Origin of the sequence: Tsukamurella ocularis (assembly GCF_965138335.1) — a bacterium.
In the GTDB taxonomy this organism is placed as follows: Bacteria; Actinomycetota; Actinomycetes; order Mycobacteriales; family Mycobacteriaceae; genus Tsukamurella; species Tsukamurella ocularis_A.
Genome location: NZ_CBCSDV010000020.1, coordinates 1 through 45,695, shown reverse-complemented (window position 1 = coordinate 45,695; position 45,695 = coordinate 1). Strand labels below are relative to the sequence as shown.

Genomic DNA, 45,695 nt, shown 5'->3' with positions numbered 1-45,695 from the left:
GCCCCGTGACCGCCGCGCGCCGCGTGCTGTTCCTGCTGCTCGCGATGGTGGTGATCGCCGGTCCGCTGCCGGTGCACGCCGACCNGGCGCCGGCGGGTGGGGTGCTGCGGGTGGGCACGGAGGGCGTGTACCAGGTGTACAGCTACCACGACGACGCCGGGAAGCTCACCGGCTACGACGTCGAGATGATCAGCGCCATCGCCGAGAAGGTCGGCATGCGTGTGGAATTCGTGGAGACGCCGTGGGACTCGATGTTCTCGGCGTTGGAGTCGAACCGGCTGGACCTGGTGGCGAACCAGGTCGAGGCCAACCCCGCGCGCGCCGCCAAGTACGACCTGTCCGACTCGTACAGCACCGCCAGCGGGTCGGTCCTGGTCCGCAAGGACGACGATTCCGTGCGCTCCCTCGACGACATCCGGGGCAAGCTCGCCGCTCAGAGCTCCACGAGCAGCTGGTCCGGCGTCGCCGAGAAGGCGGGCGCGCGGATCGAGCCGGTCGCGGGGTTCACCGAGGCGGCGACGCTGCTCGCGCAGAGCCGGGTGGACGTGGTGGTCAACGACACCGGCGTGATCCGCAACTACATCGCCGTCAATCCCGGTGCGCCGGTGAAGATCGCCGCCGAGACGCCCGACAAGTCCGAGTCGGTGTTCGCCGCCCGGAAGGGGTCCGGGCTCATGCCCGCGATCAACCGCGGCCTCACCGAGATCCGGTCCGACGGCACCGCCGAGCGGATCGCGCAGAAGTACTTCGGCGCCGACAGCGCCGCACCGAAGCGGTCCACCACCTGGGACCTGGTGCGGCGCAGCCTGGTCCCGCTGCTCCAGGCCATGGTCACGAAGACCCTGCCGCTCACCGCGATCAGCTTCGTGATCGGGCTGGTGATCGCTCTCGTCGTCGCGCTCGCGCGGATGTCGGCCCGGCGCCCGCTCCGAGCGCTGGCGACCGCCTACATGTCGATCATCCGCGGCACGCCGCTGCTCGTGCAGCTGGTCATCATCTTCTACGGCCTGCCCGCTCTCGGCCTGGTCTTCGATCCGTTCTTCGCGGCGGTGATCGCCTTCTCGCTCAACGTGGGCGGCTACGCGGCGGAGATCATCCGCGCCGCGATCGGCGCGGTCCCGAAGGGGCAGTGGGAGGCGGCCACCACGATCGGCATGGACTACGGCACCTCGCTCCGCCGGATCATCCTGCCGCAGGCGGCCCGCACCGCCACGCCGCCGCTGGCGAACACGCTGCTCTCGCTGGTCAAGGACACCTCCCTGGCGTCGACCATCCTCGTGACCGAGACCTTCCGGCAGGCGCAGATCCTGGCCGCCCCCACGTTCGACTTCTTCACCATGTACGTGGTGGCCGCCTGCTACTACTGGGTGATCTGCCAGGTGCTCAGCGTCTTCCAGTCGAGACTCGAGGACCGATTCGAAAGGTACGTGGCGCGATGACCGACCTGATCTCGGTACACGGCCTCACCAAGTCCTTCGGCGACGTGGAAGTCCTGCGCGGCATCGACTTCGCCGTCCCCGAGGGCACGGTCACCGTCATCATCGGGCCGTCCGGATCGGGGAAGACGACGGTGCTCCGCGCGCTCAACGCGCTCGAACTGCCCGACGGGGGCACCGTCACCGTCGGCGATGCGACGGTGGACTTCGGTGCCGGCGCGCCGGGGAAGGCGGCGCTGCAGCGCTATCGCGCGCAGAGCGCGATGGTCTTCCAGGCGCACAACCTGTTCCCGCACCGGACGGCCCTGGGGAACGTGACCGAGGGACCGATCGTGGTGCAGAAGCGGCCCGCGGCCGAGGTGGAGGCGGAGGCCCGGGAACTGCTCGCCCGCGTCGGCCTGGCCGATCACGCCGACAAGTACCCGCACCAGCTCTCGGGCGGGCAGCAGCAGCGGGTGGGGATCGCCCGGGCGCTGGCCCTGCGGCCGCGGGCCGTGCTGTTCGACGAGCCGACCTCGGCGCTCGACCCCGAGCTGGTCGGCGACGTGCTGACCGTGATGCGCGACCTGGCGACCGAGGGCCGCACGATGGTGGTGGTGACCCACGAGATGGCCTTCGCCCGCGAGGTCGCCGACCAGGTGCTGTTCGTCGACCGGGGAACGGTTCTCGAGGCGGGGCGCCCCGCCGACGTGATCGGCGCCCCGCAGCACGCGCGCACCCGCGAGTTCCTCGACCGCATCCTGCGCCCGCTGTAGCGCGGTGTCGGCGGCGGACGAGGAGCGCCTATCGTGATGCCATGAACCACGTCCGTACGCGGGTCACGACCGAGGCGCAGCTGCGCGAGCTGATCGCGGAGCCGATCGACCGTGTGCGCGACAAGGTGCGCCCCGAGCTCGCGGACGTGCACCGCAGTTTCCTGGCGGCATCGCGGCTGTACTTCGTCGCGACCGCGGACGGCGCCGGGAACCTCGACGTCTCGCCCAAGGGCGACCCGGAGGGCGCGGTGCTGGTGCTCGACGAGCGCACCGTCGCCCTCCCCGACCGCCCGGGCAACCGGCGCCTCGACGGGCTGAAGAACCTCCTGCAGAACCCGCACATCGCGATCGAGTTCGTCGTTCCCGGCCGCGGTGACACGCTGCGGATCAACGGCACCGCCACGGTGCTCGCCGACGCGGAGTACGCGCCGCGGATGGCGGCGCAGGGCAAGCTGCCGGTGATGATCACCGAGGTCGCGATCGAGGAGGTCTTCTTCCACTGCAGCAAGGCCTTCCTGCGCGCGCAGGCATGGGACCCGTCGACCTGGCCGTCCGCGGACGACGATCACGGCGTGCCGCTCAGTGCGCTTTACTGAGGAACATGCACCGCTTCCGACAGGTCGACGTCTTCTCCTCCGAGCCGCTGCTCGGCAACCCGGTGGCGGTGGTGCACGACGCCGACGACCTCACCGCCGAGCAGATGGCGGCCTTCGCGCGCTGGACCAACCTCAGCGAGACCACCTTCCTGCTGCGGCCCACGGATCCCGCGGCGGACTACCGGCTGCGCATCTTCACGCCCGGCGGCGAACTGCCCTTCGCCGGGCACCCGACGCTCGGCAGCGCGCACGCCTGGCTGGAGGACGGCGGCGTCCCGGCGTCGGAGGGCGAGGTGGTGCAGGAGTGCGGCGCCGGCCTGGTGCGCCTGCGCCGCGGCGACGAACTCGCCTTCGCGGCACCGCCGCTGCGCCGGAGCGGCCCGGCGGACGCGGACACGGTGCGCCGGATCGCCGCGGGACTGCGCGTCCCGGCCACCGAGATCCTCGCCGCCGCATGGGTGGACAACGGCCCCGGCTGGGTGGCGGCGCGGTTGCGCGACGCCGACGCCGTGCTGGCGTTGCGGCCGGACTTCCCGGCGATGGGGGACCTGAAGATCGGGGTCGTCGGCCCGTACCCCGCGGGCGGCGACGCCGACGTCGAGGTGCGTGCCTTCTGCCCGGACCTCGCCGTGCCCGAGGACCCGGTGACCGGCTCGCTCAACGCCGGGATCGCCCAGTGGCTGATCGGTTCCGGCGAGCTGCCGGACCGCTACACCGCCTCCCAGGGCACCGCCCTCGGCCGCCGCGGGCGCGTCCACGTCGAGCGGGACGGCGACGCGATCTGGATCGGCGGCGCCACGAGCACGACGATCCGCGGCGACCTCTCCGTGTCCTGAGCCTCGTCAGTCCTCGAACGCCGAGGCGATGCCGTACGTCGCCGCCCCGGCGCGCAGCCGGGCGTCGAAGGTCGGCACGGACACCGCCACGGACACCGCGACGGTCCCGTCCTCGGCCGCGTCCACCGCGGTGAGGATCACCGCGGCGTCGGGGAGTTTCACGCGTGCGCGGTGCCGGATCGTCGCGAGGCGGGGTGCAACAGTGGTCGGAAAGCCGCGGCGGTCCGGTATCGAAGGTGTTACACCTGCTCGCCGCCGCGCAACACCCGCAGCAGCTCCAGCTCGGGGGAGAGCTCCAGCAGGTCGGCGCGCAGGCCGGCGGAGAGCTCCCCGCGGTCCTTCAGGCCCAGCAACCGGGCGGGGGTGGTGGCGCCGGCGCGCGCGGCGTCGGCGAGCGGCACCCCCGAGTGCCGGACGGCGCGCACCGCCACGTCGAGCACCGACGAGGTGCCGCCGGCGATGGCGCCCGGCGTCCCGTCGGGCGTGGTCAGGCGCGCGACGCCGCCGCCGACGGTGACGTCCAGCGGCCCCAGCGAGTACTGGCCGTCGGGCATGCCGGCGGCCTGCATGGCGTCGGAGACGAGCGCGACGTGGTCCGGCCCGACGGTCGCGAAGACCATCGCGACCGTGCCCGCGGCGAGGTGCACCCCGTCGCCGATGATCTCCGCGACGGCGCGGCCCTCACCCGCGACCTTCAGGGCCGCGCCCACGGCGCCGGGGTGCCGGTGGTGCATCGGGTGCATGCCGTTGAACAGGTGCGTGATGCTCACCGGGCCGTCCGGGGTGCCGAGCGCCTGGGCGACGGTGTCGTAGTCGCCCGCGGTGTGCCCGACGGAGACGACCGCGCCGGCCGCCGACAGCTGTCGCGCGAGCTCGGCGAAGTACGCCGTCTCGGCGGCGACCGTCATCGACCGGATCCGGCCGCCCGCGGCGTCGAGGAGCGTCGCCAGCAGCGCCGGGTCGCCGTCGATGATGTACCGCGGGTCCTGCGCGCCGCACACCTCCTGCGCGAGGAAGGGCCCCTCGAGGTGCAGGCCCGCGACGGTGCCGTCGTCGACCAGCGGGGCGAGCATCGCGATCCGTTCCAGCAGCTTCTCCGGCGCGGCCGACACCAGGGAGGCCAGCAGCGTCGTGGTGCCGCGGCCCAGGTGGTGCGCGGCGGCCGCGCGGGCACCGTCGGCGTCGGAGTCGGGGAAGCCGAAGCCCCCGCCCCCGTGGCAGTGCACGTCGATCATGCCGGGGAGGTACACGCGGTCCGACGGTGCCGGCACCGTCGCCGCGGGGAAGGCGGAGGCAGGCCCGACCTCGGCGATGAGGCCGTCGGCGAGCACGACGACACCGTCGTCGATCGCCCCGGAGGGCGTGACGACGGTGCCGCGCAGGAGCTCGCTCAAGCCGTGGCCTCCGCTTCCAAGTCCTCGTCCTCGCGACCGGGGGTCTTGAGGTTGCGCCGTTTGATGATGAAGCTGAACGAGAAGTAGTAGATCACGGCGTAGACGAGGCCCATCGGGATGAGCCACAGCGGGTTCGTCGCCTTACCGAAGTTGAGCACGTAGTCGATCGCGCCCGCGGAGAACGTGAAGCCGTGGTGGATGTCGAGCCAGTTCGCGATGAGCAGGGAACTGCCGGTCAGCAGCGCGTGCACGAGCAGCAGCGGCCAGGCGACGAAGATGAACGAGAACTCGAGCGGCTCGGTGATGCCGGTGAGGAAGCTGGTCAGCGCGACCGAGAGCATGATGCCGCCGACGGTCTTGCGGTTCTCGGGCTTGGCGCAGCGGTAGATCGCGAACGCCGCGGCGGGCAGGCCGAACATCATGATGGGGAAGAAGCCGGTCATGAACGTGCCGGCGGTCGGGTCGCCCTGCAGGAAGCGGGAGATGTCGCCGTGCACGATCTCGCCCGACGCCGTCCGGTAGTCGCCCAGGATGAACCAGACGACCGAGTTGATGATGTGGTGCAGGCCGAGCGGGAGCAGGAGCCGGTTGACGGTGCCGAACACGCCGCCGCCCACGACCGAGTGCTCCGCGACCCAGTTGCCGAGGCCGGTGAGCGCCCAGTTGAACAGGGGGTACACGAAGGACATGATCACGCCCACGACGATCGCGCCGGACGCGGTGAGGATCGGGACCAGGCGACGCCCGGAGAAGAAGCCGATGTAGTCGGGCAGCTTGGTCTTGTAGTACCGCTGCCACAGCACCGCCGACATGATGCCGATGACGATGCCGCCGAGGACGCCGAAGTCGACCACCGCCGGGTCGCCCGCCTTGTCGACCTTGCCCTCGAGCACGACCGGCGACATGGCCTTCTCGACCGCCTGGAAGGAGAGGTATCCGACGAGCGCCGCGAGCGCGGTGGAGCCGTCGGCCTTCTTCGCCCAGCCGATCGCGATGCCCACCGCGAACAGGATCGGCAGGTTCGAGATGAGGGCGTTGCCCGCGCCGCCGATCACCGCCGCGACGGTCTTCATGGAGTCGAACCTGCCGAGGAGATCGTCCTGGCCGAGGCGCAGCAGGAGACCCGCCGCGGGCAGCACCGCGATGGGCAGCATGAGGCTGCGGCCGAGTTTCTGGAGACCGCTCAGATCGAGCCGTCGTGCTGATATACCGGATCCGGATGAGGAACTCATTTTTCGCTCCTGTCGAGGGACGAGTCCACTAGGGTGACGACAGGTTATAACCAGTTCGGTCCGGCGCGAGCCGGTTTCCCCGAACCTCTCCGAAAGGCGGCAGGCATGTCGAAGGCGCAGGACATCGTGAACGGACTCGGCGGGGCCGACAACATCGAAGAGGTGGAGGGCTGCATCACCCGCCTCCGCTGCGAGGTCAAGGACACCGGCCTCGTCGACCAGGCCGCCCTGAAGAAGCTCTCGCACGGCGTGATGGTCGCCGGTTCGGCCGTGCAGGTCGTCGTCGGGCCGACCGCCGACGCGCTCGCCGAGGAAGTGCAGGACCTCCTGTGACCGACGTGCTGGCCCCGGTCGCCGGGCGGCTCGTGCCGCTCTCGGCCGTGCCGGATCAGGTGTTCGCGGGGGAGATGGTGGGATCGGGAGTGGCTATCGAGCCGTCCGTCCCCGCCGACGGTGCCGAGGCCGTCGTCGTCGCGCCCGTGGCCGGCACGGTGCTGAAGCTGCATCCGCACGCCGCGATCGTCCTCGCGGACGGCGGCGTCGGCGTTCTGGTGCATGTCGGGATCGACACCGTGAACCTGAATGGCGAGGGCTTCACGTTGCTGGCCACGGAGAAGTCGAAAGTGGCCGCTGGGGATCCGCTGATCTCCTTCTCTCCGCAGGGGATTCGCGATCGTGGGTTGAGTGCGATCTGCCCCGTGGTGGTGATGGATTCCCAACCCGGGTCCATTGCGAATCTTGAAGAACGCGATGTGGCGGCGGGGGATTGGATCTTTACTGTGTGAACGACGCGTCGCCCCGGCGTGTTCGTCTGGTCACAGTGATCGAATGGAGGCGTAATCCTCTCACGATCTTGAGTACCGTGAGCGCGAATGTTGTCGGTTGGGGAAAGGTGGATGGCCTGTGGTGAGCTCGACGGGACGCCTCGGTGAGGGAGGCGTGCGATGGATGCGAGCCTGATCCAGCACCTCATCACCGTTCCGCTGTTCACCGGCATCATCGGTTACATCACCAACTGGACCGGCATCCTGATGCTGTTCGAGCCGAAGAAGTTCTACGGCGTCAAGGTCCCCGGGATGGCGACCCTGTACCGCTTGTTGCCGCGCCGGGTCCAGGTGATCCCCGCCATCCAGCCCGACGGTCGCGTCGGCTGGCAGGGCATCGTGCCCTCGCGCGCGGAGAAGATGGCGAGCATCGCCGTCGACAAATCGCTCAACAAAGTGGGCAGCATCGCCGAGTTCTACGAGGTGATGGATCCGGAGCACGTCTCCGAGGTGCTCACCCGGGCGTCGCTGCCGATGATCCCGTCGATCGTCGAATCCGTGATGCAGCGGGAGAATCCCCGCCTGTGGTACTCGCTGCCCGAGGACGTCAAACTGCTGGTCTACCGCCGCGTCTCCGCGTCGCTGCCGAAGGACGTCCGCAAGATCACGTCGACCATCGGTGAGAACATCGACGACTACATCGACGCGAAGCTCATGGTGATCCGCTACCTGACGAACAACCCGTCGGTGCTCAAGGACATCTTCTACAACATGGGCCGCAAGGAGCTGAAGTTCATGCAGAACTTCGGCTTCTACTTCGGCTTCCCGATGGGCTTCCTGCTGGTCGCCCTGCTGCACTTCTTCCCGTACTGGTGGCTGCTGCCGCTGGGCGGGATCGTCATCGGCTACGTGGTCAACTACATCGGCATCCTCATGATCTTCGAGCCGATCCATCCCACCTGGTGGGTGCCGTGGAAGCAGGGACTGTTCCTCAAGCGCAAGAAGGAGATCGCCGAGCAGTACGCCATCGTGATGGCGGACAAGGTGATCACCATCGAGAACATCTGCGATGAGCTCCTGCACGGCCCGCGGTCCGACCGGACGCGCGCCACCGTCGAGTCGGTGCTGCGCGACTCCATCGACAACGCCGCCGGCTGGGCCCGTGGCTTCGTCAAGCTGTCCGTCGGCTCCGAGGCCTACGACCGGGTGCCGCAGCTGGTCGGCGCCGAGGCGCTCAAGGTCGCGCAGGCCACGGTCAGCGAGCCGAAGTTCGTCGCCGAGCAGCAGACCAAGGTCCGCGAGTTCGTCGTCGAACGGATGAGCAAGCTCAGCCCGGAGGACCTCAGCGAGCTCCTCCGCTCGGCGATCAAGCAGGACGAGTGGCTGCTGTTCCTGCACGGCGCGGTGCTCGGTTCCTTCGCCGGGTTCCTCCATCTAGCGATATTCGGGGTGTGACAGACGTGAGTGAGAAGTCCCGTTCCTCTGCGCCGTCCGGCGACGAGGGTGCCGACGAGAACCGCGAGCTCGCGGTACGCGACGGGGACCAGGTCGTCGCGGCGGACAAGCAGGAGCCCGGCGGGCTCCTCGGCCGCCTCGGCAGGGTGTCGAACTCGGCGTTCAGCGTGACCCGGGAGCTCGGCGGTTCCGCGCAGCGCCTCACCCAGCAGTTCGTGAGCGAGGCCGGCCATCTCGTGGACGTCGCGCTCACCACGGAGGTCGCGCCGCGCATCGTCGTGCACGGCGAGGTCGTCGAGGATCAGCCCGAGCAGGCCGCCCCCGAGCCCGTCGCCACTGCGGAGGAGCTTCGCCGCAAGGGCGATCGCCTCCTCGCGCAGTCCGCCGAGCCCGCCGGCGCGCAGGCGCCGCACCCGGCGTACGAGCACATCCTCGACGAGCTGAGCCCGGACGAGGCCCGCATTCTGCGGCTCCTCGTCACCGACGGTGCCCAGCCCGCCATCGACGTCCGTACGAACCGCCCCTTCGGGGTGGGCGCCGAGACCGTGGCCGCCGGCGTGTCGATGATCCCCGAGGTCGCGGGCTGCCGGAACCCGGACCGGATCGCCGAGTACCTCGGAAACCTGCACCGCCTCGGCCTGATCTGGTTCTCCAAGGAGCAGGTGGACGTGCGGCGCTACGAGCTGCTCCAGGTGCAGCCGCAGGTGATCGATGCGATCAGCGGCGCGGGCCGGTACGCGAAGACGGTCCGCCGCCGGATCGAGATCACCCCGTTCGGCCGCGCCTTCTACAGCACCTGCTTCTCGCCGTCGTCGGGCTTCTCGAACTAGCCGACGTCGGCGTTCTCGGTGACCGTCATCTGCACCTGGTACCGGTCGGAGCGGTACCAGGAGTAGCTGTGCTCGACGCGCGCGGCGCCGGAGAACGCCACCCGGTCGAAGGCGAGGATCGGCGCTCCGGAGGGCACGCCGAGCAGGCGTGCCAGTTCACCGTCGGCGGAGATGGCGCCGATGGACTGCTCGGCCCGGTCGATGGGCTGCCCGTACTCGGTGCGCAGGAGCGTGTAGATGGACTGCGTCAGGTCGTGCGCGTCGAGGTCGGGCGCGATCGCGTGCGGGTACCAGGCGTCGTCGATGGAGATCGGCACGCCGTCGGCGAGCCGCAGCCGCTTGACGTGGTACGCCCTGTCGGCCGCGCGGATCTGGAGGGCCGAGGTGGTCGACGGTGGCGGCACCCGCAGTTCGGTCTGCAGGACGACGGTCGACGGGTTGCGGCCGAGCCGGCGCATGTCCTCGTGGAAGGAGGCGAGGTGCAGTCGCGACCGCGCGGGTCGGTCGGCCACGAACGTGCCCTTGCCGCGGATCCGCACGAGCGTGCCCTCCGCGACGAGTTGCCGCAGCGCCTCGCGCACGGTGATCCGGGAGACGCCGTACTCCTCGCACAGCTGCCGCTCGCTGGGCAGCGCGGCGCCGGGTACGAGATCGTCCAGGCAGCGCTGCTCGAGAAGCGCCCGGAGTTGCTCGTGCTTCGGAATCGGGCCGTCCGAGATCATTAGCTCATCTTGTCACACCAGGTCATGACCAGTGGGCTATCTGACGCCGGAGGCGCGGAACTGCACGCTGATTCGCGGCCCGGCGTGCGACACCTTGGGCACCGCATGCTCCCACGTGCGCTGCGCGGAGCCGCCCATCGCGAGCAGGTCGCCGTGGCCCACCGTCAGCTTGGTGGACGCGCCGCCCCCGCGCGGACGCAGCAGGAACGGGCGGGTGGCGCCGAGGGAGACGATGGCGACGATCGTGTCGTGCGTGGCGCCGCGGCCGATGGTGTCGCCGTGCCAGGCCACCGAATCGGCGCCGTCGCGGTACAGGCAGAGCCCTACCGACGTGAACGGCTCGCGCAGGTCGTCCCAGTACAGGTCCGTGAGCTCGGCCATCGCCGCGGTCAGCGACGGGTGCGGGAGCGCGGCGCCGTCCCCGTAGTAGCGCAGGAGCCGGGGGACGGGCAGCGTCCGCTCGTACATGCGCCGCCGCTCCTCGACCCACGGCACATCGCGCTGCAGCGCGAGGAACAGCTCGTCCGCGTCGGACTGCCATCCGGCGCGCACGTCGAGCCACGCACCGCCGGACAGCTCCCGGCGATGCGGGGCCAGCGGTGCGGCATCGTCGAACAGCGAATCCTGCATCGCCCGCGACGATACGACGACCGACTGACACGTTCCGCGCGACCTCCGTAGGGTTGAGGGGTGCGATTCGGACTCTTCCTCCCGCAAGGCTGGCGCTTCGACCTCGTCGGCATCGACCCGGCGGACCACTGGTCCGTCATGAACGGCCTGGCGCAGCGCGCCGACACCGGCCCGTGGGACTCGGTGTGGGTGTACGACCACTTCCACACCACCCCGGTCCCGAGCCGTGAGGCCACCCACGAGGCGTGGACGCTGATGTCGGCCCTCGCCGTGACCACGAGCCGGGTGAAGCTCGGCCAGATGTGCACGGCCATGAGCTACCGCAACCCCGCCTACCTGGCGAAGGTCGCCGCCACCGTCGACCTGATCTCCGGCGGCCGCACGCAGGTGGGCATCGGCGGCGGCTGGTACGAGCACGAATGGCGGGCGTACGGCTACGGCTTCCCGTCGGCGGGGGAGCGGCTCGGCCGCCTCGACGAGGGCATCCAGATCCTGCGGCAGGCGTGGACCGAGGGCTCGGCCACGCTCGACGGGAAGTACTACCAGGTCGACGGTGCCATCTGCGAGCCCCGGCCACTCCAGGCCGGCGGCATCCCGCTGTGGGTCGCGGGCGGCGGCGAGAAGAAGACGCTGCGGATCGCGGCCCAGTACGCGCAGTACACCAACTTCGACGGCACCTTCGAGGGCTTCGCCCACAAGTCCGAGGTGCTGCGGAAGCACTGCGCGGACGTGGGTACCGACTTCGATGCCATCACCCGTTCCGCCAACTACAACATCACGATCGGCGAGGCCGCCCGCGACGTGCAGACCCGCCTGGACGAGACCCGCAACCGGCTGCTCGAGCACGTGCCGGAGGCGGCTGTCGACGCCGAGATGGGCGCCTACCTCGGCATGCCGGGCGTGGGCACCCCGGGCGACATCGTGGCGAACCTCAAGCGCCTCGAGGCCGAGGGCATGACGTACGCGATCTGCTACTTCCCCGAGATCGCTTATGACACCTCGGGACTCGAGCTGTTCGAGCGCGAGGTGATCCCCGCGTTCAGTTAGATGGAGGGGAGTTGCTCCGGCCCGTGTTCATGGGTCGGCGTTAATGGACCGGCGCGACGAACCTCGTCCGACGTGACTACTGCTGATCCGGAAGTCGCCACTATCGGGAGTGGCCAGCAAAGAGCAGCTGAGCGAAGACGGATAGCTTCGTAGCTCGGTCAAATCCGTCACTAGCTGCCGCGCTGGCAGAAATGTGGCCACCGGAACCATATGCCCGATATTGAATCGGGCCCACCATCTGGTTATCGCGAGCTATCATTCTCGCGTGTGAGCGTTCCGCAAGGTTCGCTATATAACCTTAGGGGGAGGAATTGGCCTACATTGCCAGCTTTGCTATTGAAGGTTTGTCGGGCAGGCCTGACATCCTGGAATACGATCTGGAGCCTGATGTAAACATCTTTTGGGGCCTGAACGGCTCTGGCAAGACTTCTCTGTTGAGCATTTTAGACGGGGCCCTATCGAACCAGGCTGCACACCTGAAGGATACACCGTTCAGGTCAGCATCGGTGGTACTAGTGTTCAGGTCAAGCCTATTGAAACGCGACATTGTCATTCGCAGATCACTCGTGAAGAAGATGGCTATGGCGATAGAGGATGGCGAAATCGAGTCAACCTCCGAGATGGTTGAGATTGGCGACGGCATATGGACTGAAGTAACGCATTCTGCGCCAGATGAGTGGGTTACGGAGATCGTTTCCGGTGTGGAACCGGGAGATCAACAGCCGAAGATAAACAAGCTGGCTCATGTGTTTCTCCCGATCTCACGATTCAGCGGATCGACTCGCGGCGGTACGCCCTTGTCGTGGGGGAGAAGTCGCGAACGTGAGTTCGACGACGAAACGTTATCTGCGATGTTTGAGCAGCGTGTGAAGGATCGGTGGCAGCGATATAATTCTTTGTCTTCATCGAGAATTCGAGCGGTGCAACAGGAGGGTCTCGCGACAATTCTTGCCCTGGTGTTCGGGGGATCGACAGGAAGTGATATTGCGGTCCCTAGTGACCAGTCAGGTGAGGCAGCTCATGGTGCTGTAACCCAGTTTCTGAAGGAGCAGGGAATCACCCTCAAGGTTGGTGTTGAAGATTTTCTTCGCCGCTACGATAAGCAGCCTGAACTTCAAGAAGTTGTTGCAAAGATTGCTGAGGTAGCGGAAGAAATCGAGGCCATTATGAGGCCGCAGCTTGAATTTCAACAGGCCATTGACCGATTTTATGTCGGGGATAAACATTTAGAGTTGAATGATAGGCCAAGTCTATCATCACGAGCTGCGTCGCTGGACATCCGATTCGGCGACGAGAGGGTCCCTCTGAAATCGCTTTCATCCGGTGAGAAGCAGATGTTGCAGCTTCTACTGGAAGTCCTTGCAGCAGGACGTAATGCAGTGATAATCGATGAACCCGAGCTTTCGATGCATGTTGACTGGCAACTCAAGCTTGTGAAATCGATGATGACAATCAATCCTGGTTGCCAGCTGATTCTGGCTACTCATTCCCCGGAGATTATGGCAGAAATTGAGGATCGCACAGTGCGGGAGCTAGTGTGAGCAGCCCCAAGTTGGCGCGAGAGGTTAGTGCTTTTGTGCGGCGCGTACAGATGAGCAGAGAAACATCGCTGTTTGTTATCGTAGAGGGGCGCGCCAGCGATCGCCCATTCTATGAGAGGATTCTCAGGTGCTCGCCGAAGCTGGCGGGGAAGTTCCAGATAGTGCTCGCGGAGCAGGTCTCGATTAGTGGCGTGTGCGCAGGAGGAAAGCCCGCAGCGTTGAAACTCTTCCAGCATCTGGACGAGAGAGGCTCATTGCGGCAAGCCAACGCGTCGGGCGATCGCACGATAGTCTTTATGTTGGATCGAGATCTGGATCATGTCCAGGGAGTTGCAGAGACTTCGCCAAATGTGATCTATACTCGATCTTCTGATGTCGAGTCTGAGATTATTATCAATGCGGACCTAATAGAGAGCACGGCGCTGTCGTATGGGGTGACGATAGAGGATATCGGATTCCCGGAACGCATTTTGAATGCGCCTCGATGGATCGCTTCGGAATGGGAAGAGTGGATTCTTCTGGGTATTCTTGCGGGTCGCGCGAAGGCGAGAATCGGCGGTAGGTTTCGCGGTATTCCGAAGTTGCTCGATGGGCCGAATTCGGAACTCGATATGGACGCAGTTGAGAAGGTGAAAAATGAGCTAATTCGAGCTATTGGTCCTGCGGGAGTTAGGCAGTACGAGGAGGTGAGAACTTCTCTCGATGGAATTTTCAGCTCAGGGAGCTACTGGTTGCTGGTAAAAGGGCGTTGGATGTATGAAGTCATTGACCGATTGGTTTCGGAGACTTTGAGAGTGCCGTTTCAAAAACCGAGCCATGCGCAGTTTTTCACAGCGTGTTTGGGTACTGTCCACTTCTGTGGAGAAAGTGATTGGGTTCGCCACTATCATGGAAAATTGTCAGGTCTGGGGATTGCGGTCTGAGGCCAAGCTGGAATCAGTTGTGTAGACCGCGGAGCCGCTTTGCGCCCTCGGCGAGCACGTGCTCGCGCTTGGCGAAAGCGAAGCGCAGCAGGTGCCCCCAGCGCTGCTGGTCGTCGGCGAGCGCGCTCACCGGGACCGCCGCGACGCCGATCCGCGCGGGCATCTCCCGGCACAGCGCGCCGGCGTCCTCGAAGCCGAGGCCGCGGGCGTCGGCGACGACGAAGTAGGTGCCCTCCGAGGGGTGCACCGTGAACCCGGTGTCGCGCAGGGCGGCGGTGAGCAGGTCGCGGTTGTCCTGCAGTGCGGGCGCGAGCTTCTCGAGCCAGGAGGACTCGTTGTCCAGGGCGTGCGCGACCGCGTGCTGCAACGGTGTCGCGCCGGTGAAGGTGAGCCACTGCTTCGCGGAGCGGCAGGCGTCGGCCAGCTCGCGCGGCGCGGTGATCCAGCCGACCTTCCACCCCGTGACGTTGAAGGTCTTGGCCGCGCCCGAGATCCGGACGGTGCGCTCCCGCATCCCGTCGAAGGCCGCGAGCGGGCGGTGCACCCGGCCGTCGAAGAGTAGGTACTCGTACACCTCATCGGTGAAGCACAGCAGGTCCCGTTCGACGCACACGTCGGCGATCAGCTGCAGATCCGCGTCCGAGAGCACGGTGCCCGTCGGGTTGTGCGGCGAGTTCACGATGATCGCCGCCGTCCGCTCGGTGACCGCGGCGCGCAGCAGGTCGGGGTCGAGGGTGTACCGCCCGCCGTCCTCGACGAGCGGCACGACGACGCGGCGCGCACCGGCCATCGCGACCGTCGCGGCGTACGAGTCGTAGAAGGGCTCGATCAGGATCACCTCGCGGCCGGGCTCGACGAGGCCCAGCACGGCGGCCGCGATCCCCTCGGAGGCGCCCACGGTGACCAGCACCTCGCCGTCGGGGTCGTAGTGCAGGCCGTAGTCGCGCTCCACCTGCGCGGAGACGGCGCGACGCAGCTCGGGCAGGCCGTCGCCCGGCGGGTACTGGTTGAGACCGCCGTCGATGGCGTCCTTCGCGACCTGTAGCATGCCCGCCGGCCCGTCGGTGTCCGGGAAGCCCTGCCCCAGGTTGACGGCGCCGGTCTCGGCGGCGAGCGCCGAGATCTCCGCGAAGATCGTCGACGTGAAGGGCTGGAGGCGTCCGACGGTGCGCATGTCCTCACGGTAACCCCGGCGTGGCTAGTGTGGGGGCATGACCTCCGCCGTCGTCGTCGGATCCGGCCCGAACGGGCTCACCGCCGCTGCGCGCCTGGCCCGCGCGGGCCTCGACGTGACGGTGCTCGAAGCGGAGCCCACCGTCGGCGGCGCCTGCCGCTCGGACGAGGTGCGGGGGACCGTGGTGGACCGGTTCTCGACGGGGCATCCCCTCGCGTACGCTTCGCCCGCCCTGCGCGACGTGGGCGTCGAGATCGACTGGGGCACGGCGGAGATCGACGTGGCGCATCCGCTGTCGGCGGACCCTGCCGATGCCGTCGGCACCCTCGCCGACGTGCCGGACTGCGGACCCGAGGTCATGCCGGTCTTCTTCGGCCCGATGACGGACGTACCGCGGCACCCCGTGGTCGCGACCCGCTGGGGCCCGCGGTTCCTGCTGCCGGCGGCGGTCACCGCCGCCGCGCTCGGGCGGACCGGCGGCGCCGTCTTCGCCGGGGTCGCAGCACATTCCATCTCACCACAGCACCTGCCGATGACCTCGTCGATCGGGTACCTGCTCTCCGGCGTGCGGCCGTGGCCAGTGCCGATCGGCGGCTCCCAGCAGATATCGGATGCGCTCGTGCGCATCGTCGAGGCGCACGGCGGGAACATTCGGACCGGGGAGCGGGTGGCCACCCTGCCCGACGCCGACCTGGTGGTGCTCGACACCGGCCTGCCCGCGGCGCGAGACCTGCTCGGCGATCGTGCTCCCGGATGGCTGCGGCGCCGCGCCCGGCAGTGGCGGTTCGGGCCGGCGGCCTTCAAGGTAGATCTGGTGCTCGACGGCGGGATCCCCTGGGTGCACGAGGAACTCCGACGGTCCGCCTTCGTCCACCTGGGCGGCACGGCGCGGGAGATCGCGCGCAAGGAGCTCATGGTGAACCGGGGACGGATGCCCGAGCGGCCCGTGATCATCCTGTCGCAGCAGTACCTCGCCGATCCGTCGCGGTGTGCCGGTTCGCTCGTGCCGGTGTCCATGTACGCGCACTGCCCCAACGGTTTCCCCGGCGACCTCACCGAGTCGATCATCGCGGAGATCGAGCGGCACGCGCCCGGGGTGCGGGATCGGATCGCCCTGACGCGGTCCGTCGGGCCCGCGGGACTGCAGGCCGTGAACGCCAATCTCGTCGGCGGTGACATCGCCGCCGGCGCCGCCGTCCCCGCGCAGCTGGTGCGACGCCCGAAGCTGGTGGACCCGTACCGCCTCACCGACCGGGTGTTCCTCTGCTCCTCCGCCGCCGGCGCGCCCGGCGTGCACGGCATGGTCGGCTGGCACGCCGCGGAATCCGCGCTGCGATCGCTCTAGTTCGCTATGTCGGCGGGCTCTCCAGCGTCGTCGCGNCGGCGGCCGCCGNCGCGACGACGATCACCCTTCGCCCCGCGGCGGTCTCGTCCGCCCGCCCGAGGGAAGTCAGGGCGGGGGAGGCGGCGAGCCACGCCGTGACCAGGCCCAGCACGAGCACGAGCGCGTCGACGGCACCGTCGCCGTACCGCGGCCGCAGCGCGTCGACCTTCTCGCGGTAGGTGGTGCCCTCGTCGTCGGTACTCGACGGCCGTTCCAGGTTCGCCCACGTCGAGAGCCGGAGCGTGGACGGCTCGGCGAGCAGGTAGTCGTACAACCGGCCCGCGTAGCCGGCGAGGTCGTCGGCGTCGAATCGGACCGCGTCGGCCATCGTGCGCAGGGCGTCCACGACGATCAGGTCGAACAGGTCCTCCTTCGGGCCGAAGTGCACGTAGATCGAACGCTTGTTGGCCGATGCCTGCTCGGCGATGCGATCGATACGTGCTCCGGCCAGCCCGAACTCGGCGAACTCCTGGCGCGCGGCGTCGAGGATCCGCCGCTTCGTCTCCGTGGCGTCGGGTGGCACAGGAGGAGAATACCGCGTCTTCACACATAGGTAACTAACTAGTTATTGACAAACGTGAGGCGCTGCTGCACTCTCGGTGGTGGCGCCCGCGGCGTGCGGGCAGAACGAAGGAGAGACGATGCCGAAGAAGATTCTGATCACCGGGGCCAGTTCGGGTTTCGGTGCCGGCTCAGCCCTCGAGCTGGCGCGGCAGGGGCACGAGGTGGTCGCCGCTGCCGAGACTTGGCCGCAGGTACGGAGCCTCCGTGCCGCTGCGGCGGAGGCGGGTGTGCAGCTGGAGGTCATCAAGTTGAACCTGACCGACGAGATCGACATCAAGCACGCCTCGTCGTTCGATCCCGACGTGCTGGTGCTCAACGCCGGGGTGATGGAGGGCGGCTCGATGGTCGACGTGCCGCTCGCGCGGGTGCGGGAGTCGTTCGAGATCAACGTCTTCGGGCACCTGGCTCTAGTGCAGGGGATCGTGCCCAAGATGGTCGCGCGGAAGTCGGGCAAGGTCGTGTGGACGTCCTCGATGGGCGGGATCCTGGTGGTGCCCTTCGTCGGCGCCTACTGCGCCACGAAGCACGCCATCGAGGCGATCGCGGGTTCGATGAAGGCTGAGCTGGCGCCGCACGGCGTCCAGGTCGCAACGGTGAATCCCGGCGTCTTCGGGACCGGCTTCAACGACACCGGCGCGGAGAGCTACGTCCAGTGGTACGACGCCGATTCCGCGGTCGTGCCGATGCCCGATTTCGGAGACAGCCTCGCCGACCAGGCGGATCCGCAGGAGATGATCGACGCCATGGTCGAGATCATCCCCGCCGACGATCACCTGTACCGCACCATGCGGCCGCTGGCGACCATTGAGGCCGCGAAGCAGTGGCAGGAGACGGAGTGGACCCAGAATGCCTGACGTCACTCTCACCCACGCCCAGGAACTGATCGCCGCAGCTGATCGCGCCGCCCGGGAGGCCGGCGTCAAGGCCGTCTTCGCGGTGCTCGACAAGGGCGCGAACCTGGTCGCCTTCGCCCGCACCGACGGGGCGTGGCTCGCGTCCAACGAGCTCGCCGTCGCCAAGGCCCGAACGTCGGTGATGTTCGAGGCTCCTACGGCGGGGCTCGCCGCGCCCATCCAGATCGGGCAGCCGGCGCTGCACTTCGATCACATCCACGCCGGCGGGCTGCTGCTCGTGGGTGGCGGCGTGCCGGTCTTCGATGCGGACGGGCGGTTGCTCGGCGGGCTGGGCGTCTCGGGAGGCGCGCCCGAGCAGGACGCCGCGATCGCGGAGGCCGCCGTAGGCTGAGACCTCTTCCCCTAGAGGGCGCGAATCGCGTCGAGACGCCGTGCCCGCTCGGACCGGGCGGCGAGCGCATCATCAAGGGTCACCGCTTCGAATCGCACCTTCGTGTTCGGCGGCATCTGTCCGATGAGGTCCATGTCCGCGCTGATCACGGTGCCGATCATCATGTAGCCGCCGCCCGACACCGCATCCCGGTGCAGAACGATGGGCTCCTGCCCGGACGGGACCTGAATAGATCCGATCGGGTAGCAGGCGTCGACGATGTTGGACGGGTCGTCACCGGCGCCGAAGGGCGGCTCCCGGTCGACGAACTCGAGGGGCGTCCCGCCCTTGAGTCGGTAACCGATGCGGTCGGCCTCGGAACCCACCGCCCACGTCTCGGCGAGGAAGGTCGCCATGGACGCCGGCGTCACGCGGTAGTCGTAGAGTCCTGGAACCATGCGGAGGACGTGTTCCTTCGCGAGCGGCATTCGCATGTCGGCCGGGAGTTCACGACCCGCCTGCGAATCCGGTCGGGCGGTGCCTATCGCCAGCACGTCGCCCGCTTCGAGCTTGCGCCCGGCGAGGCCGCCGAGAGCGCCGAGCGCGTAGGTGGACCGGCTGCCGAGGCGTTCGGGGACGTCGATACCGCCGGCGATCGCCAGGTAGGCGCGGGCGCCGGCTGTCGCGAACCCGAAGGACAGGGTCTGCCCGGCCTGTACTGCCACCACTGTGTTGAGCGGCTGGTCGACACCGTCGAGCTTGGGCGTCATGGCCGCGCCCGTCACCGCTATGTGGGCGTCCTCTCCGAACCGGAGTTCGGGCCCCATCAGGGCGCATTCGAGGACGGCGGCCGTCTCCTCGTTGCCGAGCAGGAGGTTCGCGGCGCGGAAGGACTGTTGGTCCATCGCGCCCGACGGCGGGATGCCCAGGTGGTAGTAGCCGCTGCGGCCCTGGTCCTGGACGGAACTGAGCAGTCCGGGCTTGATGACCTCGATCGTCACGGGAGGGCCTCCAGGAGCGTTGCGGGGTAGCCGGTGGGGTCGGCGGTGAACTCGGCGAGGGAGAACCGGATCGGCATGGTGGGCGGCGCGTACCGCCCGGCGTCGACCTCGGCGAGGATCGCGTCGTACTCGGCGCGATCGATGGGCCGGAACTTCACGACATCGCCGGGCTTGAAGAAGATCATGAAGTCGCGCAGGTGCGGAGCGCGCTGATCCGGGTCGTAGATGGGAACGGGTGTGACGCCGAACATCTGGTAGCCGCCGGCGCCACGGACCGAGTAGACGCAGGAGAACGCTCCGCCGTAGCCGAGCGTGCCCTTGGGCGTGTCGGTGCGAGGGCGGAGGTACTTGGGTACCTGGATCTGCCGTTCCCGCTCCACCATCTGATACATGAAGGGTAGGCCGGCCACGAAGCCCACCATGGACACGAACCATGGGGTGCCGGAGTGGGCCTCGATGAACCGCTCGACGTCGTCGTAGCCGTTGATCCGCGCCGCGTACTCGATGTCGGTCGAATCCGGATCCTGGTGCCGGTCGCGGAAGCGCATCAGGGTCTCGTGCGTCCACGGGTCGTTGTACAGCACCGGGATCTCGACGATACGGGTGTCCAGCACCGCATCCCGGGCGCCGAGCCCGGCCTCGATCGACTCCAGTTCGGCGCGCAGATCGGCGACCGGCAGCACGTCGGGGTCGAAGCGCACCTGGAAGGACGCGTTAGCCGGGCAGATCTCGGTGACGCCGGAGAGGTCGCGGTGGGCGAGCTCCTGGGTGATGAGGATGCCCCGGAAGAAGGCGTCCAGGGACATCGATTCGGACAGTTCGACGAACAGGTGCTCGTCGCCGCCGAGGGTGTACCGGGTGCTCACTGGTTCTCCGTCCGCTGTTCGATCCAGGTGGTGTGCAGCGCGTTGCGCCGCACGTCGTCCTCCGCGAGGAGCTCCTCGAAGAAGGGCAGCGTCGTGGCGGGTGCGGCGATCTCGGTCTCGCGCAGCGCGCGCTCCAGCCTGGCCAGCGCCTGTTCCCGTGTCTCCGCCCACACGATCAGCTTGCCGATCAGCGAGTCGTAGAACGGCGGGATCCGATAACCGGAGTAGGCCATCGAGTCGACGCGGACCCCGGGACCCTGCGCCCAGGAGACGGTCTCGACGGTGCCCGGGGCCGGCCGGAATCCCTGGGCGGGATCCTCGGCGTTGATCCGCACCTCGATGGAGTGCCCCCGTCGGGCGATGTCGTCCTGACGGTAGGGCAGCGGATCGCCCTGGCACACCTCGATCATGGCGCGGATCAGGTCGACGCCGCAGATCTCCTCGGTGATCGGGTGCTCCACTTGGATCCGCGTGTTCATCTCGATGAAGTAGAACGCTCGGGTGTCGGAATCGTAGAGGTACTCGATGGTTCCGGCCCCGACGTAGCCCACCGACCGGGTCAGGGCGACGGCGGACTCGCACAGGGCGCCCCGGGTGGCCTCGTCGAGGATGGCGGCCGGCGCCTCCTCCCAGACCTTCTGGCGGCGGCGCTGCAGGGAGCAATCCCGCTCGAAGAAGTGGACGGCGTCGGTACCGTCGCCGAGGACCTGGACCTCGATGTGGCGCGCGCGGGCGATGAACTTCTCGAGGTAGATCCCGCCGTCGCCGAACGAGGCCTCGGCCTCCTGCCGGGCATCCGCGAAGGCAGCGTCCACCTCCTCATCTGTTCCGGCGATGCGGATGCCTCGTCCGCCGCCGCCGGCGGCCGCCTTGAGAAGCACGGGGTAGCCGATCCGCCGGGCGACGGAGACCGCGTCGTCAGCGCTGGTCAGAAGCCCGTCGCTGCCCGGCACCACGGGGACACCCGCGGCGCGGGCGGTGGCGATGGCCTGCGCCTTGTGCCCCATCCGCTCGATGGTCCCGGCGTCGGGCCCGATCCACACCAGCCCCGCGTCCGTGACGGCCCGCGCGAACTCTGCGTTCTCGGAGAGGAAGCCGTAGCCGGGGTGCACGCCGTCCGCTCCGGTGCTTTTCGCGGCCTCGAGGAGGGCCTCGGCGTTCAGGTAGCTCTTCTTCGCGTGCGCGCCACCGATGTTCACCGCCTCGTCGGCGATGCGTACCGCCAGCGAGGATTCATCGGCGTCGCTGTACGCGGCGATGGCGACGATGCCCATCTCCTGCGCCGCCCGGATCACCCGGACGGCGATCTCGCCGCGGTTGGTGACGAGGAGCCGCTTGATCTCCGGCATCAGTCGGCCACCTCGATCCGGAGCAGGACATCGCCCACGTCGACGGGATCCTCGGCACCGACCAGGATCTCGACGACGGTCCCGGCGACCTCGGCGGCGATCGGATTGAACATCTTCATCACCTCGATGAGCCCGAGCTGGTCGCCCACCGCCACCGTCGAGCCGACGGAGACGAAGGGCGGGCTGCTGGGCGACTCCCGGGGGTAGAAGGTTCCGGGAAGGGGAGCGGGAACGTCGTGGATGCTCATGGTGGGTACTCTCTTTCGTGGCCGGGGTCAGGAGGCGAGTGGCTGGGCCGCGAACGACCGGACGGTGATGTCGGCACCGTCGAGCGCGGCGCGGGCGCTGGCCATGAGGTCGACGGCGCCGCGGGTGTCGCTGTGGATGCAGATGGACTCGAAGGGGACGGTGACGACGGTTCCGTCGACGGCGACGACGGTGCCCTCGCGGCACGCGCGGAGCACCTTGGCGGCGACGTCCGCCGGCGACAGGGCGCCGACGTCGCGGGTGAACACGATCTGTCCGTCTGGACCGTAGTGACGGTCGGCGTAGAACTCGCGGATCACGGGCTGGCCCCGGTCGCGGGCGACGGCCTCGATCACCGAGCCGGCCATGACCAGGATCGGGAGCGTGGGGTCGATCCGGTGCAGGGTATCGATGAGCGGTTCAGCGAATGCGGCGTCGCGGGCGGCGTGCATGTAGAGCGCGCCGTGCAGTTTGAAGTGCTGCAGCGTGGTCCGGTGCAGTGAGAGGAACTCGCGGACGGCTCCCAGCTGGTACACGCAGTCGTTGACCAGTTCCTGCGGTGAGGCATCGATATGGCGCCGCCCGAATCCGACGAGGTCGCGGAACCCGGGGTGGACGCCGATGCCGACACCGTGCTCTCGGGCGCGGCGGACCGTGCGATCGATCGTCGACGGGTCGCCCGCGTGGAAGCCTGCGGCGACGTTGATCGAGCTGATGAGCGGCATCATCGTCGCGTCCACGTCGTCGCCGAACATCCAGGCACCGAAGCCCTCGCTCATGTCGCAATTGATATCGATCGTGGTGGTCACGTCTCTCCTTCGTGTGATCTGCGTCATGACGCTACGAGCAGATCGCGATATTGGGAAGTACAAATATGCGATGCTTGAATATCGGAGAATCCGATAGACGGGAGATGGGTCGTGGGCTTGTCCGTACGGCAGTTGCGGTACTTCGTCGCGGTGGCGGAGACCGGGCAGGTCAGCGCAGCTGCGCGTGAGCTGTTCGTCTCCCAGTCGTCGGTGACCACCGCGATGCAGCAGATCGAACAGCAACTCCGCACCGAAGTGCTTCATCGGACGTCGCGCGGGGTGGCCCTCACCTCCGCCGGCGAGGCGCTCCTGCCCAAGGCTCGTCAAATCCTCGATCTGCTGGCGGAGGCGGAGTCGGTCACCGCCGCGGACTCGCAGGTCGAGGGGGCGGTCAGGGTAGGAGTCTCGTACACAGTGATGGGGTACTTCCTTCCGCAGCACGTGCAGCGCCTCGCGGTACTGCATCCCGGGCTCAAGGTGGACTGGCGTGAAGTCGACCGGGCGGAGATCGAGGAGGGGGTCGTCGCGGGCGATCTCGACTTCGGGCTCCTGCTCACTTCCAATGTCGCCGACGACCAGCGCCTCGAGCACGAGACCTTCGTACATTCGCGGCGCCGGCTGTGGATGGCGCCCACGCATCCGCTCGCGGGGCGGGACCGCGTCCGCCTCGCGGATGTTGAGCAATACCCGTACGCGCTGCTCACCGTCGACGAGGCCGACGTGACGACGCGGGCGTACTGGGGCGATCGCCCGATGGACGTCCTGATTCGGACCTCGTCGATCGAGGCGATCCGTAGCGTTGTCGCCAACGGCAACGCGGTGACGGTGCTGTCCGACATGGTCTACCGGCCGTGGTCCCTGGAGGGACGGCGAATCGACACGACCCTGCTGCGGGACCCAGTGCCGGACATGCGGATCGGGTTGGCCTGGGCACGAGGCCGGGAGTTCTCGCCGGGGATGTCGGCGCTGCACGACTACTTCTATCGCTTGTTCTGTACGCCGGCGCTCGGGTAGTAGCCCATTGACAAATCGTTGGGTTTTCCCAACAATAGATTGCATGAGTCCGGTGAAACGGGAGGGTTCTCTCCCCATCTTCAATCGCATCGGTGTCCTGCGCGCCGAGCGCCGGATGACCCGGAAGGAGCTGGCGGCGGCGATCGACGTCAATCCGCAGACCGTGGGCGCGCTCGAGCGCGGGGATCACTACCCCAGTCTCGATCTCGCGTTCCGCATCTGCGCGGTCTTCGACCTGCCGGTCGAGGTGGTGTTCTCCCGCAGCGAATTCGGGCCCCTGTCGGCAGAGCTGTACGGACGTGACGAGAAAGGCGGAGCACGATGACGACGAGCATGATCACCCGTTACCAGGAGCGCCGAGCCCGGAAGTTCCGGGAGAACGAGGAGCGCTGGTCCGCGCTGCTGCCGTCGTGGCGCTCCCGGTCGCGACGACGAATCCTGGTGTCCGCGTTGGGGGTGATCTACGCCTTCATGTTCGTCGTCGGGGTGCTGTGTCACTTCGACGTGCCCGGAGCGCCGCTGCTCTGGCTACCCGCCTGCCTGCTGCTGTTCCCGACGTGGACCATGGTCCAGATCGTCTCGGGTCGGCAGGGCGACGCACCCGCGGCGGCGTTGGACGAGTGGGAGGTCGAGCAGCGCAACGAGGCCCGGTCGATCGGCTTCACGGTGACGACCAACCTGGTCCTGATCGCCGTCGCGTACACGGTGATCACGGCCGTGATCTCGCAGCCGGACGGGAACAACGCGTGGCACTACGCCTCCGGCATCTTCACGCTCGTCGCGCTCCTCATCGGGATCACGACACCCGCCATGATCCTCGCCTGGACGCGGCCCGATGCCGATGCGGAGGACGTCGCGGCGTAGCTCAGCGGGGCTTCGACGTGGTCGGGACGGCGGTGCCGGTGCCGGTGCCGTGGGGGTCGTCGCCCGCACCGTGATTGGGGTTGGTGCAGATCGTGCCCTCGTCGGGCCCGCCGGTGCAGGTCACGTCGTACTCGCTGCCCGGACCGGTGGGCTTGGCGGGGCGCGGGGTCGTCGTCGGGACGGTGCGCGTCGGTGGGACGGTGACGGTCTTCGTGGGCTGGACGGTGTGCGCCGGCGGATTCTGCTGCTGTCCGGTCGATTCCGTGACGGTCAGGCTCGACGGGGCGGTGGGCGCGGTCTCGGCCCCGTCGTCGGCGCATCCCGTGACGGCGGCGAGGAGCGCGACGATGCCCGCCGCGCTCGCGAGCGATCTGCTGAACACCATGTGTGTCTTCTCCGTTCTGGGGTTACCCGCTCGGGTGGACGACCCCAGGGTAGACCGTTCAGTGGAGCCACCGGATGGCGGTAGAAATACTCGCTGGACCTCTCGGGCGTCGTCCCCCAGGATCGTGGGAGAAGCTGCGATCGAATGAAAGAGGCGGGTGACCATGCGATTCCACGACTACCTGACGGCGCTGGTGACGCGGTTCGGTGACTTCCGGCGTGCCCACGTCGAGATGTACGAGCGGCATCAGATCCTGCTCGAGCCCTGGACGCACGACATCCTGCACTGGGGTGCTGACGGGACACTGCACGGCATCATCGTGGTCGGCCGTGCGCGCCCGCCCGTGACCCGCGGAGGCTGGTGCCCCTGCCGCCCGCTCGACGCGGTCGACGGCGCGGATCGGGAGGCCGACGTCGACGGGCGATGTCCCGAGGGGTTGTGATTAGTAGTTACTAACTACTAATCTAACCGGGTGGCCACCCGGATGAGCGGAACCGAACGCAGGACGCAGGTACTCGAGATCGCCGCGCGCGAGTTCGGCGCACACGGCCTGCACGGCGCGTCGATCGAGGAGGTCGCGCGGGAGGCCGGGATCTCGCAGGCCTACGTCTTCCGGATGTTCGGCACGAAGAAGGCGCTGTTCCTCGAACTCGTCACCGATGCCTTCGCGGGGCTCGTCGAGGCCATGGCGCGGGCGGGCGACGGCACCGTCGGGCTCGAGGCCCTCGCGCGGATGGGGGCCGAGTACTACGAGAACCTCGCCGACGACACCGGACTCCGGCTCCAGCTCCAGGGGTTCGCCGCGTGCGGCGACCCCGAGGTCCGGGACCGCGTCCGCGGCTGTTTCGCGCGCCTGTGGGACACCACCGCGGACGGCACCGGACTCGACCCCGTCACCGTCAAGACCTTCCTCGCGTTCGGCATGCTGCTCAACGCGGGTGCCGCGCTCGGCGTCGGCGAGGTCGACGCGCCCTGGGCCGACGGGGTCCGCACCCTCATCCGGCCCGGACTGTTCGAGCACATCACGACCGCGACGAACGGGCCGGCGACGCCGTGAACAGGCTGTCCGGCGCGCTGGTCACCGTCGCCCTCTGCGCGGCGGTGATCGGGAGCGTCGGCGCGCCACTCATCACCGCGGTCGCGCGGTCGGAGCACGTCGCGCTGGGCGCCGCACAGTGGACCCTGACGATCACCCTGTTCACGGGCGCGATCGCCGGGCCGGTGCTCGGCAGGCTCGGCGCGGGCCCGCTGCGCCGCCGCACCATCCTCGGCACCCTCGTCCTGGTCGCGGTCGGCGGGGTGCTGACGGTGCTGCCCCTGCCGTTCGGCGCGCTGCTCGTCGGGCGCGCGCTGCAGGGTGTGGGCATCGCGCTGGTGCCGCTGCTGGTCAGCGTCGCGCGGAGCGCCCTGCTGCCGGAACGGGCGACGCGAACCATCGCCTCGCTGTCCGTCGCGTCGACCGTCGGCATCGGCGTGGGCTACCCGCTGATCGGCCTCGTCGACCAGGTGCTCGGACTACGGGCCGCCTACGCGGCCGGCCTCGGGATCACCCTCGTCGCCCTCGCGGTCGCGTGGCGGGCGGTCCCCGTCGACGACCCCGGGCCGCGCCCGCGGATCGACGTGCCCGGCGCGCTGCTGCTCGGCACCGGCACTCTCGGCGTCCTGCTCCTGGTCGCCGAGCCCGCGCTGTGGGGCGAGCCGGTCGCGGCCCTCGCTGTGCTCGCCGGCGCCGTTGCGGCGCTCGGCGCGTGGGCGGTCGTCGAACTGCGCGTCGCCTCGCCGCTGGTGGACCTGCGGCTCGTCGCCCGCCCGTCGGTGAGCGCGGCGAACATCGCGATGCTGGTCGCCGGCATCGGGATGTACCTGCTGTTCAGCGATCTGACGCGGTACGTCCAGGTTCCCGCCGGTGCGACGTACGGCTTCGCACTGCCCGGCGCGGCGGCGGGCGCCGCGCTCATCCCGTTCTCGGTGCTGGGCTTCGTCGCCGGCCGAGTGGCGCCGCAGGTCTCGGCGCGGCTCGGTCCGCGCGGGGCGTTCGTGGTGTCGGCGGGCATGGTCGTCGTGGCGGCGGGGCTGTTCACGGTGGGCCGGAACAGCTTCGAGGTGGTGCTGCTCGCGTTGGCCGTCCTCGGGTTCGGCGTCGGCGGTGCCTCCGCGGTGATGCCGCGCCTCGTCCTCGACGGGACGCCCCAGTCCGAGACGGCCAGCGTCATGGCGATCAACCAGATCGCCCGGGCCGTGGGATTTTCCATCGGCAGCGCGCTCGCGGGGTTCCTCCTCGCGCGTGCCACGCCCGACGGTGCGCTCCTCCCCGCGCCGGGCGGATACGTCGCCGTCGCGCTGTGGTCGGCGGTGCCCGCCGTGGCTGCCGTCGCGGTGCTGGCGATCGGGTCGGGAAGGGATTCGCGGGCCAGTCGTTCGATGTAGTGTTGCAGTCTCGAAAACTTGTCGGTGGGTCGGCGTAGCGTTCGGGTATGGACGAAAACACGACGATAGATGAGGAACCGCCGGATCTTCGCGCCGCCGGTGCGGATGTGGTGGACCGGTTGCGTTCGAGTGAGATCCGGCGGTGCCGGCTCGCTCTCGAACAGTACGCGTTAGCGGCGGACCTGCTTCGGCAGCGGGTGTGCGAGCGGGTCGCGGCCGGGGTGCCCCAGGACCGGTGGCGGCAGGGCGTGGCGGCGGAGGTCGCGCTGGCGTTGCACATCTCGCCGAACACCGCCGGCAGGTTGGTGGCGCGGGCGGTGGAGTTGGAGAAGTACATGCCGCACACCCGCGCCCGGTTGCATGACGGTGACCTCTCCCCGGAGGCGGTCCCGACCCTGTTGGCCGGCCTGGCGCACTTGGACATCGCGCAGCGGCAGCAAGCCGACGTCGAGCTCTGCGCCGACCCCTCCACGCTGGCAGGGCTCGGCCTCAAACAGCTCGCCGGGAAGGTCGAGCAGGTCGCCTACCGGCTGGACGCGCAGGCCACCGTCGACCGCAACGCCGCCGCCGAGAAGGACCGCACCGTGACCATTCGCCCACTGCCCGAAGGGATGGCGCGGGTATCGCTGCTGCTGCCGATGGCGCAGGCCGTCGGCGCCTACGCCGCACTGCGCACGCACGCGGACGCTCTGGCCGGGCACGATCAGGAACTGCGGACCCGCGGGCAGATCATGGCCGACACCGCCTTCGCCCGCCTCACCGGCCGCGAGAGCGTCGAGGGCCAACCTGTCACCGTCAACCTCACCGTCCCCGCGACAGTGCTCCTCGGCGACCGCCCCGGCACCGCACACCTCGACGGCGGCGGCACCATGCCGGCGGAGATCGCCCGCAACCTCATCGGCAAAGCCACCGCCGCCGGCGTCGCCTGGGTCAAACGCCTCTACATCGCGTCGGAATCGGGAGCGGTCGTCGCGATGGACTCCCGGCAACGGCTCTTCCCCGACGGGTTGGCCGACCTGATCCGCGCCCGCGACCGCTACTGCCGCACCCCGTACTGCGACGCACCCATCGCGCATACCGACCACATCGCCCCGCACGCCACCGGCGGACCCACCAGCTTCATCAACGGGCAGGGGCTGTGCGCGGCGTGCAACTACGCCAAAGAAGCCCCCGGCTGGCGAAGCTCAACCGTTGACGACCCGACCGGACGGCACACCGTCGAAACCCGAACTCCCACCGGACATCTGCACCGATCCACGGCGCCCGATCAGGCGGCGTGATTCAGCCGGCCTCGCCTATGGCGGGGCCGAGGATGTCGTCGGCGTCGACGATGCGGTAGGCGTAGCCCTGCTCGGCGAGGAAGCGCTGGCGGTGCGCGGCGTAGTCGGCGTCGAGGGTGTCGCGCGAGACGACGGAGTAGAAGTGCGCCGTGCCACCGTCGTGCTTGGGGCGCAGGAGCCGGCCGAGGCGCTGGGCCTCCTCCTGTCGCGAGCCGAACGTTCCCGAGACCTGCACGGCCACGGAGGCTTCCGGGAGGTCGATGGAGAAGTTCGCGACCTTGCTGACCACCAGCGTGGAGATCTCGCCCGCGCGGAACCGGTCGAACAGGGCTTCGCGCTCCTTGTTCTTCACCGCGCCGGTGATGACGGGGGCGTCGAGCTCGTGGCCCAGCTGCTCCAACTGGTCGAGGTATGCGCCGATCACGAGCGTCGGGGCGCCCTTGTGCCGCTCCAGGATCGACTTCACCACGGCGATCTTCGTGGGAGCGGTGGAGCACATCTGGTACCGCTCGTCGGGTTCGGCGGTCGCGTACTGCATGCGCTGGTTCTCGGTGAGCGTGACGCGCACCTCGACGCAGTCGGCGGGCGCGATCCAGCCCTGCGCCTCGATGTCCTTCCACGGCGCGTCGTAGCGCTTCGGTCCGATCAGGGAGAAGACGTCGCCCTCCCGGCCGTCCTCGCGCACCAGCGTCGCGGTGAGTCCCAGCCGCCTGCGGGACTGCAGGTCCGCCGTCATCCGGAAGACCGGCGCGGGCAGCAGGTGCACCTCGTCGTAGATCATCAGGCCCCAGTCCCGGGAGTCGAACAGGTCGAGGTTCTTGTACTCGCCCTTCGACTTCCGCGTGAGCACCTGATAGGTGGCGATGGTGACCGGGCGGATCTCCTTCTTCTCGCCCGAGTACTCGCCGATCTCCTCCTCGGTGAGCGACGTGCGCGCCAGCAGCTCGCGCTTCCACTGCCGCCCCGCGACGGTGTTCGTCACCAGGATCAGCGTCGTGGCCTGCGCCCGCGCCATCGCCGCCGCGCCCACCATCGTCTTGCCCGCGCCGCAGGGCAGCACGACGACGCCGGAGCCGCCCAGCCAGAACGAGTCCGCCGCGATCTTCTGGTAGTCGCGCAGCTCCCACGGGTTCGAATCCGTGTCCAGCGTGATCGGGTGGGATTCGCCGTCCACGTAGCCGGCGAGGTCCTCCGCGGGCCAGCCCACCTTGAGCAGCAACTGCTTGAGGTGGCCGCGCTCCGACGGATGCACGACCACGGTGTCGTCGTCGATGCGAGCGCCCACCATCGGGGCGATCTTCTTGTGCCGGAGCACCTCCTCCAGCACGGCCCGGTCGAGGCTCACCAGGGTGAGGCCGTGCGCGGGATGCTTGACCAGCTGTAGCCGGCCGTACCGGCTCATCGTGTCGACCACGTCCACCAGCAGCGGCTGCGGCACCGGGTAGCGCGAGTAGTTGACCAGTGCGTCGACCACCTGCTCCGCGTCGTGGCCCGCGGCGCGCGCGTTCCACAGCGCCAGCGGGGTCACGCGATAGGTGTGCACGTGCTCGGGGGCGCGCTCAAGCTCGGCGAAGGGCGCGATCGCGGCGCGCGCGGCGTCCGCCGACTCGTGGTCGACCTCGAGGAGGAGCGTCTTGTCGGACTGGACGATGAGGGGTCCGTCGGTCATGGTCTAGCTCCCATTCGTATCTATGCTGGTAGCATGCCCAGCGTCCCATGTGAACGATTCGTCGGCGGGCTCGGATCCCGCAGCGATCCCGCAGGAGTTCTCGGCGAGTGCTTCGATGGCGGCGTCCAAGTTCGCGGCGACCTCATCGAGGTCGGAGTCGAACAAGTCGCTGTACACGTCCAAGGTCATGCTCGGATTCGAGTGTCCGAGCATCCTCCTGAGAGCAAGCACGTTCGCGCCCTCGGACACCGCAAGGGACGCCGCAGTGTGGCGCAGGTCGTGAGGGGTGACGATCGGGGACATCGAGTCGGTACTCTGACAACGCGCCACAGCGGGGCGGAACACTCTGTTCCGCCACGTCCCGACGCGGAGCACATTCCCCTGTGTGTTCGTGAACAAAAGATCGCCTCGCGTCCTGCCCTTCACCTGCTCGGCGAGAGAGGCGGCGAGAGCAGAGGGGAACGGGACCGAACGCCGCTCGGTTGACTTAGGCGTCTTCCACACGAGCTTGCTCGCCTCCACGACGGCGCGCGAGACATTGATCCGTCGTCGTGTGAAGTCGATGTCTTGGACGCGCAACGCCGCCATCTCCGACCAGCGCAGCCCCGTGTATCCCAGCGTTAGCACCACTAGTTCATCATCCTCGCACTGCGCGGCAAGCTCACGAAGTTGCAGGTGAGTGAGGTAGCCACGGTCGGGATGATCCCATTTCGGGAGCTTGACATCCGCTGCGGGATTCTGGGCGATCCGCTTATGCTCCACCGCTGCATCGAGAAGCATTTTCAACAGACCGTGGGCGTTCTCGATGGACGGCACTCCTGTTGGAGTCGCCCGTTACGTACCGAGCACGTCAGCGGGATTCGAGCCCGTGCTTGGCCGACGGCACTTCGGCCCAGGTACCGTCGCCCTGGCGGACCTTCTTGCACCAACGGTCCTCTACTGATCCACGGACACCTCTGTAGCCCACGGGGCTACTCCTGCTCGCGCAGCAGGGACAGGCGCTCGTGATCCCACGGGGGAGTGGTGTCCACGCGCCAGAACCGCGACCGTCGATGGCCTGGCGCAGTGCGGCGAGGGCCACGCGCACAGCCTGGTCGAGATGGCGCGGGCGCAGGACGCCCGCCGTGAAGCGCGCCTCGCCTACAACAAGGCGATCACGCGGGCGCTCGTCGCGCCGGACACGATCACAGACGAGGAGGCCGCGCGACCACGAAGTCAGTTATGTTTCTCCGCCTGCTCCTCGGAACCGCGACCTTGGTCAGCCTCGCGGGGAACAGCGCGCACGCGATCCTCACGCACAACGGCACCACGCCCTTGTGGTTCACGGTCGCCTGGGCATCGGTCCAGCCCTTCGCCCTCCCTGTCACGGTGCACGGCGCGGGTGTGCTCGCTCGCGAACAGGGGCGTGGGTGGGCGTACAGGTCCGTGGTCGGCGCGGTGGTGTTGATCGCCCTCTGCTGGCGTTCGTAATCAGCTTCGTCGCCTTGCGCGACCTGACCGCCGCGATGGGCGCGCCCTGGCTCATCCCGTACCTGTTCCCGCTGCTGGTAGCCGCGACTGCGAGCGCCGCGACGGTCGCTCTCCTGGTGCTCGATGACGCGGGCGTGAGTCGGGCTGACTCACTCTCCGAGTCGAGTGAGTCGCCTGCTGCATCGGTCGAATCGGGTGACTCACTCCCTGCTGCACTTCCCGTTCCGGCCGTGATGGTGGACGCGGACGAGGACTCACCCGTGACCCACGCGAGTCACGCTGTCACCTGAACTGATGTGTCCGTGAGTAGGGCGAAGAGGCGGCAGTGCCCCAGGACATCGACGTGAATCAGCTCGATGAGGCACCCGCTGAGGCAGGTGAATCGGGTGACCCGCTCCTCGCCCTGGCAGAGACGCGCGTGACGCAGCGGCGCACCACCGCGTCGGTCACCGTGACTCACGAGGTTCTCGTTCGTCACGCCCGTGGTGCATCGACCCGCGTCATCGCAGGGAGGTCGGAGAGGTCAGTGCAGCAACGGTCGGTCGCATCACGCGGGCTGCTCGCGAGGTGTCCCAGGCTGAGGGCGGACCCACGCCGAGCCTGGTCGGGTGATGCCTCCTAAGTAGACCCCTTTGCTTCGGATCGGCACGTGGGGCAGGCGCAGCGTTCCTTGCGAATCCACGTACCAACATCCGCGCGGATTCGGGCGAGGTCAGGTTTGGTGATAACGCGCGCATCGATCAACGCACCTTCGCACTTGGTGATCGCACTGTCGCCTGGTTCCTCGAAGTCAGGTCCATCGGTCACGTACAGGTACAGGTGCAACCAGCGCAGGATATGGATGAAGCTGCGTTTGAGTGCGAGGTCACTTACTGACGTGTTGCTGCGCGGGGCAACTGCGAGTTCCGCCGCCGTGCGTTCCAGTGCCCCCAGCAGTACCCAGTATGAGTCGAAGACCGCTGAGTCGTACACGCTGAGCGTTGGGTACTTCCTCTCGTGTACGCGGTCCTGGGCGGACGGAGGGTTCTGGATACTCCGATCCCCATGCTCTCCGCGCCATCGCCACTCCGCGCGGCTGAATGCCTGACGAGCCTTGGCAACATCGCCTGTCGTGATGTCGCGGTTGATCGCGATGAGGGATCGTTTTCGAGCTTCGTCTCTGACGCGGTGGTTGAACCACAGAGTCGCGAAAGCGGCGATGGATAGCGTCGCTACGCCGCTCGTCGCGGTCAGTCGCGGAGCAGTCCACCAGTGATAGAAGGATGACCAGCCCAGGCAGAGGGGCACCATCACAATCGCAGTTAGGAAGGCCGCCGTGATCACACAGATGACCACGAGAATCGCTCGATGCTCCTTGATCCAGTTCCAGACCTTCGCACTCACGCGTACAGCTCACCACAGAACCCGTGACTATGACTCGTGCACGACGGGACCCGACCTACTTCCCATACATAACGCGTTCAGCCTCTTGCGCAGGTGCGGGGTGCCTGTGCCACAGTGGTGGGCGTTGATCGCAGGACGACATACGAGATCTACCTACTGTGACATTATCCCTCGGTGGGAATGATGGAAGAGGCGCACGAACGCCGTCGAGTTGAGTTGGAGCAGTTGCACGCCCAACGCGCACGCTGGGCCTCCAAGGAGTTGGCGCAATGGCAAAAGGTGGAGGATGCGGTCGCTGAGTTCGTCGCAGCGGCGACGGACCATGGTCGCCGCCCGAACTCTTTCGGCAGATGGAGGGTGTACATCGAAGGCGAGCCCTTCACGCAGAACTGGACGCGCATCACCATCTCGCAGGATGGTTCGTGGCGAATAACCCGTCGCTGGCTAGAGCCGTACACAATTACCACCGTCACCAACTACAAGAAGCGGCGTTACCGTCAGCGGAACAAGGTGCTCGCGACTTCGCGGGAACGAGGGAAGTACGACGGAGGCAAACTTCGTGTACGCCACGCCCTCGTCGGCTGGCTCAGCCGCGCCTGAACGCTTCGCAGTGCTCGGGCTGAATGAACCGCCCCGGTGTGTCCGGAGACTGACTCAATCAGTCACCGGCACCTGATGGTGGGGTGCCCTCGAAGCGTAGTACGCGGCCTCCAGCTCCGCGGGCGGGATGTCGCCGCAGTATTCGTAGGGCCGGTGGTGGTTGAGCCAGTCGACCCACTCGGCGGTTCCGTACTCGACCTGCTCCACCGTCTTCCATGGTTCGCGGGGTTTGATCAGCTCCGTCTTGTAGAGCCCGTTGATCGTCTCCGCGAGCGCATTGTCGTACGAGTCACCCACGCTGCCAATCGAACCCGCGATGCCAGCGCCGAGGAGTCCCTCGGCGAACCGGACGGAGGTGTATTGGGAGCCGGCGTCGGTGTGGTGAATGACCCCGGCCGGGTCGTGTCCTTCGCGGCGACGCGACCAGGCGGCATGGTCGAACGCGGCGAGCACCAGGTCCGTGTGGTCATCGTCGATCCGACCGCCCAGCCGATGATCCGGCGGGCGTACGCGTCGGTGACGAACGCGACGTAGGCCCAGCCGGCCCAGGTCGACACGTAGGTCATGTCCGCGACCCACAGCTGATTCGGTCGGGTCGGTGCGAAACCGCGTTGGACCAGGTCTGGGTGCCGGCCGCCGGCGCCGCGGTCGGCGACGGTGGTGCGTTTCACCTTGCCCCGCACCACCCCGGTAAGGCCGGCTTCGCGCATCATCCGCTCGACCGTGCAGCGGGCCACCGAGATGCCCATCCGGTTCAGCACGATCCACATCTTCCGCGCCCCGAACACGCTGTAGTTCACCGCATGTACATCACGGATCTAATTGGCCAACAACGCCTCCCGATACTCCAAACCGGTGGCCGGGCGATCGACGTGCTCGTAGTACGTGTACGGGGCGATCTTCACACCATGCTCGGTAAGCACCGTGCAGATCGGTTCGACACCCCACCGCAGACCACCCTCCTCACGCCGACCGACATGACAGCGGATGAAGTCCACGATCAGCCGTGTGGCCGGTCGAACTCGGCCGCGAAGAAAGCCGACGCCGCCTTCAAGATCGCATTCGCCCGCTTGAGCTCGGCGTTCTCGCGTTTGAGCCTCTTGATCTCCTCCGACTTCGACGACGCAACCCCGGTCCGTACGCCCGCGTCGACCTGCGCCTTGCGGAACCACTTGCGGACCGACTCCGCCGAGGTCACCCCCAACAACGCGGCGATCCGCTGCATCGCCGCGTACTCCGTCTCACCCTCCGGCCGCTCCGCGACCATCCGCACCGCCCGCGCCTTCAACTCAGCAGGGTACCGATTCGATGTGCTCCCTGCCATGACTCCAACCTTCCAACTTCGGAGTCTCCGGACTACCCGGGGCGGTTCAACTCCCATGGAGCTGATCCAGGACTACGTCCTGCAGCTCCTCTATTACGACACAGAACTGATCTTGTAGTTCAGGCCACACTCACCCACCAGCCCGACTCGGGAGGGTTTCCGTCAGGGCGGTATTCAAAGACGGGACTTCGGTCGCGCTCGATCCGACTCACGCCAACGCAATCCCTGCTGCGATTTCCGCGGGCGCGGTGGACGATACGATCCTGCCGAGCCGCAGCGCCCAGCCAGCGGCGCGGATCACGCGGTGGAGCTGGTCAGGCGCATGAGGGTGTACGGCTGGGGATACCCAGCAGGACTGCGCCGTCAGGGCAGCGCGTAGTCCAGGGGCAGCGGGTGGGGCGAGACATGCCTCGATCATGGCCGCGACCACCGACATCGAGCGGGCGGACTTGGTCACGTCCCGCGCAAATGACTTACGGGACTTCTACTCCCATTCAGTTTCGTCGCGATAGGTACCGACGACCGCGCGAGCATCTGAGGTGAGCTTCCGCGCGGCGGCGTCTGACCGTTCGATGTGCCCATCGGGACCGTTCCGCCGCAAGCACCCGAGGATTGCATCCCTCGCATCCTCAACGAGTGTGGTGAGTGACTTTTCCAGCCGAGAGGGCGGACTGAGCAACTGAATCTGGCAGTTCAAGGACTGGGCGCGAGTCTCCAGATCGCGCATTGTGTTCCGCCTTTCGGCTATGTCCTGTCGCAACTCCGCAGGTGTTGGTCCAGCACCCCCAGGCTCTTGGTACGTTCTCGCGACCGCCCGCGCGGTGTGCTGAATGTGGCGTGGGATTTCGAGGATTGTGGCTACGAGGTCGCCTACCTTGGTCGTCATCTCCTCTCTACGGTGCCGCTCACGTTCTCGTGTAGCTGCCGCGTCGCGGTCGCCCGCTGCTCGTTTTTCGGCGGCGGCGATGTCCGCTTTCTGACGGGACGCCGCGTGCTTGTTGTTCCACCACACGCCACCAAGCGCGACAAGGGCGGCGATGAGGGCAGCACACGCGGTGAACAAGGGCGCGTAGGTGCTAATCCATGAGGTCGGGCTGTCGAGGTGCACCGTCAGCTCGGGAGGAACGGGTGTCGGCGAAGGTGCGGGGCTTGGCGGCGGGGTCGGCGTCATACGTGGGGACGCTATCGAGCGGGGTGTGCGAGGTCACGTCCTGTGCGCAAACCGACGACCTCGCTCACCGCGCCGCACACCCCTGCCTCGGCGTCCGATGCCGTAGAGATACGGCACCCGGGCGGTGACCACACCGCTCACCAAGCAGGAGGAGCCTGATAATGAACTACTTGTACATCGTCGGGACCACGCTCACCTACATCGCTGCGTCGGTGCTCGCCGACGCGGCGATGAACCGCAGGGGTCGGAGGATCACTGTCGGAGCCGCTGTGCTGGGCTGCTACGGCGCGGGGACGGCGCTGACCAGTATCGCGCTCCCCGATGCGCCGTGGTGGTTCGCGGTGGGGTGGGGAGTGATCTACTCCGCCGACGCGATCCGCCACGGAGCGAACACCGTGGAGGTGGAGGTGAAGCAGAAGCCCTGATCGCAGACCTCCTGGGGGACGCGACACGCGCAGGTAGATGTGGGTTTCAATGCCCATCAGACCTGATATCGCGTACGCGTCGCACAGGGTCGCGGGCTCTAGTTGAACTCGATCTGCCCGTTGGACCACGCGGACACGTCCGCGATGCGGATGCGCAGGTAATCGTGCGTGTGACGGAACCCGCCGAGGACGGTAGTCGCGTTCCGCAGGTGGACGAAGGTCCGCAACATGTGCCCCTGGTGAGTGGTTTCCGCCCCGTACTGCTCAGGCGTCAAGGTGTTCAAGTGATCGTTCTGTTCGATCTGCGCGTCCCCCGCATCGCCGTACAGGTTGTTCGCGAGTGCCTCCACTTGCTCAGCGGTGAGGTCGGCGGAAGCCGCGTGGCGGATAGCGTCAGCGGCAGCTTGGAAGAAGTCCGCGCCGAAGGTCGTGACTCCCGTCGCGATACCCCACGGAAGGTAGAGGGTGACTGGTACCTCGACCCTTCCTGGGGGACGTGTCCATCCCGCGAGCATTTGCAGCTCCGAGTCGGGGCCGTCATGCAGGCCAACGACGGTGGTCAGGTCGGGGTAATCGGGCTTTTCGGTCGTCATGCAGGGATCGTAGTGACGGGGCGCAGGGGATGTTCCCCTTCGGACGCAACTGGTGAGGAGCGAATAGGGAGGCGGCGGTGACAGTGCCCGCAAACGGCATCATGTCCGATGATCTTTGCACGTCGCGGGCAGCTTCCGAGCCCGCAAAAATCCCGCAACACGGAGCGTCTCCTCACAAACCACGAGGAGGGTTAGACCCATTCCACTGGAGAAACGGCTGGTAGACGCGTTTTCGACCCTATCTCATGTCGGACTGGACGATGAGGGGTCCGTCGGTCACCTATCCAGTGTGCCGCGCCGGGCGGAACTCCTGCTCGTCGCCGCGGTCGCGGACCACGACGCCGACCTCGCCGAGGCGCAGCCGCAGGTCGCGGGCGGTGGGTGCGCGCTTCTCGGCCCGGGCGACCGCACGCTCGCGCAGCAGCGCCTCGACCTCGAGATCCGCGTCGCCGCGGCCCTGCACGACCAGCGTGTACTCGGCCTCGTACGGATCCGCCTCGCCGCGCCACGGATAGCCCGCGTCGGTGAGCGCCCGGGCGATCCCGGCCTTCGGCACCCCGTCGGTGCCGGCGGCCGCGAGGAGGCGGCCCCGTCGGTCCAGGAACGTCAGCTCCCCGCCTCGCCCGAGGAAGGCCTCGCCGATCTCGGCGCGCGCCATCCAGCGGCGGTGCCCGCCCGCGGCGAGCTCGACGTGGTCGTCGGCGACCGTTAGCGCCGCGACCTCGTGCTGCCACGCCGCGACCAGGATGATGCCGCCGATGAGGCCGACGACCGTGAGTATTCCGGCGGCGACGCCCACCGGCAGCTGCGCGGCGACGCGCAGGGGGCCGGGTGAGCCGTCCACGGTGCGCTCCAGCCACGCGACGAGGCCGCGCACGATCAGGCCGAGGACGGCGCCGAGGGCGGTGGTCGCGGAGACGGTCGCGAGCTGCAGCGCGCGCGAGATCCCGACGGTCGTCGTGGGGGCGGCGGTGGTGGTCATGACTCCTCCGGGCGCAGATAGGCGAGGGCGGCGCGGCGCACGTCGGGCCGGACGTCGCCGTCCGCGAGGTGGGCGCCGTCGGTCAGGGCGACGAGGAAGGCGGCGGCGTGGGCGGGATCGAGGCTGGGTTCGAAGGCACCGTCGGCCTGGCCCCGCGCGATGACCTCCGTGAGAGCGCCTCGGACCAGCCCGTCCGCGGTGGCGACGATCTCGGCCAACGCCGGATCGGCGGGAACCCGGCGGATCACCTCGGCGACCAGACCGGGCGCGACGGGGTCGACGGCCGACTCGGCCAGTGCGTCGACCACGATCGCGATCGCCGCGCGCGGGTCGGGTTCTGCGAGGGCCCGGTCGCGGGTGGTGGTGTTGCGCTCGACGTCGGCGTCGAACAGGGCGCGGAAGAGGCCGGCCTTGTCGGTGAAGTAGTAGAAGACGGTGCCGGAGCTGACCCCGGCCCGCGTCGCGATGTCCGCGGCGCGGGCGCGCTCGAAGCCGGCGGCGGAGAACTCCGCGGCCGCCGCGTCCAGGATCGCGGCGCGGCGGCGGGCGGTGAGAGCGGGGTCGACGGTGCGGGCCATGCCCTGAAGATATATATAACTGAGCGATCAGTCAATTAATTGATGGCCAGGCGGCGAGCGAGGACCGGCACGACGATCGCGGCCGCGGCCACGTGCGTGAGGATCAGGACCCCGGCGGAGGCACCGTCGAATCCGAAGGTCAGGTCCGGCACGAAGGACAGGACCAGGAGCGCGACGCAGGTGCGGACGAAGGTCGAGCGCGGATGCCGGGCGCGTCGCGCGAAGACCGCCGCGATCGCCACGGCGATCAGCGAGAAGATCAGCGTGAGCTGCGCGAACCCGAGCAGGGGGATGGCGGAACCGTCGGGACCCGCGAACGTGACGCCCGCGCCGGACGCGGCCGCGGCGATCGCGGTGGTGGCGACCGACGCAGCGACGGCGGCGCCCACGCCGTGCTTCCACACGGGCAGGCGGTCGGTGCGGACGGGGGCGGTGGTGGCGGCGATGGTGCTCATGGCGTGCTCCTCAGCGGTGGTGGCGGTGCCCGGGGTGGGCGCGTCCTACCCCTTCCACGAACGGGGTCGACGGATTTCGACATCGGCGCTGCGGAGAATTTCCGGGGGTGGTGTCGTATCGGTACGCCTGCGTTCGTAGTGAGGGTGAAGGGCGGCCACCGGCGCCGCCCGACGACCGAGAGGAACGAGATCATGACGCACTACCTGCTCTCCGTGCACGGCCCCGCCGAGCGGGGCGAGTTCGGCGACTACGGCACCAAGGAGGCGATGGAGGAGGCGTTCGCGCGGACCGACGCCTTCAACGAGCAGCTCAAGGCCGACGGCTACTGGGTGTTCGCGGGAGGCCTCGCCGAGGCGACCACCGCCACCGTCGTCGACGGTCGCGGCGACAAGCCGATCATCACCGACGGCCCGTACCTCGAGTCGAAGGAGCTGATCGGTGGCTTCTGGGTGATCGACGCGCCCGACCTCGACGTCGCGCTGCGGCTCGCGGCCCAGGGGTCCAAGGCGTGTGGCGGCACCGTCGAGGTCCGCGCCTTCGACGGGCTGGCGTGACCGACGCAGGCGCCGGGAGCGGAGCGAGCGGGCCGAATCGCGACGGAGCCGCCGCGCTCGATCGGGTCTTCCGCGAGGAGTACGGCCGGGTCATCGCCTCGCTCGTCCGCCGCTTCGGCGACATCACGATCGCCGAGGACGCGGCGGGCGAGGCGATCCTCGCCGCCGCGGAGAAGTGGCCCGAATCCGGCATCCCGCCGAACCCCGGCGCCTGGCTCACCACCACCGCGGGCAACCGCGCGATCGACCGGATCCGGCGGGAGAACCAGCGCGACGCCAAACACCGGGCGGCCGAGATGATCCACGACGACTCCGATCCCGAGCCGACCGGCGCGGTCGAGGACGACCGGCTGCGGCTGATCTTCACCTGCTGCCACCCGGCGCTCGCGCCCGAGGCCCGGGTCGCCCTCACCCTGCGCCTGCTCGGCGGCCTGACGGTGCCCGAGATCGCGCGCGCCTTCCTCGTGCCCGAGACCACCATGGGGCAGCGCATCACCCGCGCCAAGAAGAAGATCGCCGCGGCCCGCATCCCGTACCGCGTGCCGGCCGCCGTCGACCTGCCCGACCGCATCGACGGGGTGCTGATGGTGCTCTTCCTCGTCTTCAACGAGGGGTACCTGGCCAGCGGCGACGGTGCGCCGATCCGGGCGGAGCTCAGCGCCGAGGCGATCCGGCTCACGCGCCTGGTCCGTGGGCTGCTGCCCGACGATCCCGAGGTCACCGGCCTGCTCGCCCTGATGCTGCTCACGGACGCCCGCCGCGCTGCGCGGGTGCGCGGTGGACAGCTCGTCCCGCTCGACGAGCAGGACCGCGCGGGTTGGGACCGCGCCGCCCTCGCCGAGGGGCACGGCCTGGTGCGCGAATGCCTCGCGCTGGGACGGCCGGGGCGGTACCAGATCCTCGCCGCGATCGGCGCCGTCCACACCGATGCCCCGAGCGCCGACACCGTCGACTACGCGCAGGTGGTGGCGCTCTACGACCTGCTGCGCACGATCGACCCGTCGCCGATCGTCGCGCTCAACCGTGCGATCGCCGTCGCCGAGCTCGACGGCCCCGAGGTGGCCCTCGCCCTCGTCGACCCGCTGCCGCTGGACGGCTACCACCCCTGGCACGCCACCCGCGCGCACCTGCTGCGCAAGCTCGGGCGCACCGCCGAGGCCAGGGCGCAGTACGACGCCGCCCTCGCGGCCACCGCCAACGCCGCCGAGCGCGCCTACCTCACCCGCAAGCGCGGCGAGTTGGTCTGAGCTACTCCACCGGCTCCGCGGTGGTCACGCGGTGCAGGGCGAACCGGCGGGTCGCGTCCCCGTCGAGCGCGGCGAGCTGCCCGTGCCGCACCGACTCGGGCACCACGACGTGCCGCGTGAACACGCCGTTCGCGTCCACATAGCCCAGCCGCACCGGCCGGCCCGCGCCCGCGGCGGACTGCAGGAGCGCCATCAGCTCCGGGCCGGACGTGCGGGGACCGTCGTCCGACGGGGCGTCCTGCCGCCGGATCTGCACCACCGCCTCGGCGAGCTGCTCGAGCGTCGCCTGCGCGGCCGGGGGACGGGTGCGGGGCGGCGGGAGCCGGATCGCGGCGGGGCGCAGGTCGACGACGACGCCGCGGGAATCCTCCGCCGCGGCGGTGAAGCCGGCGGCGCCCAGGCCCGCCACCAGGTCGGACAGCGGTACCTGGGCGATGAGCACCGTCGGCGCGATGGCCCGCAGCGCGAGCGCCTCCGCGACGGGGGAGGCCAGGACCGCGGCGATGAGCGCCGGATCGTCGGAGCGCAGGAAGGAACCGGCGACGCCCGCACGCAGGGCGCCGTGCCGCCGCGCGACGTCGTCGACCAGGTACGTCAGTCCCTGCGGCACCGGGGTGACCGAGTGCGCGACGAAGAAGGCGTGCACCTCCGCCGAGGTGCGGCCGGCGTCGAGCGCGCGGCGCACCGAGGCGTCCGTCACGCGGTAGACCGCGGCGCCGCCCGCGGACTCGAGATCGGCGACCAGCGCGACCGCCGCCGCGAAGTCGTGCGTCGTGGGGCCGGGGATGGTCAGGGTCAGGTCCGCCTGGAGCAGGAACTCCTCGACCGGCTTCGGCAGCGCGGCGGCCATGGCCTGCGCGGGGTCGGTGGTGCGGGCCGCGCGCCCGGCCGCGGTCAGGGCGCCCCCCGCGACCAGGCCCACCACCTGCGCCTGCTCCACGATGTCGGCGATCGCGTCCAGCGTGAGCCGGCGGTACCAGGACGGGTGCGCGAACCGGGCGGCCGCGTGCACGTCGGGGAGCGGCGGGGCGGTGCCGGGCGGAGCGAGGGCGAGGGCGTCGAGCACGGCCGCGCGGTCCTGCGGGGCGACGGTGCTGCGCGCCGCCCGGTGCAGCGGCCCGACGATGCCCTCCTCACCGCGGGTGCCGATGAGCGCGGGCTGCCGGCGCAGCTCCAGCCAGGTGCGGGCGAGCAGCGCCCAGCGGTCGGCGGGCGCGGAGCGCTGCCACTCGTCGACCGCGACGGTCGGCGCGAACACCGAGTCCTCCTCGCCGTCGAGCTCGCCCTCGGCGAGGAGCGCGGCCGCGGCGAGGAGCTCCAGGAGCAGCGCGGCGCGGTCCTCGGCGAGGCCCGCGGCCTTGGCGATGCGGCGCAGCTCACGGATGCCGATGCCGCCCGCCTTCACCCGCTGCGCCGGGACGGCGCCCAGCACGTCGAGCACGTCGTCGGCGTGCCGCAGCAGCTCCAGCGCGGCCACCGCGCCGGCCCCGTCGGCACCGGGGACGGGCGGACCGTCGAGCACGGGCGGCTTGAGGGAGGTGCCGAGGGGGAGCTCGCCGCGCAGCCGCGCGCGCACCTCCCACGGCAGCTCGACGGTCTGATGGTCGACGCGCGCCAGCAGCCCGGAGGCGAGCATGCGCTGCACCGGATGGTCGGCGGACGTGCCGGGGCCCGCGGCGGCGGTGCGACCCAGCGGCGAGCCCTCCGCCAGGCGGTCCAGCAGGGCGCGCTCATCGGACCCGGCGGCGGCCAGCGCGGCGTCGATCGCGGCCAGGTCCGGCGGCGTCGTCAGCTGGGTGGAGCGCCACGGCAGCGCCTCGCGGACGGCGGCGGTGGTGTGCAGGGCGTCGTCGCCCCAGGCGAGCGCCAGGCCCCGGAGCTTCTCCGCCGACGCGAGCACCTGCTTCTTCAGCGCGCGGCCACGGAGCCGGCGGGCGAGCGCCTCGGCGTCGAGGGATTCGGCGAGCAGCAGCTCGAGAACGGCCAGGTCGAGCAGGGTGAGCCGGTCCGCGACGCGGCCCAGCGACGCCGGGCTGTTCAGGCGGCTCGCCAGCACGGAGAAACCGGCGGGGACGGGGGTCGCCACGTCCCGGCGGGCGTCGAGCAGCGCCGCGATCTCGGCGTCGGTGCGCCCCCGCAGCCACGCCGCGGGCCCCGTCGACGACGTATTACTGCTCACCGATACAGCCTAGACACCGGGGCATGTCAGAATAGCGGCGTGTCTGAGACCTCGAATGCGAAGAAGCCCGGTTACGTCGACAACGGCTGGCCGCAGGGCGCGGACGGCCACGCCGACCACGCCGTGAACGAGCTGGCGGCCCCGGTCGTGGGTGCGCTGTCGCCCTTCGGCGAGCTGGAGTTCCCGCAGCAGCACATCCCGTACGTGCACCCGTCGACGCGGATCAACCGCTGACCGGAGAGCTGACACACATCGACGATGCGGGCGCCGCCCGCATGGTCGACGTGTCCGCCAAGGCCGTCACCGCCCGTACCGCGGTCGCGGCCGGGACCTTCCGCACCACGGAGGCGGTCGTCGCCGCCATCGCCGACGGCGCCGTCCCCAAGGGCGACGTGCTCGCCACCGCCCGTATCGCGGGCATCATGGCGGTCAAGCGCACGGCCGACCTGATCCCGCTGTGCCACCCGCTGCCGATCTCCGGCGTGACCGTCGACCTGGAACCGTCGGGCGCGGAGATCACCGTCACCGCCACCGTGCGCTGCACGGGCCGGACGGGCGTCGAGATGGAGGCGCTCACCGCCGTCGCGGTGGCGGGGCTGACCCTGCACGACATGGTCAAGGCACTCGACCCCGCCGCCGTCATGACGGACGTCCGCGTGCTCACCAAGGACGGCGGCAAGACCGGCCACTGGGAGAGATCAGATGACTGAACCACTCCGTCCGTCCCGCGATCACCACGCCACCGTCGTGGTCGCCTCCACCCGCGCGTCGCTCGGCGAGCGCGAGGACACCACCGGCCCCGCCATCGCCGCCTGGCTCGGCGAGCGGGGCTTCGAGGTCTTCGGGCCCGTCGTGGTGCCCGACGGCGAGGAGGTGGGCGCCGCCATCCGCTCCGCCGTCCGCCGCGGCGACGCCGTGGTGCTCACCACCGGCGGCACGGGTCTCACGCCGTCCGACCGCACGCCGGAGGAGACGCGCGGCGCCCTGACCTTCGAGATCCCCGGCCTCGCCAACGCCATTCGTGCCGCGGGCCTGCCCGATGTGCCGACGACGGTGCTCAGCCGCGGCCTCGCAGGCGTCGCCGGCACGTCGCTGGTGGTCAACCTGCCGGGCTCGTCCGGCGGGGTCCGCGACGGCCTCGCGGTGCTCGACGGGGTCCTTCACCACGCGCTGGATCAGATCCGCGGCGGCGACCATGGCTGAGAAGCCCGGGGCCGAGGTCGTCCTCGCCCGGGTGACCGAGGAGCCGATCGATCTGGCCGCGCACGAGGCGGCGGTGACGCGGCCCGAGGCCGGCGCGGTCGTGGGCTTCATCGGGGCCGTGCGCGATCACGACGGCGGCCGCGGCGTCACCGCGCTGGAGTACTCGGCGCACCCCACTGCGGAGCGCGTCATCGCGGAGGTCGTGCAGCGCGAGGCGGACGCCGCGGACGGCGTGCGGGCCGTCGCGGTCTCGCACCGCGTGGGCCCGCTGGCGATCGGCGACGCGGCGCTCGTCGTCGCCGTCTCCGCCGACCACCGCGCGGCCGCGTTCGCGACGTGCGCGCGCATCGTCGATGCGGTCAAGGAAGCGCTCCCCGTGTGGAAGCACCAGCTGTTCGGGGACGGAACAGACGAGTGGGTCGGCAGCGCGTAGCCGCCGACCCACCCTTCAGCCGGTTCGTTGTTCGGTGACCGGTACTACGCGCACGTGGTGACCTTCGTGGGGTCGCACGGGCGCGGAGTGAACAGGGGGACACCGAGGTGCCCGGGGACGACCGGCGCGCCGAGCACGCCGTCGGGGATGGTGCCGGCCGGGTTGGCCGGGCGCTGCGGCACGTTCGCCGTCGCGGGGACGACGGGGCGGACCGGCTTCACGCCGGTGCTCGTACCGGGGACGCCGATGCCGGGGATGCCGACCGCGGCGGTCAGGCCCTGCGCGCCGATGCCGTTCGTGCCGACGCCCGCCGCGCTGCCCACCCCGCGCGCGCCCGCGCCCGTGCCGACGCCGTTGGTGCCGACCCCGGCCGCACTGCCGATGTCGCGCGCGCCGGCGCCGTTCGTCGTGACGCCGCCCGTGCTGCCGATGCCGTTCGCGGTCGCGATCGGGAAGCCGGTACCGCCGACGCCGATCGGAAGCGCCAGGCCTCCGACGCCCACCGGCACCGTCGCGCCGCCGATGCCCGCGGGGATGGCCGCGCCGCCGGTGCGGCCGGTGGTACCGGTGGGGACGCGCGCCGCGCCGGTGCCGACGGGGACGGCTGCGCCGCCGATACCGCCGACGCCCACCGGCACCGTCGCGCCGCCGGTGNNGCCGCCGGGCACGACGGTGCCCGC

The 45,695-nt window shown here is 69.2% G+C and carries 51 protein-coding genes and 1 pseudogene; 29 read left to right on the top strand and 23 right to left on the bottom strand.

Annotation, left to right across the window (positions count from 1 at the left end; translation table 11 throughout):
* The first annotated feature begins 101 nt into the window (after positions 1 to 101).
* The 4 genes from ACNAYW_RS17495 to ACNAYW_RS17480 are packed head-to-tail and all read left to right on the top strand — an operon-like array spanning position 102 to position 3,623.
* Complete coding sequence (locus ACNAYW_RS17495) at positions 102 to 1,439, top strand: ABC transporter substrate-binding protein/permease (RefSeq protein WP_415850979.1); 1,338 nt, start codon at positions 102 to 104, stop codon at positions 1,437 to 1,439.
* Positions 1,436 to 2,191: an amino acid ABC transporter ATP-binding protein gene (locus ACNAYW_RS17490; RefSeq protein ID WP_415850938.1), complete on the top strand. Its 756-nt coding sequence runs from the start codon at positions 1,436 to 1,438 to the stop codon at positions 2,189 to 2,191. The genes ACNAYW_RS17495 and ACNAYW_RS17490 overlap by 4 nt, the downstream gene beginning before the upstream one ends.
* Positions 2,192 to 2,232: 41 nt before the next feature.
* A complete protein-coding gene (locus ACNAYW_RS17485; protein ID WP_415850937.1) occupies positions 2,233 to 2,787 on the top strand; it encodes an MSMEG_1061 family FMN-dependent PPOX-type flavoprotein in 555 nt (184 codons plus the stop codon).
* Between the two features lie 5 nt (positions 2,788 to 2,792).
* A complete protein-coding gene (locus ACNAYW_RS17480) occupies positions 2,793 to 3,623 on the top strand; it encodes a PhzF family phenazine biosynthesis protein (RefSeq protein WP_415850936.1) in 831 nt (276 codons plus the stop codon).
* 6 nt (positions 3,624 to 3,629) lie between these two features.
* Here ACNAYW_RS17480 and ACNAYW_RS17475 read toward each other — a convergent pair whose 3' ends face one another.
* The 3 genes from ACNAYW_RS17475 to ACNAYW_RS17465 all read right to left on the bottom strand — a co-directional run bounded on the left by ACNAYW_RS17475 (position 3,630) and on the right by ACNAYW_RS17465 (position 6,249).
* Positions 3,630 to 3,785: a hypothetical protein gene (locus ACNAYW_RS17475; RefSeq protein ID WP_415850935.1), complete on the bottom strand. Its 156-nt coding sequence runs from the start codon at positions 3,783 to 3,785 to the stop codon at positions 3,630 to 3,632.
* A gap of 77 nt (positions 3,786 to 3,862) precedes the next feature.
* Complete coding sequence (locus ACNAYW_RS17470) at positions 3,863 to 5,017, bottom strand: N-acetylglucosamine-6-phosphate deacetylase (RefSeq protein WP_415850934.1); 1,155 nt, start codon at positions 5,015 to 5,017, stop codon at positions 3,863 to 3,865.
* Complete coding sequence (locus ACNAYW_RS17465; protein WP_415850933.1) at positions 5,014 to 6,249, bottom strand: PTS transporter subunit EIIC; 1,236 nt, start codon at positions 6,247 to 6,249, stop codon at positions 5,014 to 5,016. Before ACNAYW_RS17465 ends, ACNAYW_RS17470 begins: the two co-directional genes overlap by 4 nt.
* A 105-nt stretch (positions 6,250 to 6,354) precedes the next feature.
* Here ACNAYW_RS17465 and ACNAYW_RS17460 point away from each other — a divergent pair, with 105 nt between their 5' ends.
* The 4 genes from ACNAYW_RS17460 to ACNAYW_RS17445 all read left to right on the top strand — a co-directional run bounded on the left by ACNAYW_RS17460 (position 6,355) and on the right by ACNAYW_RS17445 (position 9,298).
* The gene (locus ACNAYW_RS17460; protein ID WP_068524062.1) at positions 6,355 to 6,582 is read left to right on the top strand and encodes a PTS transporter subunit EIIB; all 228 of its coding nucleotides are present in this window, start codon (positions 6,355 to 6,357) and stop codon (positions 6,580 to 6,582) included.
* Positions 6,579 to 7,034 (top strand): PTS sugar transporter subunit IIA, encoded by a 456-nt coding sequence (locus ACNAYW_RS17455; RefSeq protein ID WP_415850932.1) that lies wholly within the window; start codon positions 6,579 to 6,581, stop codon positions 7,032 to 7,034. The genes ACNAYW_RS17460 and ACNAYW_RS17455 overlap by 4 nt, the downstream gene beginning before the upstream one ends.
* A 159-nt stretch (positions 7,035 to 7,193) precedes the next feature.
* Complete coding sequence (locus tag ACNAYW_RS17450; protein ID WP_415850931.1) at positions 7,194 to 8,468, top strand: DUF445 domain-containing protein; 1,275 nt, start codon at positions 7,194 to 7,196, stop codon at positions 8,466 to 8,468.
* Entirely contained in the window at positions 8,465 to 9,298 is an 834-nt protein-coding gene (locus tag ACNAYW_RS17445) for an Abi-alpha family protein (protein ID WP_415850930.1), read from the top strand. The genes ACNAYW_RS17450 and ACNAYW_RS17445 overlap by 4 nt, the downstream gene beginning before the upstream one ends.
* Here the strand turns inward: ACNAYW_RS17445 and ACNAYW_RS17440 are convergent.
* On the bottom strand, positions 9,295 to 10,020 hold the full coding sequence (locus ACNAYW_RS17440) for a GntR family transcriptional regulator (RefSeq protein WP_415850929.1): 726 nt from the start codon (positions 10,018 to 10,020) through the stop codon (positions 9,295 to 9,297). The genes ACNAYW_RS17445 and ACNAYW_RS17440 overlap by 4 nt on opposite strands.
* A 36-nt stretch (positions 10,021 to 10,056) precedes the next feature.
* On the bottom strand, positions 10,057 to 10,650 hold the full coding sequence (locus ACNAYW_RS17435; protein ID WP_415850928.1) for an alpha-ketoglutarate-dependent dioxygenase AlkB: 594 nt from the start codon (positions 10,648 to 10,650) through the stop codon (positions 10,057 to 10,059).
* 60 nt (positions 10,651 to 10,710) lie between these two features.
* On the opposite strand from ACNAYW_RS17435, the gene ACNAYW_RS17430 reads away from it, so the two are divergent.
* From ACNAYW_RS17430 to ACNAYW_RS17420, 3 genes are all read left to right on the top strand, one after another.
* On the top strand, positions 10,711 to 11,697 hold the full coding sequence (locus tag ACNAYW_RS17430; RefSeq protein ID WP_415850927.1) for an LLM class F420-dependent oxidoreductase: 987 nt from the start codon (positions 10,711 to 10,713) through the stop codon (positions 11,695 to 11,697).
* 311 nt (positions 11,698 to 12,008) lie between these two features.
* Positions 12,009 to 13,238: an AAA family ATPase gene (locus ACNAYW_RS17425; RefSeq protein WP_415850926.1), complete on the top strand. Its 1,230-nt coding sequence runs from the start codon at positions 12,009 to 12,011 to the stop codon at positions 13,236 to 13,238.
* Positions 13,235 to 14,161, top strand: a complete 927-nt coding sequence (locus ACNAYW_RS17420) for a hypothetical protein (RefSeq protein WP_415850925.1) — start codon at positions 13,235 to 13,237, stop codon at positions 14,159 to 14,161. Before ACNAYW_RS17425 ends, ACNAYW_RS17420 begins: the two co-directional genes overlap by 4 nt.
* Positions 14,162 to 14,174: 13 nt before the next feature.
* On the opposite strand, the gene ACNAYW_RS17415 is transcribed toward ACNAYW_RS17420, so the two are convergent.
* Positions 14,175 to 15,335, bottom strand: coding sequence for a pyridoxal phosphate-dependent aminotransferase (locus tag ACNAYW_RS17415; RefSeq protein WP_415850924.1), 1,161 nt, complete (start codon positions 15,333 to 15,335; stop codon positions 14,175 to 14,177).
* Between the two features lie 37 nt (positions 15,336 to 15,372).
* On the opposite strand from ACNAYW_RS17415, the gene ACNAYW_RS17410 reads away from it, so the two are divergent.
* Positions 15,373 to 16,680, top strand: a complete 1,308-nt coding sequence (locus tag ACNAYW_RS17410; RefSeq protein ID WP_415850923.1) for a phytoene desaturase family protein — start codon at positions 15,373 to 15,375, stop codon at positions 16,678 to 16,680.
* A 49-nt stretch (positions 16,681 to 16,729) separates the two neighbouring features.
* On the opposite strand, the gene ACNAYW_RS17405 is transcribed toward ACNAYW_RS17410, so the two are convergent.
* The coding region (locus tag ACNAYW_RS17405; RefSeq protein WP_415850922.1) for a TetR family transcriptional regulator at positions 16,730 to 17,242 on the bottom strand (513 nt) is incomplete at its 3' end.
* 118 nt (positions 17,243 to 17,360) lie between these two features.
* On the opposite strand from ACNAYW_RS17405, the gene ACNAYW_RS17400 reads away from it, so the two are divergent.
* On the top strand, positions 17,361 to 18,137 hold the full coding sequence (locus ACNAYW_RS17400; protein ID WP_415850921.1) for an SDR family oxidoreductase: 777 nt from the start codon (positions 17,361 to 17,363) through the stop codon (positions 18,135 to 18,137).
* The gene (locus tag ACNAYW_RS17395) at positions 18,130 to 18,528 is read left to right on the top strand and encodes a GlcG/HbpS family heme-binding protein (protein ID WP_415850920.1); all 399 of its coding nucleotides are present in this window, start codon (positions 18,130 to 18,132) and stop codon (positions 18,526 to 18,528) included. The genes ACNAYW_RS17400 and ACNAYW_RS17395 overlap by 8 nt, the downstream gene beginning before the upstream one ends.
* A gap of 11 nt (positions 18,529 to 18,539) precedes the next feature.
* Here the strand turns inward: ACNAYW_RS17395 and ACNAYW_RS17390 are convergent, their stop codons facing one another.
* The 5 genes from ACNAYW_RS17390 to ACNAYW_RS17370 are packed head-to-tail and all read right to left on the bottom strand — an operon-like array spanning position 18,540 to position 22,778.
* Entirely contained in the window at positions 18,540 to 19,508 is a 969-nt protein-coding gene (locus ACNAYW_RS17390) for a 5-oxoprolinase subunit C family protein (RefSeq protein ID WP_415850919.1), read from the bottom strand.
* A complete protein-coding gene (locus ACNAYW_RS17385; protein ID WP_415850918.1) occupies positions 19,505 to 20,374 on the bottom strand; it encodes a 5-oxoprolinase subunit B family protein in 870 nt (289 codons plus the stop codon). The genes ACNAYW_RS17390 and ACNAYW_RS17385 overlap by 4 nt, the downstream gene beginning before the upstream one ends.
* A complete protein-coding gene (locus ACNAYW_RS17380; protein WP_415850917.1) occupies positions 20,371 to 21,723 on the bottom strand; it encodes an acetyl-CoA carboxylase biotin carboxylase subunit in 1,353 nt (450 codons plus the stop codon). The genes ACNAYW_RS17385 and ACNAYW_RS17380 overlap by 4 nt, the downstream gene beginning before the upstream one ends.
* Positions 21,723 to 21,971, bottom strand: a complete 249-nt coding sequence (locus ACNAYW_RS17375) for an acetyl-CoA carboxylase (protein WP_415850916.1) — start codon at positions 21,969 to 21,971, stop codon at positions 21,723 to 21,725. The genes ACNAYW_RS17380 and ACNAYW_RS17375 overlap by 1 nt, the downstream gene beginning before the upstream one ends.
* A gap of 27 nt (positions 21,972 to 21,998) precedes the next feature.
* Positions 21,999 to 22,778: a 5-oxoprolinase subunit PxpA gene (locus ACNAYW_RS17370; protein ID WP_415850915.1), complete on the bottom strand. Its 780-nt coding sequence runs from the start codon at positions 22,776 to 22,778 to the stop codon at positions 21,999 to 22,001.
* A gap of 111 nt (positions 22,779 to 22,889) precedes the next feature.
* On the opposite strand from ACNAYW_RS17370, the gene ACNAYW_RS17365 reads away from it, so the two are divergent.
* The 3 genes from ACNAYW_RS17365 to ACNAYW_RS17355 are packed head-to-tail and all read left to right on the top strand — an operon-like array spanning position 22,890 to position 24,656.
* Positions 22,890 to 23,792, top strand: a complete 903-nt coding sequence (locus ACNAYW_RS17365; protein ID WP_415850914.1) for a LysR family transcriptional regulator — start codon at positions 22,890 to 22,892, stop codon at positions 23,790 to 23,792.
* 43 nt (positions 23,793 to 23,835) lie between these two features.
* On the top strand, positions 23,836 to 24,117 hold the full coding sequence (locus ACNAYW_RS17360; RefSeq protein WP_415850913.1) for a helix-turn-helix transcriptional regulator: 282 nt from the start codon (positions 23,836 to 23,838) through the stop codon (positions 24,115 to 24,117).
* Complete coding sequence (locus tag ACNAYW_RS17355) at positions 24,114 to 24,656, top strand: hypothetical protein (protein ID WP_415850912.1); 543 nt, start codon at positions 24,114 to 24,116, stop codon at positions 24,654 to 24,656. Before ACNAYW_RS17360 ends, ACNAYW_RS17355 begins: the two co-directional genes overlap by 4 nt.
* A 1-nt stretch (position 24,657) precedes the next feature.
* Here the strand turns inward: ACNAYW_RS17355 and ACNAYW_RS17350 are convergent, their stop codons facing one another.
* Entirely contained in the window at positions 24,658 to 25,041 is a 384-nt protein-coding gene (locus ACNAYW_RS17350; RefSeq protein ID WP_415850911.1) for a hypothetical protein, read from the bottom strand.
* A gap of 163 nt (positions 25,042 to 25,204) precedes the next feature.
* Here ACNAYW_RS17350 and ACNAYW_RS17345 point away from each other — a divergent pair, with 163 nt between their 5' ends.
* Genes ACNAYW_RS17345 through ACNAYW_RS17330 form a run of 4 tightly spaced genes read left to right on the top strand, consistent with a single transcriptional unit; the run spans position 25,205 to position 28,748 of the window.
* Positions 25,205 to 25,483 carry a hypothetical protein gene (locus tag ACNAYW_RS17345; RefSeq protein WP_415850910.1) on the top strand — a complete coding sequence of 93 codons (279 nt, stop codon included), beginning with the start codon at positions 25,205 to 25,207 and terminating at the stop codon, positions 25,481 to 25,483.
* A gap of 30 nt (positions 25,484 to 25,513) precedes the next feature.
* Entirely contained in the window at positions 25,514 to 26,098 is a 585-nt protein-coding gene (locus ACNAYW_RS17340) for a TetR/AcrR family transcriptional regulator (protein ID WP_415850909.1), read from the top strand.
* Positions 26,095 to 27,468, top strand: a complete 1,374-nt coding sequence (locus ACNAYW_RS17335) for an MFS transporter (protein WP_415850908.1) — start codon at positions 26,095 to 26,097, stop codon at positions 27,466 to 27,468. The genes ACNAYW_RS17340 and ACNAYW_RS17335 overlap by 4 nt, the downstream gene beginning before the upstream one ends.
* Before the next feature lie 47 nt (positions 27,469 to 27,515).
* Positions 27,516 to 28,748, top strand: a complete 1,233-nt coding sequence (locus ACNAYW_RS17330) for an HNH endonuclease (protein ID WP_415850907.1) — start codon at positions 27,516 to 27,518, stop codon at positions 28,746 to 28,748.
* A 1-nt stretch (position 28,749) separates the two neighbouring features.
* On the opposite strand, the gene ACNAYW_RS17325 is transcribed toward ACNAYW_RS17330, so the two are convergent.
* The 3 genes from ACNAYW_RS17325 to ACNAYW_RS17315 all read right to left on the bottom strand — a co-directional run bounded on the left by ACNAYW_RS17325 (position 28,750) and on the right by ACNAYW_RS17315 (position 33,270).
* The gene (locus tag ACNAYW_RS17325; RefSeq protein WP_415850906.1) at positions 28,750 to 30,417 is read right to left on the bottom strand and encodes a DNA repair helicase XPB; all 1,668 of its coding nucleotides are present in this window, start codon (positions 30,415 to 30,417) and stop codon (positions 28,750 to 28,752) included.
* A 3-nt stretch (positions 30,418 to 30,420) separates the two neighbouring features.
* Complete coding sequence (locus ACNAYW_RS17320; protein ID WP_415850905.1) at positions 30,421 to 31,233, bottom strand: tyrosine-type recombinase/integrase; 813 nt, start codon at positions 31,231 to 31,233, stop codon at positions 30,421 to 30,423.
* Positions 31,234 to 32,505: 1,272 nt separating this feature from the next.
* Positions 32,506 to 33,270: a hypothetical protein gene (locus tag ACNAYW_RS17315; RefSeq protein WP_415850904.1), complete on the bottom strand. Its 765-nt coding sequence runs from the start codon at positions 33,268 to 33,270 to the stop codon at positions 32,506 to 32,508.
* A gap of 174 nt (positions 33,271 to 33,444) precedes the next feature.
* On the opposite strand from ACNAYW_RS17315, the gene ACNAYW_RS17310 reads away from it, so the two are divergent.
* Entirely contained in the window at positions 33,445 to 33,870 is a 426-nt protein-coding gene (locus ACNAYW_RS17310; RefSeq protein ID WP_415850903.1) for a hypothetical protein, read from the top strand.
* Positions 33,871 to 33,924: 54 nt separating this feature from the next.
* Here ACNAYW_RS17310 and ACNAYW_RS17305 read toward each other — a convergent pair.
* Both ACNAYW_RS17305 and ACNAYW_RS17300 read right to left on the bottom strand, forming a co-directional pair.
* Positions 33,925 to 35,194: pseudogene (locus ACNAYW_RS17305) on the bottom strand (IS3 family transposase).
* Positions 35,195 to 35,678: 484 nt separating this feature from the next.
* The gene (locus tag ACNAYW_RS17300) at positions 35,679 to 36,365 is read right to left on the bottom strand and encodes a hypothetical protein (protein WP_415850902.1); all 687 of its coding nucleotides are present in this window, start codon (positions 36,363 to 36,365) and stop codon (positions 35,679 to 35,681) included.
* Positions 36,366 to 36,526: 161 nt separating this feature from the next.
* Here ACNAYW_RS17300 and ACNAYW_RS17295 point away from each other — a divergent pair, with 161 nt between their 5' ends.
* Positions 36,527 to 36,790: a hypothetical protein gene (locus ACNAYW_RS17295; RefSeq protein ID WP_415850901.1), complete on the top strand. Its 264-nt coding sequence runs from the start codon at positions 36,527 to 36,529 to the stop codon at positions 36,788 to 36,790.
* A 98-nt stretch (positions 36,791 to 36,888) separates the two neighbouring features.
* Here the strand turns inward: ACNAYW_RS17295 and ACNAYW_RS17290 are convergent, their stop codons facing one another.
* The 4 genes from ACNAYW_RS17290 to ACNAYW_RS17275 form a co-directional block, all read right to left on the bottom strand.
* Positions 36,889 to 37,383: a hypothetical protein gene (locus ACNAYW_RS17290; protein WP_415850900.1), complete on the bottom strand. Its 495-nt coding sequence runs from the start codon at positions 37,381 to 37,383 to the stop codon at positions 36,889 to 36,891.
* A gap of 280 nt (positions 37,384 to 37,663) precedes the next feature.
* Positions 37,664 to 38,365 (bottom strand): YqeB family protein, encoded by a 702-nt coding sequence (locus tag ACNAYW_RS17285; protein ID WP_415850899.1) that lies wholly within the window; start codon positions 38,363 to 38,365, stop codon positions 37,664 to 37,666.
* Entirely contained in the window at positions 38,362 to 38,943 is a 582-nt protein-coding gene (locus tag ACNAYW_RS17280; protein ID WP_415850898.1) for a TetR/AcrR family transcriptional regulator, read from the bottom strand. The genes ACNAYW_RS17285 and ACNAYW_RS17280 overlap by 4 nt, the downstream gene beginning before the upstream one ends.
* A 35-nt stretch (positions 38,944 to 38,978) precedes the next feature.
* Positions 38,979 to 39,398, bottom strand: coding sequence for a DUF6069 family protein (locus ACNAYW_RS17275; protein WP_415850897.1), 420 nt, complete (start codon positions 39,396 to 39,398; stop codon positions 38,979 to 38,981).
* Positions 39,399 to 39,590: 192 nt separating this feature from the next.
* On the opposite strand from ACNAYW_RS17275, the gene ACNAYW_RS17270 reads away from it, so the two are divergent.
* Entirely contained in the window at positions 39,591 to 39,953 is a 363-nt protein-coding gene (locus ACNAYW_RS17270; protein WP_415850896.1) for a YciI family protein, read from the top strand.
* The gene (locus ACNAYW_RS17265; protein ID WP_415850895.1) at positions 39,950 to 41,200 is read left to right on the top strand and encodes an RNA polymerase sigma factor; all 1,251 of its coding nucleotides are present in this window, start codon (positions 39,950 to 39,952) and stop codon (positions 41,198 to 41,200) included. Before ACNAYW_RS17270 ends, ACNAYW_RS17265 begins: the two co-directional genes overlap by 4 nt.
* A 1-nt stretch (position 41,201) precedes the next feature.
* Here ACNAYW_RS17265 and ACNAYW_RS17260 read toward each other — a convergent pair whose 3' ends face one another.
* Positions 41,202 to 43,379: a helicase-associated domain-containing protein gene (locus ACNAYW_RS17260; protein WP_415850894.1), complete on the bottom strand. Its 2,178-nt coding sequence runs from the start codon at positions 43,377 to 43,379 to the stop codon at positions 41,202 to 41,204.
* 39 nt (positions 43,380 to 43,418) lie between these two features.
* Here ACNAYW_RS17260 and ACNAYW_RS17255 point away from each other — a divergent pair, with 39 nt between their 5' ends.
* The 4 genes from ACNAYW_RS17255 to ACNAYW_RS17240 are packed head-to-tail and all read left to right on the top strand — an operon-like array spanning position 43,419 to position 45,015.
* On the top strand, positions 43,419 to 43,613 hold the full coding sequence (locus ACNAYW_RS17255; RefSeq protein ID WP_068524106.1) for a hypothetical protein: 195 nt from the start codon (positions 43,419 to 43,421) through the stop codon (positions 43,611 to 43,613).
* A 41-nt stretch (positions 43,614 to 43,654) separates the two neighbouring features.
* A complete protein-coding gene (moaC, locus tag ACNAYW_RS17250; RefSeq protein WP_415850893.1) occupies positions 43,655 to 44,089 on the top strand; it encodes a cyclic pyranopterin monophosphate synthase MoaC in 435 nt (144 codons plus the stop codon).
* Positions 44,082 to 44,582, top strand: a complete 501-nt coding sequence (locus ACNAYW_RS17245; protein WP_415850892.1) for a MogA/MoaB family molybdenum cofactor biosynthesis protein — start codon at positions 44,082 to 44,084, stop codon at positions 44,580 to 44,582. Before moaC ends, ACNAYW_RS17245 begins: the two co-directional genes overlap by 8 nt.
* A complete protein-coding gene (locus ACNAYW_RS17240) occupies positions 44,575 to 45,015 on the top strand; it encodes a molybdenum cofactor biosynthesis protein MoaE (protein ID WP_415850891.1) in 441 nt (146 codons plus the stop codon). Before ACNAYW_RS17245 ends, ACNAYW_RS17240 begins: the two co-directional genes overlap by 8 nt.
* Positions 45,016 to 45,695: the final 680 nt, after the last annotated feature.

What these genes read in the sequence shown, in the direction of transcription:
- ACNAYW_RS17490 (WP_415850938.1), top strand. Translation starts at nt 1,436, where the DNA reads ATGACCGACCTGATCTCGGTACACGGCCTCACCAAGTCCTTCGGCGAC.
- ACNAYW_RS17485 (WP_415850937.1), top strand. Translation starts at nt 2,233, where the DNA reads ATGAACCACGTCCGTACGCGGGTCACGACCGAGGCGCAGCTGCGCGAG.
- ACNAYW_RS17480 (WP_415850936.1), top strand. Translation starts at nt 2,793, where the DNA reads ATGCACCGCTTCCGACAGGTCGACGTCTTCTCCTCCGAGCCGCTGCTC.
- ACNAYW_RS17465 (WP_415850933.1), bottom strand. Translation starts at nt 6,249, where the DNA reads ATGAGTTCCTCATCCGGATCCGGTATATCAGCACGACGGCTCGATCTG.
- ACNAYW_RS17460 (WP_068524062.1), top strand. Translation starts at nt 6,355, where the DNA reads ATGTCGAAGGCGCAGGACATCGTGAACGGACTCGGCGGGGCCGACAAC.
- ACNAYW_RS17450 (WP_415850931.1), top strand. Translation starts at nt 7,194, where the DNA reads ATGGATGCGAGCCTGATCCAGCACCTCATCACCGTTCCGCTGTTCACC.
- ACNAYW_RS17440 (WP_415850929.1), bottom strand. Translation starts at nt 10,020, where the DNA reads ATGATCTCGGACGGCCCGATTCCGAAGCACGAGCAACTCCGGGCGCTT.
- ACNAYW_RS17435 (WP_415850928.1), bottom strand. Translation starts at nt 10,650, where the DNA reads ATGCAGGATTCGCTGTTCGACGATGCCGCACCGCTGGCCCCGCATCGC.
- ACNAYW_RS17415 (WP_415850924.1), bottom strand. Translation starts at nt 15,335, where the DNA reads ATGCGCACCGTCGGACGCCTCCAGCCCTTCACGTCGACGATCTTCGCG.
- ACNAYW_RS17410 (WP_415850923.1), top strand. Translation starts at nt 15,373, where the DNA reads ATGACCTCCGCCGTCGTCGTCGGATCCGGCCCGAACGGGCTCACCGCC.
- ACNAYW_RS17400 (WP_415850921.1), top strand. Translation starts at nt 17,361, where the DNA reads ATGCCGAAGAAGATTCTGATCACCGGGGCCAGTTCGGGTTTCGGTGCC.
- ACNAYW_RS17395 (WP_415850920.1), top strand. Translation starts at nt 18,130, where the DNA reads ATGCCTGACGTCACTCTCACCCACGCCCAGGAACTGATCGCCGCAGCT.
- ACNAYW_RS17380 (WP_415850917.1), bottom strand. Translation starts at nt 21,723, where the DNA reads ATGCCGGAGATCAAGCGGCTCCTCGTCACCAACCGCGGCGAGATCGCC.
- ACNAYW_RS17375 (WP_415850916.1), bottom strand. Translation starts at nt 21,971, where the DNA reads ATGAGCATCCACGACGTTCCCGCTCCCCTTCCCGGAACCTTCTACCCC.
- ACNAYW_RS17360 (WP_415850913.1), top strand. Translation starts at nt 23,836, where the DNA reads ATGAGTCCGGTGAAACGGGAGGGTTCTCTCCCCATCTTCAATCGCATC.
- ACNAYW_RS17355 (WP_415850912.1), top strand. Translation starts at nt 24,114, where the DNA reads ATGACGACGAGCATGATCACCCGTTACCAGGAGCGCCGAGCCCGGAAG.
- ACNAYW_RS17350 (WP_415850911.1), bottom strand. Translation starts at nt 25,041, where the DNA reads ATGGTGTTCAGCAGATCGCTCGCGAGCGCGGCGGGCATCGTCGCGCTC.
- ACNAYW_RS17345 (WP_415850910.1), top strand. Translation starts at nt 25,205, where the DNA reads ATGCGATTCCACGACTACCTGACGGCGCTGGTGACGCGGTTCGGTGAC.
- ACNAYW_RS17330 (WP_415850907.1), top strand. Translation starts at nt 27,516, where the DNA reads ATGGACGAAAACACGACGATAGATGAGGAACCGCCGGATCTTCGCGCC.
- ACNAYW_RS17325 (WP_415850906.1), bottom strand. Translation starts at nt 30,417, where the DNA reads ATGACCGACGGACCCCTCATCGTCCAGTCCGACAAGACGCTCCTCCTC.
- ACNAYW_RS17300 (WP_415850902.1), bottom strand. Translation starts at nt 36,365, where the DNA reads ATGACGCCGACCCCGCCGCCAAGCCCCGCACCTTCGCCGACACCCGTT.
- ACNAYW_RS17295 (WP_415850901.1), top strand. Translation starts at nt 36,527, where the DNA reads ATGAACTACTTGTACATCGTCGGGACCACGCTCACCTACATCGCTGCG.
- ACNAYW_RS17290 (WP_415850900.1), bottom strand. Translation starts at nt 37,383, where the DNA reads ATGACGACCGAAAAGCCCGATTACCCCGACCTGACCACCGTCGTTGGC.
- ACNAYW_RS17285 (WP_415850899.1), bottom strand. Translation starts at nt 38,365, where the DNA reads ATGACCACCACCGCCGCCCCCACGACGACCGTCGGGATCTCGCGCGCG.
- ACNAYW_RS17280 (WP_415850898.1), bottom strand. Translation starts at nt 38,943, where the DNA reads ATGGCCCGCACCGTCGACCCCGCTCTCACCGCCCGCCGCCGCGCCGCG.
- ACNAYW_RS17275 (WP_415850897.1), bottom strand. Translation starts at nt 39,398, where the DNA reads ATGAGCACCATCGCCGCCACCACCGCCCCCGTCCGCACCGACCGCCTG.
- ACNAYW_RS17270 (WP_415850896.1), top strand. Translation starts at nt 39,591, where the DNA reads ATGACGCACTACCTGCTCTCCGTGCACGGCCCCGCCGAGCGGGGCGAG.
- moaC (WP_415850893.1), top strand. Translation starts at nt 43,655, where the DNA reads ATGGTCGACGTGTCCGCCAAGGCCGTCACCGCCCGTACCGCGGTCGCG.
- ACNAYW_RS17245 (WP_415850892.1), top strand. Translation starts at nt 44,082, where the DNA reads ATGACTGAACCACTCCGTCCGTCCCGCGATCACCACGCCACCGTCGTG.
- ACNAYW_RS17240 (WP_415850891.1), top strand. Translation starts at nt 44,575, where the DNA reads ATGGCTGAGAAGCCCGGGGCCGAGGTCGTCCTCGCCCGGGTGACCGAG.